The 57,671-nt window shown below is 40.6% G+C and carries 55 protein-coding genes, 1 tRNA gene, 2 pseudogenes and 1 CRISPR repeat array (1 of these 59 running past the window's edge); of the genes and pseudogenes, 32 read left to right on the top strand and 26 right to left on the bottom strand.

The genetic code is table 11. From position 1 onward, the window contains the following. Nucleotides 1–547, top strand: the 3' portion of a protein-coding gene (locus AACU33_RS03285) for an Imm42 family immunity protein (RefSeq protein WP_096587026.1). 221 nt of this gene lie to the left of the window's left edge; the window shows 547 of its 768 coding nt (coding positions 222–768); its start codon lies off the left edge, out of view; its stop codon occupies nt 545–547. Between the two features lie 67 nt (nt 548–614). Here AACU33_RS03285 and AACU33_RS03280 read toward each other — a convergent pair whose 3' ends face one another. Next, the gene (locus AACU33_RS03280) at nt 615–1,325 is read right to left on the bottom strand and encodes a Uma2 family endonuclease (RefSeq protein WP_096587025.1); all 711 of its coding nucleotides are present in this window, start codon (nt 1,323–1,325) and stop codon (nt 615–617) included. Nucleotides 1,326–1,575: 250 nt separating this feature from the next. Between AACU33_RS03280 and AACU33_RS03275 the strand changes: the two genes are divergently transcribed. Further along, entirely contained in the window at nt 1,576–2,061 is a 486-nt protein-coding gene (locus tag AACU33_RS03275; RefSeq protein ID WP_096587024.1) for a hypothetical protein, read from the top strand. Nucleotides 2,062–2,148: 87 nt separating this feature from the next. Beyond that, on the top strand, nt 2,149–3,018 hold the full coding sequence (locus tag AACU33_RS03270; protein WP_096587023.1) for a polyphosphate kinase 2 family protein: 870 nt from the start codon (nt 2,149–2,151) through the stop codon (nt 3,016–3,018). 222 nt (nt 3,019–3,240) lie between these two features. On the opposite strand, the gene AACU33_RS03265 is transcribed toward AACU33_RS03270, so the two are convergent. Further along, entirely contained in the window at nt 3,241–3,489 is a 249-nt protein-coding gene (locus tag AACU33_RS03265) for a hypothetical protein (RefSeq protein ID WP_096587022.1), read from the bottom strand. A 404-nt stretch (nt 3,490–3,893) separates the two neighbouring features. Between AACU33_RS03265 and ppsA the strand changes: the two genes are divergently transcribed. The 3 genes from ppsA to AACU33_RS03250 all read left to right on the top strand — a co-directional run bounded on the left by ppsA (nt 3,894) and on the right by AACU33_RS03250 (nt 8,014). Beyond that, the gene (gene ppsA, locus AACU33_RS03260; protein ID WP_096587021.1) at nt 3,894–6,353 is read left to right on the top strand and encodes a phosphoenolpyruvate synthase; all 2,460 of its coding nucleotides are present in this window, start codon (nt 3,894–3,896) and stop codon (nt 6,351–6,353) included. Nucleotides 6,354–6,485: 132 nt separating this feature from the next. Then, nucleotides 6,486–7,016, top strand: a complete 531-nt coding sequence (locus tag AACU33_RS03255; protein WP_096595109.1) for a universal stress protein — start codon at nt 6,486–6,488, stop codon at nt 7,014–7,016. Nucleotides 7,017–7,276: 260 nt separating this feature from the next. Further along, a complete protein-coding gene (locus AACU33_RS03250; protein ID WP_096587020.1) occupies nt 7,277–8,014 on the top strand; it encodes a hypothetical protein in 738 nt (245 codons plus the stop codon). A 74-nt stretch (nt 8,015–8,088) separates the two neighbouring features. Here AACU33_RS03250 and AACU33_RS03245 read toward each other — a convergent pair whose 3' ends face one another. Next, entirely contained in the window at nt 8,089–8,487 is a 399-nt protein-coding gene (locus tag AACU33_RS03245) for a COG3650 family protein (RefSeq protein WP_096587019.1), read from the bottom strand. Nucleotides 8,488–8,562: 75 nt separating this feature from the next. Between AACU33_RS03245 and AACU33_RS03240 the strand changes: the two genes are divergently transcribed. Then, nucleotides 8,563–9,096 (top strand): DnaJ domain-containing protein, encoded by a 534-nt coding sequence (locus AACU33_RS03240; protein WP_096587018.1) that lies wholly within the window; start codon nt 8,563–8,565, stop codon nt 9,094–9,096. A gap of 20 nt (nt 9,097–9,116) precedes the next feature. Beyond that, complete coding sequence (locus AACU33_RS03235; RefSeq protein ID WP_096587017.1) at nt 9,117–9,389, top strand: DUF3143 domain-containing protein; 273 nt, start codon at nt 9,117–9,119, stop codon at nt 9,387–9,389. 67 nt (nt 9,390–9,456) lie between these two features. On the opposite strand, the gene AACU33_RS03230 is transcribed toward AACU33_RS03235, so the two are convergent. The 3 genes from AACU33_RS03230 to lysA form a co-directional block, all read right to left on the bottom strand. Next, entirely contained in the window at nt 9,457–10,206 is a 750-nt protein-coding gene (locus AACU33_RS03230) for an isoprenyl transferase (protein ID WP_096587016.1), read from the bottom strand. Further along, complete coding sequence (gene cdaA / locus AACU33_RS03225; RefSeq protein WP_096587015.1) at nt 10,203–11,126, bottom strand: diadenylate cyclase CdaA; 924 nt, start codon at nt 11,124–11,126, stop codon at nt 10,203–10,205. The genes AACU33_RS03230 and cdaA overlap by 4 nt, the downstream gene beginning before the upstream one ends. Before the next feature lie 281 nt (nt 11,127–11,407). Continuing rightward, nucleotides 11,408–12,811 carry a diaminopimelate decarboxylase gene (lysA, locus tag AACU33_RS03220; RefSeq protein ID WP_096587014.1) on the bottom strand — a complete coding sequence of 468 codons (1,404 nt, stop codon included), beginning with the start codon at nt 12,809–12,811 and terminating at the stop codon, nt 11,408–11,410. A gap of 92 nt (nt 12,812–12,903) precedes the next feature. Here lysA and rimI point away from each other — a divergent pair, with 92 nt between their 5' ends. Beyond that, nucleotides 12,904–13,455 carry a ribosomal protein S18-alanine N-acetyltransferase gene (gene rimI / locus AACU33_RS03215; protein ID WP_096587013.1) on the top strand — a complete coding sequence of 184 codons (552 nt, stop codon included), beginning with the start codon at nt 12,904–12,906 and terminating at the stop codon, nt 13,453–13,455. A gap of 673 nt (nt 13,456–14,128) precedes the next feature. Beyond that, nucleotides 14,129–16,597, top strand: coding sequence for an ATP-dependent Clp protease ATP-binding subunit (locus tag AACU33_RS03210; RefSeq protein ID WP_096587012.1), 2,469 nt, complete (start codon nt 14,129–14,131; stop codon nt 16,595–16,597). Nucleotides 16,598–16,645: 48 nt separating this feature from the next. On the opposite strand, the gene AACU33_RS03205 is transcribed toward AACU33_RS03210, so the two are convergent. Then, nucleotides 16,646–18,127, bottom strand: a complete 1,482-nt coding sequence (locus AACU33_RS03205) for an ABC transporter ATP-binding protein (protein WP_096587011.1) — start codon at nt 18,125–18,127, stop codon at nt 16,646–16,648. 73 nt (nt 18,128–18,200) lie between these two features. Further along, the gene (locus AACU33_RS03200) at nt 18,201–19,256 is read right to left on the bottom strand and encodes a BMP family protein (protein WP_096587010.1); all 1,056 of its coding nucleotides are present in this window, start codon (nt 19,254–19,256) and stop codon (nt 18,201–18,203) included. A 157-nt stretch (nt 19,257–19,413) separates the two neighbouring features. Between AACU33_RS03200 and AACU33_RS03195 the strand changes: the two genes are divergently transcribed. Then, entirely contained in the window at nt 19,414–19,854 is a 441-nt protein-coding gene (locus tag AACU33_RS03195) for a DoxX family protein (protein WP_096587009.1), read from the top strand. A 12-nt stretch (nt 19,855–19,866) separates the two neighbouring features. Beyond that, complete coding sequence (locus AACU33_RS03190) at nt 19,867–20,361, top strand: ureidoglycolate lyase (protein WP_096587008.1); 495 nt, start codon at nt 19,867–19,869, stop codon at nt 20,359–20,361. 179 nt (nt 20,362–20,540) lie between these two features. Here AACU33_RS03190 and AACU33_RS03185 read toward each other — a convergent pair whose 3' ends face one another. The 3 genes from AACU33_RS03185 to AACU33_RS03175 all read right to left on the bottom strand — a co-directional run bounded on the left by AACU33_RS03185 (nt 20,541) and on the right by AACU33_RS03175 (nt 25,502). Beyond that, nucleotides 20,541–21,656, bottom strand: coding sequence for a hypothetical protein (locus AACU33_RS03185; protein WP_096587007.1), 1,116 nt, complete (start codon nt 21,654–21,656; stop codon nt 20,541–20,543). A gap of 353 nt (nt 21,657–22,009) precedes the next feature. Further along, complete coding sequence (locus AACU33_RS03180) at nt 22,010–24,709, bottom strand: molybdopterin-dependent oxidoreductase (protein WP_096587006.1); 2,700 nt, start codon at nt 24,707–24,709, stop codon at nt 22,010–22,012. 1 nt (nt 24,710) lies between these two features. Next, nucleotides 24,711–25,502 (bottom strand): FAD binding domain-containing protein, encoded by a 792-nt coding sequence (locus AACU33_RS03175; RefSeq protein WP_096587005.1) that lies wholly within the window; start codon nt 25,500–25,502, stop codon nt 24,711–24,713. Between the two features lie 224 nt (nt 25,503–25,726). On the opposite strand from AACU33_RS03175, the gene AACU33_RS03170 reads away from it, so the two are divergent. The 3 genes from AACU33_RS03170 to AACU33_RS03160 all read left to right on the top strand — a co-directional run bounded on the left by AACU33_RS03170 (nt 25,727) and on the right by AACU33_RS03160 (nt 28,734). Beyond that, the gene (locus AACU33_RS03170; protein WP_096595108.1) at nt 25,727–27,079 is read left to right on the top strand and encodes a hypothetical protein; all 1,353 of its coding nucleotides are present in this window, start codon (nt 25,727–25,729) and stop codon (nt 27,077–27,079) included. A 140-nt stretch (nt 27,080–27,219) separates the two neighbouring features. Then, nucleotides 27,220–27,804 (top strand): DUF3455 domain-containing protein, encoded by a 585-nt coding sequence (locus AACU33_RS03165; RefSeq protein WP_096587004.1) that lies wholly within the window; start codon nt 27,220–27,222, stop codon nt 27,802–27,804. Nucleotides 27,805–27,933: 129 nt separating this feature from the next. Continuing rightward, nucleotides 27,934–28,734 carry an RMD1 family protein gene (locus AACU33_RS03160; RefSeq protein WP_096587003.1) on the top strand — a complete coding sequence of 267 codons (801 nt, stop codon included), beginning with the start codon at nt 27,934–27,936 and terminating at the stop codon, nt 28,732–28,734. 427 nt (nt 28,735–29,161) lie between these two features. On the opposite strand, the gene AACU33_RS03155 is transcribed toward AACU33_RS03160, so the two are convergent. From AACU33_RS03155 to AACU33_RS03140, 4 genes are all read right to left on the bottom strand, one after another. Further along, complete coding sequence (locus AACU33_RS03155) at nt 29,162–29,380, bottom strand: type II toxin-antitoxin system HicB family antitoxin (protein WP_017653080.1); 219 nt, start codon at nt 29,378–29,380, stop codon at nt 29,162–29,164. Further along, a complete protein-coding gene (locus tag AACU33_RS03150) occupies nt 29,373–29,600 on the bottom strand; it encodes a type II toxin-antitoxin system HicA family toxin (RefSeq protein ID WP_096587002.1) in 228 nt (75 codons plus the stop codon). Before AACU33_RS03150 ends, AACU33_RS03155 begins: the two co-directional genes overlap by 8 nt. A 194-nt stretch (nt 29,601–29,794) precedes the next feature. Next, a tRNA-Arg gene (locus AACU33_RS03145) sits at nt 29,795–29,867 on the bottom strand. Between the two features lie 156 nt (nt 29,868–30,023). Continuing rightward, nucleotides 30,024–31,223, bottom strand: a complete 1,200-nt coding sequence (locus AACU33_RS03140) for a peptidoglycan DD-metalloendopeptidase family protein (protein WP_096595107.1) — start codon at nt 31,221–31,223, stop codon at nt 30,024–30,026. Between the two features lie 200 nt (nt 31,224–31,423). Here AACU33_RS03140 and AACU33_RS03135 point away from each other — a divergent pair, with 200 nt between their 5' ends. Then, nucleotides 31,424–31,738 carry a hypothetical protein gene (locus AACU33_RS03135; protein ID WP_096587001.1) on the top strand — a complete coding sequence of 105 codons (315 nt, stop codon included), beginning with the start codon at nt 31,424–31,426 and terminating at the stop codon, nt 31,736–31,738. On the opposite strand, the gene trmFO is transcribed toward AACU33_RS03135, so the two are convergent. The 5 genes from trmFO to AACU33_RS03110 form a co-directional block, all read right to left on the bottom strand. Beyond that, nucleotides 31,733–33,049, bottom strand: coding sequence for an FADH(2)-oxidizing methylenetetrahydrofolate--tRNA-(uracil(54)-C(5))-methyltransferase TrmFO (gene trmFO, locus AACU33_RS03130; RefSeq protein WP_096587000.1), 1,317 nt, complete (start codon nt 33,047–33,049; stop codon nt 31,733–31,735). The two genes, AACU33_RS03135 and trmFO, sit on opposite strands and share 6 nt — an antisense overlap. Before the next feature lie 325 nt (nt 33,050–33,374). Beyond that, nucleotides 33,375–33,611, bottom strand: a complete 237-nt coding sequence (locus AACU33_RS03125) for a hypothetical protein (RefSeq protein ID WP_096586999.1) — start codon at nt 33,609–33,611, stop codon at nt 33,375–33,377. A 266-nt stretch (nt 33,612–33,877) separates the two neighbouring features. After that, nucleotides 33,878–34,189: an XRE family transcriptional regulator gene (locus tag AACU33_RS03120; protein ID WP_096586998.1), complete on the bottom strand. Its 312-nt coding sequence runs from the start codon at nt 34,187–34,189 to the stop codon at nt 33,878–33,880. Beyond that, on the bottom strand, nt 34,186–34,380 hold the full coding sequence (locus AACU33_RS03115; RefSeq protein ID WP_339375725.1) for a type II toxin-antitoxin system RelE/ParE family toxin: 195 nt from the start codon (nt 34,378–34,380) through the stop codon (nt 34,186–34,188). The genes AACU33_RS03120 and AACU33_RS03115 overlap by 4 nt, the downstream gene beginning before the upstream one ends. 33 nt (nt 34,381–34,413) lie before the next feature. Next, the gene (locus AACU33_RS03110) at nt 34,414–34,545 is read right to left on the bottom strand and encodes a hypothetical protein (RefSeq protein ID WP_339375724.1); all 132 of its coding nucleotides are present in this window, start codon (nt 34,543–34,545) and stop codon (nt 34,414–34,416) included. Between the two features lie 244 nt (nt 34,546–34,789). Next, nucleotides 34,790–36,144: direct repeats of the CRISPR family, unit length 36 nt; unit sequence GTTTCCATCCCCTTGCGGGGGAAGTGTAAGCGTAAC. A 577-nt stretch (nt 36,145–36,721) separates the two neighbouring features. Here AACU33_RS03110 and cas10 point away from each other — a divergent pair. Genes cas10 through AACU33_RS03060 form a run of 10 tightly spaced genes read left to right on the top strand, consistent with a single transcriptional unit; the run spans nt 36,722 to nt 46,085 of the window. Continuing rightward, nucleotides 36,722–39,109, top strand: a complete 2,388-nt coding sequence (gene cas10, locus AACU33_RS03105; RefSeq protein ID WP_096586997.1) for a type III-B CRISPR-associated protein Cas10/Cmr2 — start codon at nt 36,722–36,724, stop codon at nt 39,107–39,109. Beyond that, a complete protein-coding gene (locus AACU33_RS03100) occupies nt 39,106–39,828 on the top strand; it encodes an RAMP superfamily CRISPR-associated protein (RefSeq protein WP_096586996.1) in 723 nt (240 codons plus the stop codon). The genes cas10 and AACU33_RS03100 overlap by 4 nt, the downstream gene beginning before the upstream one ends. Then, a complete protein-coding gene (gene csx10 / locus AACU33_RS03095) occupies nt 39,825–41,111 on the top strand; it encodes a type III-D CRISPR-associated RAMP protein Csx10 (protein ID WP_096586995.1) in 1,287 nt (428 codons plus the stop codon). The genes AACU33_RS03100 and csx10 overlap by 4 nt, the downstream gene beginning before the upstream one ends. Then, the gene (locus AACU33_RS03090; protein WP_096586994.1) at nt 41,108–41,521 is read left to right on the top strand and encodes a hypothetical protein; all 414 of its coding nucleotides are present in this window, start codon (nt 41,108–41,110) and stop codon (nt 41,519–41,521) included. The genes csx10 and AACU33_RS03090 overlap by 4 nt, the downstream gene beginning before the upstream one ends. Nucleotides 41,522–41,526: 5 nt before the next feature. Then, nucleotides 41,527–42,414, top strand: coding sequence for a type III CRISPR-associated RAMP protein Csx7 (gene csx7 / locus AACU33_RS03085; protein WP_096586993.1), 888 nt, complete (start codon nt 41,527–41,529; stop codon nt 42,412–42,414). 10 nt (nt 42,415–42,424) lie between these two features. Further along, a complete protein-coding gene (locus tag AACU33_RS03080) occupies nt 42,425–43,045 on the top strand; it encodes a hypothetical protein (protein WP_096586992.1) in 621 nt (206 codons plus the stop codon). Nucleotides 43,046–43,075: 30 nt separating this feature from the next. Beyond that, the gene (locus AACU33_RS03075) at nt 43,076–44,044 is read left to right on the top strand and encodes an RAMP superfamily CRISPR-associated protein (protein WP_096586991.1); all 969 of its coding nucleotides are present in this window, start codon (nt 43,076–43,078) and stop codon (nt 44,042–44,044) included. After that, nucleotides 44,032–44,511: a hypothetical protein gene (locus AACU33_RS03070; RefSeq protein WP_096586990.1), complete on the top strand. Its 480-nt coding sequence runs from the start codon at nt 44,032–44,034 to the stop codon at nt 44,509–44,511. The genes AACU33_RS03075 and AACU33_RS03070 overlap by 13 nt, the downstream gene beginning before the upstream one ends. A 51-nt stretch (nt 44,512–44,562) precedes the next feature. Further along, entirely contained in the window at nt 44,563–45,645 is a 1,083-nt protein-coding gene (locus tag AACU33_RS03065; RefSeq protein WP_096586989.1) for an RAMP superfamily CRISPR-associated protein, read from the top strand. Continuing rightward, nucleotides 45,645–46,085 (top strand): hypothetical protein, encoded by a 441-nt coding sequence (locus AACU33_RS03060; protein ID WP_096586988.1) that lies wholly within the window; start codon nt 45,645–45,647, stop codon nt 46,083–46,085. Before AACU33_RS03065 ends, AACU33_RS03060 begins: the two co-directional genes overlap by 1 nt. A 152-nt stretch (nt 46,086–46,237) precedes the next feature. Here the strand turns inward: AACU33_RS03060 and AACU33_RS03055 are convergent, their stop codons facing one another. Beyond that, nucleotides 46,238–47,062: a hypothetical protein gene (locus tag AACU33_RS03055; RefSeq protein ID WP_096586987.1), complete on the bottom strand. Its 825-nt coding sequence runs from the start codon at nt 47,060–47,062 to the stop codon at nt 46,238–46,240. Nucleotides 47,063–47,393: 331 nt separating this feature from the next. Then, nucleotides 47,394–48,407: an IS701 family transposase gene (locus tag AACU33_RS03050; RefSeq protein WP_096586986.1), complete on the bottom strand. Its 1,014-nt coding sequence runs from the start codon at nt 48,405–48,407 to the stop codon at nt 47,394–47,396. A 948-nt stretch (nt 48,408–49,355) separates the two neighbouring features. Between AACU33_RS03050 and AACU33_RS03045 the strand changes: the two genes are divergently transcribed. The 5 genes and pseudogenes from AACU33_RS03045 to xisF all read left to right on the top strand — a co-directional run bounded on the left by AACU33_RS03045 (nt 49,356) and on the right by xisF (nt 53,179). Continuing rightward, nucleotides 49,356–49,856, top strand: a complete 501-nt coding sequence (locus tag AACU33_RS03045; RefSeq protein ID WP_096586984.1) for a DUF2231 domain-containing protein — start codon at nt 49,356–49,358, stop codon at nt 49,854–49,856. Continuing rightward, nucleotides 49,853–50,458, top strand: coding sequence for a DUF2231 domain-containing protein (locus tag AACU33_RS03040; RefSeq protein ID WP_096586983.1), 606 nt, complete (start codon nt 49,853–49,855; stop codon nt 50,456–50,458). The genes AACU33_RS03045 and AACU33_RS03040 overlap by 4 nt, the downstream gene beginning before the upstream one ends. Nucleotides 50,459–50,523: 65 nt before the next feature. After that, nucleotides 50,524–51,441 carry a cytochrome c oxidase subunit II gene (locus AACU33_RS03035; RefSeq protein ID WP_096586982.1) on the top strand — a complete coding sequence of 306 codons (918 nt, stop codon included), beginning with the start codon at nt 50,524–50,526 and terminating at the stop codon, nt 51,439–51,441. 14 nt (nt 51,442–51,455) lie between these two features. Continuing rightward, nucleotides 51,456–51,743, top strand: a pseudogene (locus AACU33_RS03030) (cbb3-type cytochrome c oxidase subunit I); the annotation flags it as partial. A 59-nt stretch (nt 51,744–51,802) separates the two neighbouring features. Further along, nucleotides 51,803–53,179 (top strand): fdxN element excision recombinase XisF, encoded by a 1,377-nt coding sequence (gene xisF, locus AACU33_RS03025; RefSeq protein ID WP_096586981.1) that lies wholly within the window; start codon nt 51,803–51,805, stop codon nt 53,177–53,179. Between the two features lie 190 nt (nt 53,180–53,369). Here the strand turns inward: xisF and AACU33_RS03020 are convergent, their stop codons facing one another. Both AACU33_RS03020 and AACU33_RS03015 read right to left on the bottom strand, forming a co-directional pair. Further along, nucleotides 53,370–53,714, bottom strand: coding sequence for a hypothetical protein (locus AACU33_RS03020; protein WP_096586980.1), 345 nt, complete (start codon nt 53,712–53,714; stop codon nt 53,370–53,372). Nucleotides 53,715–54,680: 966 nt separating this feature from the next. Beyond that, nucleotides 54,681–55,034 (bottom strand): helix-turn-helix domain-containing protein, encoded by a 354-nt coding sequence (locus AACU33_RS03015; RefSeq protein ID WP_096586979.1) that lies wholly within the window; start codon nt 55,032–55,034, stop codon nt 54,681–54,683. Between the two features lie 485 nt (nt 55,035–55,519). Between AACU33_RS03015 and AACU33_RS03010 the strand changes: the two are divergent. Further along, nucleotides 55,520–55,759 (top strand): annotated as a pseudogene (locus AACU33_RS03010) (transposase); the annotation flags it as partial. Nucleotides 55,760–56,063: 304 nt separating this feature from the next. On the opposite strand, the gene cysK reads toward AACU33_RS03010, so the two are convergent. Both cysK and AACU33_RS03000 read right to left on the bottom strand, forming a co-directional pair. Beyond that, complete coding sequence (gene cysK / locus AACU33_RS03005) at nt 56,064–57,026, bottom strand: cysteine synthase A (RefSeq protein WP_096586977.1); 963 nt, start codon at nt 57,024–57,026, stop codon at nt 56,064–56,066. Between the two features lie 18 nt (nt 57,027–57,044). Then, entirely contained in the window at nt 57,045–57,512 is a 468-nt protein-coding gene (locus tag AACU33_RS03000) for an RrF2 family transcriptional regulator (protein WP_096586976.1), read from the bottom strand. Between the last annotated feature and the right edge of the window lie 159 nt (nt 57,513–57,671).

Here is a 57,671-nt window from a genome sequence, read left to right as displayed (position 1 = left end):
GGTGCTGAATACTATTCGTAGCATTCTGTATAGAAATTTAGAATATGAGGGATTTATTCAGCAAAATTTTCAGCAAAGGAAGCGTTATGAAAAATTTTGTATTTGCCCAAACGGTAGTGAGGCATTTGATGGGGAGTTTGCTGTACTAATAGAATCTTCGGAAGGAGAACGGTTTATTTGGGAGGATTTTAAAACCAAAAATATTCACGAAATCATGTTAGCATCTGCTGAGTACGAGACAGTTATACAAGCTTTTCTCGATTGGATTCATCCGTTAATAAACTACGATTCATTATCTGATTATTTTTCGGATGATGTATTTGTACTTGTGGGAAATTACAAACAAATATCACGTCCAGAAATTCAAGCTTTAATACGCCGTTTGGGTGGTCGCATAGACCAAAAAGTTTCTGAACAAACTTCTTTTTTGGTGTTAGGTGATACTAATTCTCAAGGGAGTTATAAAATTGCTCAAGCAGAATCTTTACACATTCCGATTTTGACCGAAGAGGAATTTATTGCTCTGTTGCCATCCTCTCTTAAGTGAATGGAAACCGATAATCAAAACTGTGTCATCAAGTTGATAATATTATACGATTTAAAAGTGCGATCGCTTACTCCGATAAATCCCCAAATCTTTCCCGATACCGAGCAAGCATAGCCTTCATTTCTGCAAGCTGCTGTTCGGCTTGTTGGCGCTGTTGCTGCGCCTGTTGTGCGACTTCTTCGGGTGTGGGTATCAGTTGTCCATCAGAATTGAAAAAGCGCAGTTTTGATTGTTGAATCCCCAAATATAACTCTAATTGCTGACTCCACAACCAACCAGCTTCATTTGGTTGCAGTTGTTGATAACGACCGTCTAATAAATGAAATCCTTTCAATTCTAAACTTTCTGGGTCAAACCAAAAATAGTCAGGAGTTCGCCAAATATCTTGATAGATTTCCTTCTTCAACCCTCTATCAGTAGCAGCCGTTTTCTCAGAAAGAATTTCTATAATTACATATGGGTATTTGCCATCTTCTTCCCAAACTACCCAGCTTTTACGTGTTTTGCGTTCGGTATTGAGAACTACAAAGAAGTCAGGGCCTCTAAATTGCTCAGATTTACGCTGACGAGGACTGTAATATACTGTCATATTCCCGCAAGCGTAGAAATCTTGACGCTCTTGCCAGCACCATTCCAAACACTGAATCAACAGCAGTATTTGCCGCAAGTGTAGTTCTGTTTCCAAAGGCGGTTCATCACTGTATAAGTCGCCTGGAGGAAATATAACATCTTCTGGTGCGTCTTCTGAAATCATTGCTAAGTCTTGAGCAGAAGACATAATAATTTCTAATCTGCAACTATTGGGACAAGATAAATCTAATTCTACCTAATTAACTTATCTGAGGATAATTTCAACCTACACTATATTTCACTTATTTAAACTCCATTTTCCACTGTAAGCACACGAGTACCATGTCCTGTTGTCCTCGTCCTCATGCTTTCGGATGACTTGCTTGCCAAATATTTGCATAGCTACTAGCTGATTCGCTAGGCTATTTATATTCAAGTTATTCTGAGGCTTGCTATGTATGGATTTTGAAGGACAGCCTACCGCCACAACTGCTACAGACAACATGGAATTGCGATCTCCTAATGCTCGTAAACCTTTGGTATTGCTGCGAGATACTGAGGCTTTACTACGTCGCCCCACTGTAGCAAAACTTGTACCGATTTTACCACCCAAGCTGAGTAATAAATTACAAACAGCCTCATCTGTAGCTGAGGAATCTTTAAAAGAACTAGCAGAAATTGACTTAGAGGAAATAGGTGACTTTGAACTGCGACCTGCAAGAATTCGGGTTGGGTTAAGCTTTGTCGGTTTTGGCGCACTAATGATACTGATATTGTTGCTGCACTTGAAGACTTTAAATCTACAATTCAGTACAGTTGAGCAGATCCGGCAATGTTGGTATCAATATGTTTGGTTTGTCTGCTTAGGCGTAGCGGGGATGTTTATCTTGGGTAGAGAGGCTATGCGTCCGATCCGCAAACCGCGCAAATTACAAAAACGCTAATCTTCCTAAGTAAAGATATTTTAATAATTTTAATACTTTATAATTCCAAGTGTGGCTGGGTATATACACCTTGAGGAGCCATTGGATATGAATCATGATGCTTTTATTGTTAAACCAGGCTCGAAGATTTCTTTACAAAAGCAATACGATCCTGCCTATAAGGCTGATTATCAGCAAAAAAGTGATGCTGATGGCAAATTAGAGGCAGATATTCAACGACTAGCTTATTACCAAGATATTCTCTACGCCCAAAATACCTATGCGTTGCTGATTATTTTTCAGGCAATGGATGCTGCTGGTAAAGACAGTACAATTAAACATGTGATGACTGGTGTTAATCCTCAAGGTTGTCAAGTCTTTAGTTTTAAATCACCAAGCGCAGAAGAATTAGACCATGATTATCTTTGGCGTTCAATGAGGGCTTTACCAGAACGCGGCAGGATTGGGATATTTAATCGTTCATACTATGAAGAAGTATTAGTGGTGCGCGTGCATCCAAAAATTCTTCAAAATCAACAACTTCCTCATTTTCCTAAGGGAAAGGAGATATGGGAACAGCGTTTTGAGGAAATCAATAATTTTGAAAAATATTTAGTTAATAATGGTATTATTATCCTCAAATTTTTTCTGAACGTTTCCAAAGCCGAACAGAAAAAACGCTTTTTAGCACGGATTGAATCACCTGAAAAACATTGGAAGTTTTCTGCCAATGATGTGCGAGAAAGAACTTTTTGGGATGATTATATGAATGCCTATGAAGAAGCTTTTCAGCATACTAGCACTGAATGGGCACCTTGGTATATTATTCCTGCCGATCGCAAATGGTTTACACACCTGGCAGTTGCGGATATCATTTGCACAAAATTAAAAGAATTGAATTTAAAATATCCTAGTGTAAGTGAGGAACATCAGCAGCAACTTCTGCAGGCGAAGCAAATGTTAGAGAGCGAAGATTAACTATTGATTTAGATTGAAAAATATTAGATTTTAATTAGTTATTAAAACGCACTAGCTCACAAATGGCTAAGGGCAAATGACACCCTTGGTATTTATCTTGAATTATGCCAACCTATTTAATCCAAAATGCAGCGAGAAATCGCCGCATTCACAGTTTTATCCTGTAGAGTTAATTAGAGCAGCATTGATTGAGCAGCTGCTCAAACTCATTCTATATAGTTCTTAAGCAGGTATATCGTGTATACCTATCCACCCGCTTCTACTTTTACGTTTACTTGTAAAAACATTGGTATTAACTTTTTTTTGATGTTGCAGAACTTTAGGTAATTCCTCTATGGCTGCTTCTGGGAATAAACTAGAGTTTAACTCTAATTTTGGCATTTCTTGCCAACAGTGGCGGCAGAACCAGTAAACTTCAGAACCGCGTATATGTTTTAACAGCACATCAGAACAGCAAGGACAGTAACTCATATTTATGACATCCTTTTATTAATAAAGCAGGCTGAAGACTCTGGATCTTGGGAACAAAGAAATATAACTAGTGAGATATAAAAAACACTCTTGATGAATCAACAATAATTTTGAAATGTGAGGAACTTGTGAGGAAGGTTAAGTTTTTTACTAGTTCGTCATATTTATATATATTTCGCAATACATCAATTAGATATCTAATAAATGCACCGCCATAGTCTTATATAAATGTAGAGCTTGCTTATATAGCTATGTTTCAGGTTGTTTAAGGCAGCAAATGAGATGAATGACATCCTCACAAGATCCTCAAATTATCTTCGTATAACCATAAGTGTGGGGCTTAAGAGAAGAAAAATTTACTACATACCTCTTAAGTATCTCTATCTGTTTAAGGAATTTAAACCATGCTAGAAATGCTGCACAATCAACAAACAGAACGCCAAGTCTCCAAAGAACAAGCCTTAGTGTTGCTTTTGGGTGAAGTTGGGATTGCAGATATTCCTTTAGTAGGTGGTAAAAACGCTTCCTTGGGAGAAATGATTCAGCAACTCAGGCGTAAAGGGGTAAAAGTTCCTACAGGATTTGCAACTACTGCCTACGCTTATAGGTACTTTATCTCTGCGGCAGGCTTGGAAACAAAACTCAGAGAGATTTTTGCAGATCTCAATGTTGAAGATGTCAATAATCTGCGGCGTTGCGGGAAACAAGCTAGATCGCTCATGCTGCAAACGCCATTTCCAGTAGAATTGCAGGAAGCGATCGCTCAAGCTTATCAAAATCTCTGTCACCAGTATGAACCCAATACCGATGTTGCAGTTCGTTCCAGTGCTACGGCTGAAGACTTACCCGACGCCAGCTTCGCAGGACAGCAAGAAACTTATTTAAATGTCCACGGACTCGAAGCTGTATTACAAGCTTGTCACAAATGCTTTGCCTCAATCTTTACTGACCGTGCCATTTCCTATCGGCAAATCAAAGGTTTCGACCACTTCAACATTGCCTTATCGGTAGGCGTCCAAAAAATGGTACGTTCTGACCTAGCCTGTTCGGGTGTCATGTTCTCGATTGACACAGAAACAGGTTTTAAAGATGCGGCCTTAATTACTGCTGCTTACGGTTTAGGTGAAAACGTCGTTCAAGGAGCAGTTAATCCAGATGAATATTTAGTATTTAAACCTACATTAAAACAAGGATATCGACCTATTCTCAAAAAGCGCCTTGGTAGTAAAGAAATTAAGATGGTTTATGACCTAGGCGGCTCAAAATTAACTAAAAATGTTCCCGTTGTACCCTCAGAACGTAATGTATTTGCGCTCAATGATGAGGAAATTTTACAACTTGCTAATTGGGCTTGCATTATTGAAGAACACTATTCCCAAGTGCGTGGTACTTATACGCCAATGGATATTGAGTGGGCGAAAGACGGTATTAGTAATGAACTATTTATTGTCCAAGCACGCCCAGAAACAGTGCAGTCCCAGAAGCAGGAAAATGTGCTGCGCAGTTATCACTTAGTGCCGAAAGCTGAAGAAATTCAGCCTCTTGTACCTCTGATTACAGGTCGAAGCGTCGGTGAGATGATTGGCAATGGTAAAGCTAGAGTCATCTTAGATGTACATCAAATTCATCAGTTTCAACCGGGAGAGATACTGGTAACAAACCGCACTGACCCCGACTGGGAACCAATTATGAAACGTGCCAGTGCGATTGTCACTAACTCTGGTGGACGCACCTGTCACGCCGCGATTATTGCAAGAGAATTAGGAATTCCGGCGATTGTTGGTTGTGGTAATGCCACTACTGTATTAAAAACTGGACAAGAAATTACCGTCAGTTGTGCTGAAGGTGAAACTGGAAAAGTTTACCCAGGTTTATTACCTTACGAAATTCAAGAATTACCGCTAGAAAAATTACCCCATACCCACACCCAAATTATGATGAATGTGGGCAATCCGGAAGAAGCATTTGGCTTTGCAGCTATTCCTAATGATGGGGTGGGATTAGCAAGAATGGAATTTATTATTGCTAACCAAATCAAAGCACATCCTTTGGCATTACTTCACTTCGAGCAGTTAGATGATGAACTTGCTAGATACAAAATAGCTGAGTTAACTGGCGAATATCAAAACAAAGCACAATTCTTTGTTGATAAATTAGCTGAAGGTATTGGCACTATAGCAGCAGCTTTCTATCCAAAACCTGTAATTGTCCGTCTATCAGATTTTAAGAGTAACGAATACGCCAATCTTTTGGGTGGTCAACAATTTGAACCCAAAGAAGAAAACCCGATGATTGGCTGGCGTGGTGCTTCTCGTTACTATGACGATCGCTATCGTGAAGGTTTTGCTCTAGAGTGTCAGGCGATGAAGCAAGTACGAGACGAAAAAGGCTTAACCAATGTAATTTTAATGATACCTTTCTGCCGTACTCCAGAAGAAGGTCAGCGTGTATTGGCAGAGATGGCAAAACATGGTTTGGTGCGCGGAGAAAACAATTTACAAGTCTACGTCATGTGTGAATTGCCTAGTAACGTCCTCCTAGCAGACGAGTTTTGTCAGGTATTTGATGGCTTTTCCATTGGTTCAAATGACTTGACACAATTAACTCTCGGACTAGATCGAGATTCCGAGTTAGTGGCGCATTTATTTGACGAACGCAATCAAGCTGTCAAGCGGATGATTGCTAAAGCCATTCGCACAGTCAAACACCACGGACGTAAAATCGGTATTTGCGGACAAGCACCCAGCGATTACCCAGAATTTGCCAGCTTCTTAGTAGAAGAAGGAATTGATTCAATTAGTCTTAACCCTGACTCAGTGCTGAAGACATTGCTGGAAATCGCCACTACAGAAGCAGGGAAGTAAGGAGATGAGGGAGTGTGGGAAGTGTGGGGAGTATGGGAAGTGTGGGGAGTGTGGGAAGTGTGGGAAGTGTGGGGGGACAAGGGGGACAAGGGAGACGAATGACCAATGACAAATGACAAAGGACTAATCACTATGTTTCACAAAATTTTGGTTGCTGTTAACAACTCGGAAATTGGTCAGCAAATTTTTGAGCAAGCTCTATCTTTAGCTAAAGCAACTAATGCGGAATTAATGATAGTGTATGTACTTTCACCTTTTGATGAGCGCTACCCCACTCCCCCAGGTGTATCGACAGATGGCATCTATCCACCCTTTACTACTGACGATGTGAACTATTATTTGGGACAGTGGGAATCATTAAAACAAGAGGGAATAGAATTCCTCACATTGTTAACCAATAAAGCGATCGCTCAAGGTGTAAACGCTGAATATACTCAAGAATTTGGCGACCCCAGTCGGATGATTTGTGAAGTAGCAGATAAATGGCAAGCCGATCTGGTTATTATAGGCCGTCGGGGATTGAGTGGAATCAAGGAATTTTTCTTAGGTAGCGTCAGTAATTATGTATTGCATCATGCCTCTTGTTCAGTTTTGACCTTACAAGGAGTAAGTAAAGACACTACACAAACCCCACAACCAGCAGTTGTAGAATCAGCTTATTAATTTTTTAAGAATTCGTCTTGCACGTAGTTATACCACAGGGAACAGCTAACAAAATCGTTGCTGTTCCCTTTTCTGCAACTCCTTTAGGAGCGCAATTTACTAGTAACTGTTACATCATGCTTAAGAATTTTTCTACTCTGGAATACATAAAAATATAATGTAGCAATTTGCGATTAAATTTATTGAAATAAGAAATAAATTAAGTTATTATACCAACACATTTATGTAATCACCGAAGTAACAAATAATTCAAAGAATATATGAGTCAGAATTTAGATGTTCAAGAATTTGTGATAGCGATCGCAGTTAGACAACAGAATCCCACAGTTTTGACAGCAGACTTTCTCAAATATAGTGGCATTGTTCCTAGTGATTGGGAACTGGCTCGACCACCAATATTAACGAATGCTGCGGCTCAAGTAGTTTTCCAAAACGGTGTGAGTATAATTGCAGAAGTCAATAGAATTGTATTCTCTGAAATAATTGCCAATAAAGAAGCTCAAGATGTGTCTATCCCGCTAATAGCTCGTAAGTATGTTGAGACATTGACTCAGGTCAGCTATCAGGGGGTTAGCATTAATTTTAGGGGCTACGTGCTTTTCGATCGGGAAAATGGCACACCTCGTAACTACATTTTTGGCAACCTGCTGAAACCTGGCCCTTGGCAAGAGTATGGGACATCTCCTGTGCAAGCTGCATTGCGGTTTATTTACACCCTTAAAGAAGCCCAACTATTCTTGGATGTTAATGAAGTTGGACTACAATTGCCAGATAAATCCTTACTTCCAGCAATTTTGTTCTCTGCTAATGTCAGCCACGCAGTAGCTCAAGACGATCCAGTGCAGCGCTTAAATAATCTAGTTCAGGTAATTGGTAATTGGCAAAAAGATTTAGAAACTTACAAAGAAGTTGTCAATACCAAGTTTTTAACCACTGGGAGCTATCAAATTAACTTAGCGCCAAATGAGCCGCTGATTTTTCCTAAGGAAGCAATTTGATAAAGTAGCTAACATATCACGCATTTAGATACCCGACCTTTAAAAAAGTTGGGTATCTAGTCTTGCAATTTTCACTATTTCTTCTCAGCACAACCATCCAAAACCCGATTACCTAGAATGAGAGTTGCTGAGTAAGAATAATTTTTGTCTGACATACCATCGCTACATGTGTCAACTTGCTTAATAATTAAGATATTGCTGGCTCTACCCTTTAATCGATAGACTCGCACCAAATTAGCTGGACGACCCTCTGCTTTTAAGGGTGTGACATAAGGAAACGTTTGCTTTGGTGCGTCTGGTGAAGAGTAGACAATTCCCCGCTTGCTGACAGTAACGCTCCAAAATGGTTCTGTACCTCTAGCGATAAATTCTTCACTATTGGCAGTTTGTGCAACAGCCATACCATTTCCATGCATCGACAATAAGCTAATACTAAACCCAAGGATCGCAATAGATGAGATAAAGGTTTTCATAGAAATTGAGGTTTACAATATTAAGAAAAACTTGAGTGCAAGGTGACTCAATCAGCCGTGAATCATCATGGGGCAATGCCACAAAGCAGTGAACCCACTTATTACTCCCTGCTAGGACTGCATCCCTCGGCATCGGTAATCGACATCCGTCGCGCTTATCGAGAACTGAGTAAACGCTATCATCCTGATACTACCGACTTACCTGCCACTGTCGCTACTGCTAAATTTCAGCAGATCAATGAAGCCTACGCTACCCTAAGCAACCCAGAACGCAGGTTAAGCTACGACCTGAAAATTGGCTATTCTCGCTTTGGCGTAATTCAAGCACCCGCTGATTTAAACCATCCGGTGACAAATACCTATGACTGGTCAAAATCAGCTTACCTTGATGCTAGCGATCGCCCTCTGTCATCAGGCGAAATTTTTGCTTTGTTTATTTTGGGTTTGACTTTTTTGGGTTGTCTGTTACTGGCGATCGCTATTGGTTTGATGCGCGGTGAAGCTGCTTTCCAAACACAACAGCTACCACAAACGCCTGCTACCCTACAGCAAATTAATCAACTGTCGCCATCAGCTAGCATTTGGGAAATTAAAAATTATTATTGTTAAGGTTGAATTTTTAACTAATTATGGCTTTTCTTCCTCCTGATGCTCCCCTTTATAACCATACGCTGCCACAAATTGAGCAATGGCTCAAAGACCAGGGCTGTAAACAAGATGAAGCACAGCTACATTGTTGGCACGTCAAACGCCCCAATTGGCAAGCTGATCTCTCCCTTGATGTTGAGCAACTGACTGTGCGATACATCGAAGCTGGAGAAAATAAGCAAGATATTCAACGCTCATTCAAATATTCCCTGAGCCGAGAAGATATCGAACAGGCGGTTTTTTCTGGGCCGTGAATTGGGCATGGGGCATGGGGCATTGATCGTTTCTCCCTTCCCCACACTCCCTTGTCTTCCTAATTTCTCACACGCTGCCAAATCTCCGTTCTCGTTGCTGATAGGCAGACAAGGCGCGGTGAAATTCTTCGCGGTCAAAGTCTGGCCAGAGAGTTTCAGTGATATAAATTTCTCCATAAGCCATCTGCCAGAGCAGGAAATTTGATAAACGCATTTCGCCACTAGTACGAATTAATAAATCTGGATCGGAAATCCCTGCTGTATAAAGGTGGCGTTCAAATACCGCTTCATCAATTTCATCAGGTTGTAGCAAACCTTGCTGGACTTTTTGAGCGATCGCGCGACAAGCCTGTAAAATTTCCTGTCTTCCACCATAATTTGTGGCAACTGTAAACCGGATACTGCGATTATCCTGAGTTTCTGCCATTGAACGAGAAATTTCTGCTTGGAGCGATCGCGGTAGAGCATTTAAATTGCCAACAAACTGAATTTGGACGTTCTCCTCTACCATTTCCCGCAGTTCTTGGCGTAGAACTCTTTGAAATAGAGTCATCAAAAAATCAACTTCTTCCTGAGGCCTTTTCCAGTTTTCTGTGGAAAAAGCATAAGCTGTTAACGCCTGAATTCCCCAATCTTTACAACAACGCAGTAAATCCTTGAGCGCATCTACTCCCCGCTTATGACCCATAATTCGGGGTAGACCTTGACGTTTAGCCCATCGACCATTGCCATCCATAATTACCGCAACGTGCTTGGGCAGTAGTTCTCGTTTTAAGCCAGGGGGCAATTCTTGCAGTTGAGTTTGTTGTGCTGTCATTTTTTATCTCGAGAAGCGGTCGATGGTAATCCGAGTATCCGTGAAACTAGGGCTAGTCCCTTGCTACTAATCTGACGTCCCAAGCTTAACAAACCAGGAGCCACAGCTTCCCGATCTACTGTTGGGGATAATAGAGTCTCTAAAGTCTCTTTGAGTTTCCTAATCGTCAGCGGTCTATTTAGAATTCCCCGTTCCGCTAAGGAAATAGAACCAGTTTCTTCTGATACAACGACACAGATGCAATTTTCGACGCGCTCAGTAATTCCCATCGCAGCCCGATGGCGTGTACCCAACTGGCGCGAGGCTGTGCGTCCCGAAAGTGGTAAAATTATACCTGATGAGATAATCCGTGAACCACGTATCAAAGTTGCTCCATCATGCAACAAAGTTTTTGGTTGAAAGATTGTTTGAATTAATTCTTTAGTAACCTCAGCATTCAGCCTTACTCCTGGTACAGAAAAATCTCGCTCGTCAATTGGGCCTGTAGTTTCCAAAATTAATAAAGCTCCAATCCGGTTTTTTGACAGTTCTTTGACTGCATCAACAATTTCATCAATTACACTATCTGATTTAGGTACTGCCAGACTGGATGGTTGAAATAATTGGCGGAATTCACCACGCCCTAATTGTTCTAAAAATCGCCGAAATTCTGATTGGAGAGCAACTGCCATTGCTACCGCGCAGCCAATTACTAACTTTTCTAGTACGAAATTTAATAGTGGTAGCCCCAATCTATTACTGAGTGCTGAGGCTAGCATCAAGATAATAAATCCTCGTACCATCCACAGCGTCCGGCGCTCGCTAATAATAACTAGTATCATGTACGTCAGCGCCAACACGAATACAATATCCAGAGTCCCAAGCAGCAAGGACTGCGACCATCCCAGGTTTGTCAGCCATTGCTTCCACCAATCTCTCATGACATCTGGATTACGATTTTGCCTCTAAAATACAGTGAATTAATAGTCCAGAGTCAATAGTCTAGGAAGCCACTGCGGTGAACCCAGTGCTACGGGAGGGGAGCCACTGCGTTGTAGCAAGTGGCGTTTTTCCTCCGCAGCCGACTGGCAATCTTCACAGAATTAACGACGAAAGAGCGTCACCCGTAGGGTTCTCTCGTTGTAGCAACTGCCTTGAAGTGGCGTTCAAAAGTCAAGAGCGAACATTAATTTACTCTGGACTCTGGACTGTGGACTTTTGACTATTTCTTAAGTCTTTCTGGTAGACAATCTTGCCGAATCAAGTCTTGATAGGTTTCGCGCTGCAAAATTAAATTTGCTTCGCCGTTTGCCACTACAACTGCTGCCGGTCGGGACAAGCGATTGTAGTTTGATGCCATACTGTAATTGTAAGCACCAGTTCCCATAACTACGAGAATATCTCCTGGTTCAGTTTTTGGGAGTTGGGCATTTTGAATCAAAATATCTCCTGATTCACAATGCTTACCAGCAATTGTGACAGTTTCGGTTAAGGGAACAGCAATTTTATTCGCGACTACAGCTCGGTACTTTGACTGGTAAGTAATTGGACGGGGATTATCTGACATACCCCCATCAACTGCCACGTAAGTACGAATTTCGGGAACAACTTTGGATGAACCAATAGTGTAAGCCGTAACGCAAGCTGTGGCAATTAGCGATCGCCCTGGTTCACATAATAACTTAGGTAAGGCTAGATTTGCTGCTGTACAAGCTTCTTGCACTACTTCACAAATTGCCTTTACCCATTCTTCAATACTCGGTGGATCGTCTGATTCTATATAACGAATCCCTAAACCACCACCGACATTTAACTCTGTCACATTTAAACCATACTTAGCTGCATCTTGCAACCACTGCACCATTACAGCTGCTAAATCTTGATGGGGTTGGCGTTCAAAAATTTGCGAACCAATATGAGCGTGTAAACCGACACAATTCAAAGCTGATTGCTGGCTCACAAACGTAAAAACTTCGTCCAAATCGTTCGGATCGAAGCCAAATTTACTATCTAAATGTCCCGTGCGAATGTATTCATGAGTGTGGCATTCGATACCTGGAGTTAGTCGTAACATAATGCGAATCGGCACAAGAACAGAATTGTTTGCTTGCGCCTGAGCTATCTCAACCAAGGTTTTTAACTCATACCAGTTATCTACCACAATGGTGACACCAGACTCGATCGCTAAAGTTAGCTCTGGGCGAGATTTATTGTTACCGTGGAGGTAGATTTTCTCTGGACTAACACCAGCAGTCAGGGCTGTGTAGAGTTCCCCACCAGAGACAACATCGATTCCTAATCCTTCGGAGGCGACGATCGCACAAATTGCTAAACAATTCCAAGCTTTAGAAGCATATAGTACTTGAGATTCCCCTTGATAGTATTGCTTGCAAGCATCCCGATATTGCTGGCAAGCCAAACGCAGGGTTTCTTCATCTAAAATATATAAGGGTGAGCCAAACTGCTGCACTAGGGTCGTGATATCACACCCACCAATTTCCAAGCAGCCATGACTATTTACTCTAGCCGTCAAGGGTAGGAGTTCTTGATTGGGCGAAGTGTTACGCCTTGGAGGTAAATACTGACTACCAGTATGTTGAACCCCAATAGGGTGAGTCGATACCATAACTATAAGAGTTGTCCTTGTTCAAATTATGGGCGTGAGTTAGTCTCCCGATTCCCAGTTTACAAAGGGTTTGTAATCTTATTCAAATAAATGTGATCTCATTAGACTTAAAAATTCAACCACTGACATCAGAAGATCTGGGTGCAGTGCTAGAACTTGATAAAGCCTGTTTTGGCGGTCTTTGGACATTGGAAGGCTACCAAAGAGAGTTGGATAGTCCTAACAGCGATTTACTTGGTTTATTTTCCCCGGTCTCTAGCTTGAGTTTGCTAGGGATGGGTTGTTTTTGGTCAATTTTGGAAGAAGCTCACATCACAATTTTGGCAGTACATCCCCAATATCACTGTCAAGGTTTGGGACAAGCTTTACTCTATTCCCTGCTCAAGACAGCTAGCGATCGCGGTTTGGAGCGAGCTACCCTCGAAGTTCGAGCTTCCAACCTAGCGGCTATATCTTTATATCAAAAATTTGGCTTCAAAACAGCTGGGCGACGGCGGCGTTACTATAAGGATAATGACGAAGATGCCTTGATTCTTTGGATGTCAGATCTTCAGCAGCCACACTTTCAAGCAACTTTGCGCTCCTGGCAAACTATGGTAAGCGATCGCCTCAAAAAATCTTCCTGGCAATTCCTCTTTCCGTAGCTCTACATCCTGAAAATCACTACTCAATAGTTAATAGTCAACATTTCCAAGCGATCGACTCTTGTACTATGAACCGTAGAAATTTCATGAGAATTCGGCAGTAGACTTCATACCTTTGTGGGTAGATAGGAATAGCCACTAGCCAAATTGGGGTATTAGTCAACTGTCCCGAGTCCAGAGTCCTTGGTTCTTTCTCCCTTGTCTCCCCACCCTCTCCCACACTCCCTTGTCTCCCTGCCCTCTTGCCTCTTCACTATCTGCCAAACTTCTGATAACTTTGCGGTTGACTTTTAAGCAACTTCATGAAAAAAACACATTTTCTGCGACTAGTTTCTATGAGTATTTTTTATGAAATTTAAATTTCTTTTTTAAAATTTATATAAAATTAATAATGTTCTTGACTTTATCAAACAGAAATGCTAAATATATCTGTTTGGTAGTGGTTGGATAAATTCAGAATTTCAAAGTTTTTTGTGTGCGATCGACGCCAAAAAGGCTAGTTATGTCGCTCCCCTCAGTATAACAGCCACACAAAAGTAAAAAATATTCAATAATTACCCCATCGGTTGGGTGAAAACGCTTGGATTTCTTGTATTTTTTATACAGATATCCAAATGTCTAGCCTGTGCTAAAATCAGCGTACCGGCACGACGCAGGTGATGGGAAAAATGCCATGTTTGAACGCTTCACAGAAAAAGCTATTAAGGTAATCATGCTGGCCCAAGAAGAGGCCCGCCGTTTAGGCCACAATTTCGTCGGCACTGAACAGATCCTCCTGGGTCTGATTGGTGAAGGGACGGGAGTTGCGGCCAAGGTGCTGAAATCAATGGGCGTCAATCTCAAAGATGCCCGAATTGAGGTAGAAAAAATCATAGGCCGGGGTTCGGGCTTTGTGGCCGTGGAAATTCCTTTTACGCCACGGGCAAAGCGGGTTCTGGAACTATCCTTAGAAGAAGCGCGCCAATTAGGCCATAACTACATTGGCACCGAGCATCTCCTGTTAGGCCTGATCCGGGAAGGGGAAGGTGTGGCAGCTAGGGTGCTAGAAAACCTCGGCGTGGATCTATCTAAGGTCAGAACTCAAGTCATTCGGATGTTGGGCGAAACGGCGGAAGTATCCCCCGGTGGTTCATCCAGCCGCACCAAAACTCCAACTTTGGATGAATTTGGCTCGAACCTGACCCAAATGGCAACGGACAACAAGCTCGATCCAGTGGTGGGACGCGCCAAGGAAATCGAGCGAGTCATTCAGATTTTGGGTCGCCGGACAAAAAATAACCCAGTGCTGATTGGCGAACCAGGGGTTGGTAAAACAGCGATCGCTGAAGGTCTAGCATCGCGGATTGCTAACAAAGATGTCCCAGACATCCTGGAAGATAAGCGCGTAGTCACACTGGATATCGGCTTGCTCGTAGCAGGAACCAAGTATCGGGGTGAATTTGAAGAACGTCTGAAGAAAATCATGGATGAAATCCGCTCTGCGGGTAACGTGATTCTCGTAATTGACGAAGTCCACACCCTGATTGGTGCAGGTGCAGCCGAAGGCGCAATCGACGCTGCAAATATCCTCAAGCCTGCTTTGGCAAGAGGCGAGCTGCAATGTATTGGTGCAACAACCCTGGATGAATACCGCAAGCACATCGAGCGAGATGCAGCCTTAGAGCGTCGTTTCCAACCAGTAATGGTGGGCGAACCGACAGTCGATGAAACAATTGAGATTTTGTATGGTTTGCGCGATCGCTACGAGCAACACCACAAATTAAAAATCTCCGATGAAGCCTTGGTGGCGGCGGCAAAATTATCTGACCGTTATATTAGCGATCGCTACCTGCCAGATAAAGCTATCGACTTGATCGATGAAGCAGGTTCGAGAGTGCGGTTGATTAATTCCCAACTACCACCAGCAGCCAAAGAGTTAGATAAAGAACTGCGCCAAATCTTAAAAGAAAAAGATGATGCAGTTCGCTCCCAAGACTTTGACCGAGCAGGGGAATTGCGCGATCGCGAAATGGAAATCAAAGCCGAAATTCGCGCGATCGCTCAAAGCAAAACCAACGGCTCTGGTAACGAAGGTCTAGAACCCGTAGTTACAGAAGAGGACATTGCCCACATCGTCGCATCCTGGACTGGCGTTCCGGTGAACAAACTCACCGAATCCGAATCCGAGAAGCTGTTGCACATGGAAGACACCTTACATCAGCGTCTCATTGGACAAGAAGATGCTGTCAAGGCAGTTTCTAGAGCAATTCGCCGCGCTCGTGTCGGTTTGAAGAATCCCAATCGACCCATCGCTAGCTTTGTCTTCTCCGGCCCCACCGGCGTTGGTAAAACCGAGTTGGCGAAATCCTTGGCTTCTTACTTCTTCGGTTCGGAAGAAGCAATGATCCGCCTGGATATGTCGGAATATATGGAGCGTCACACCGTCAGTAAACTGATCGGTTCGCCTCCAGGTTATGTTGGCTATAACGAAGGCGGTCAGCTAACCGAAGCTGTAAGGCGTCGTCCTTACACCGTGGTGCTATTCGATGAAATCGAAAAAGCTCACCCCGATGTCTTCAACATGCTGCTGCAAATTTTAGAAGACGGTCGCTTAACCGATGCTAAAGGTCGCACCGTTGACTTCAAGAACACCTTGCTGATTTTGACATCTAACATCGGTTCTAAGGTAATTGAAAAAGGCGGCGGCGGTATCGGCTTCGAGTTTGCTGATGATGTCAGCGAATCTCAGTACAACCGCATTCGCTCCTTGGTGAACGAAGAATTGAAGCAATACTTCCGTCCAGAGTTCCTCAACCGTCTAGATGAAATTATCGTCTTCCGTCAGTTGAGCAAGGCAGAAGTTACCCAAATTGCCGAAATCATGCTCAAAGAAGTCTTTGGTCGCCTAACCGAAAAAGGCATCACCTTAGAAGTTACCGATCGCTTCAAAGACCGCCTCATTCAAGAAGGTTACAGCCCCAGCTACGGTGCAAGACCGTTACGCCGGGCAATTATGCGCTTGTTAGAAGATAGCTTGGCCGAAGAGATTCTCTCTGGTCGTATCAAAGATGGCGATACAGCCCTTGTTGATGTCGATGAAAACGGCAATGTGCAAGTTAGTTCGCAACAGCGTCGGGAATTATTATCTCAAGGCGCTGAGTAAGATTTAAAATTTCCGATTAAAAATGCAAACGGTAGAGTATTAATTGCTCTACCGTTTTTTGTTGGGAATATTTCCCCCAGCCATCAACAAACCAATTTCTTCTACTGTCGCTGTAGCTGCATCCAAAATTGCCACAAATTCACCTCTGTAGATGACAGCAATGCGATCGCTCATTGCCATCACTTCTTCTAACTCAGTAGAAATATACAAAATTGCTGCACCGCGATCGCGTTCTCTTAATAATCGCGAATGCACGGCGGTTGTCGCTCCCACATCTAAGCCGCGTGTGGGTTGCATAGCGATAATTAAAGCTGGTTCCCGCGCTAGTTCTCGCGCTAACACCACCTTTTGTTGATTTCCCCCCGAAAGCTGGCTTACCTTGATATCTTTACCTGTGGCGCGGATATCAAACTCTTGCATTGCATCTTGCGCATGATGTGCGACCGCTTCTTTTTGTAACAAAAAACGGCGACAAAAGGGCAGATATTTAAAAGCTTTTAAAATCAAGTTTTGGGCAATGCTAAATTGCAACACCAATCCCATTGTTTGCCTATCTTCTGGGATGTAGCCCACGATGCAAGGGTAATGTGTAAACTCAATATTACCTTGTTTGATAGTTTGTAAACCTGCTAATGTATCAGCTAATTCTCGCTGTCCATTACCATCTACACCAGCAACTCCTAAAATTTCTCCCGCCCGCAGTTCAAAAGATACATTATTTACAGCAGGAATACCTCTATCATCAGCAACTTGTAAATTCTGCACTGAAAGGATGATTTCTCTTTGCGATGTGGGGCTTTTATTTAACTGTAAAGCTACCTCTCGCCCTACCATCAATCCTGCTAACTGCTGAGGTGTGGCTGCTTGAGTTGATGTTGTTGCTACTACCTTTCCTTGACGCAAAACTGTTACCGTATCGCAGAGATTGATTACCTCTTCTAATTTATGACTGATAAAAATAATTGTGTTTCCTGCGGCTGCTAGTTGGCGCAAGATAACAATTAATGATTGTACTTGTGGCGGCGTCAAAACTGCTGTTGGTTCATCGAGAATCAACAATTTTGCTTGGCGATAAAGAACTTTGAGAATTTCTACCCGTTGTTGTATTCCCACAGGTAAATTTTCAACTTTGGCAGTGGGGTTAATTTCTAATCCGTATGCTTGAGATAATGCGGCGATTTCTTGTTGTTTTTGTTGTAGATTCAGTCGCCAAGTTTTCTCCGTTCCTAATATAATATTTTCAGTGACAGTCAATTGAGGTACAAGCATGAAATGTTGGTGAATCATGCCAATACCTAGTTTAATTGCCTCATGGGACGAGGTAATTTTTATTGGTTCTTCTTGGAGGTAAATTTGCCCAGCATCAGGTTGATAAAGCCCACTAATAATATTCATTAAAGTACTCTTACCTGCACCATTCTCGCCTAGGATGGCATGAATACTACCCGATTCAACATTGAGGCTGATATCGTCATTGGCAACAAAAGAACCAAAGCGTTTAGTAATATTTTCTAAGCGTAAATAGTTCATGGGAATAAAATTTTTAACTCGCAGTCAGGATTTTTGCCCTCACTACGAAACTTTTTTAGTACCTATACTAAATCTATGCTGTAGCTTTTTTGATGCAGCGTGTATCTTTACCTGCCTCTTTACAGTCTTCAAAAATTATTGTCTTATCAACAATCTCTTGCTTTGTCTTTAATGCCTTTTGCTTAACTGCTTCTGGTACAACTCCACCAAATTTCCCTAAAAATAAGATATCTGGTCTTTCAAGTCCAATTGTATATATTTGTCCTTTAATTTGTTTTTGTTTCGCGAGTTCTGCTATATAAGCTATGGCTAAATCCAAGCGTTTAACGGCACTGGTTAAAACAGCTTTTGGTGCAACATCTAATTGATCGTTAGTATTGCCAAAAGCGTATACTCCTTTTTCACTGGCTGTTTGTAAGACTGCGGCTGAGGCATTATCTAACCATTGATAGATGACATCAGCACCAGAAGAAATTAAAGCAAGAGTCGCTTCTTTGGCTTTAGCTACATCATTCCAGTCACCTGTAAATGTAGAAGTAATTTGAATGTTTGGTTTAACAGATTTTGCACCTAATTCAAATCCCCGAAGTTCGCCTTCTGTGGCGGGAAACTTCTCGCCTGCAATATAAGCTAATTTATTAGATTTAGTCACAGAAGCGCCGATTATGCCACATAAATAACTAGCTTGAAGATGATCTATTCGTAAAGAGGCAATATTTTCTCCCTTGAGATTACCATTTACACCCACAAAAAATGTGTTGGGGAATTGTGAGGCGACTTGTTCAATTGCGGCATCAAATTGCCCGCCATGCGCAAAGATGAGATTGTAGCCTTTACGAGCAAAATCTGTGAGTACCTCTGTTTGATCGGCTTGTGCTACTTTTTCTACATAGGCGGTTTCTGCACCTAGCTTTTGTTTGGCTAGGTTGACTCCCTCATATCCAGATTGATTCCAGGCTTTATCGGTGATGATTCCAGGGAGAGCGATCGCTATTTTAAACCCTTCAGTACCGCCCGTTGTTGTCTCTGTCGGTGTGCTTGGGTTATTGCTACAAGCTTTTAAAACTAAAGTACCCAATGCTGCTGAACCAAACCAGATAAATTGACGCCGACTCAAGTTGTTTGTCATACATTGCCTTTAGATAGATAGCTATTTCAACACTCTAAAGTCGTGGGAGATATTTGGGAAGCAGTTTTTCAATTTTTCTCACTGTTGACTGAAGACAAAATTAGATAAATCAACAAAACTGAAGAAATATGAGTAAATCAAGAATCAAGTGCAACCAATGTATAAGAATAAGGAACTTTGGCGCGTCATCCTAGCGGTATCGATCATTATTGTGGGAATAACACACTTTGTTGTGCCACAACCATACGTCAAAATTATGCCTCCGCAACTGCCATATGCTTTAGGATTAGTGTATCTCAGTGGCTTTTATGAAATTTTGGGTGGTATAGGCTTATTAGTTCCGCCTGTGAGTCAAGCTGCTGCTTGGGGATTAATTTTGTTATTTATTGCAGTTTTCCCTGCGAATATTAATATGGCGGTTAATCATATTAAGATTGAAACTATACCCTATTCAGATTCGCCTTGGTTGCAAGCAATTAGGCTTCCCTTCCAAGCAGTTTTTATTGCTTGGGCTTGGTGGTATACCAAACCTTCAGATAAAGAAAAACAAGCTTCAATAATTCCTAAGTCGTTGATTCCTAAAGAGTTAGACTGGTAGTTTGATAATATTATGAGTACATCACAAACAGTACAACAATTACAAGCAGAATTAGTAACATCAGAAAACTTTCGGCGTTACGGACAGGTGATTTTTCCGAGTGCAGATGGTAAGGCTTTTGATGGCGAAGATGCTCAATTAAATCTGCAAAATGGCACGCCACGCTTTTATATTATGCGTCTGCAAAAAAGAGGGCGAAAGTTTCATAAAATTACTCGCCACGTGCAATGTACTCAATGTTTAGGTTCTTTAGAAGGGAAAGATTGGTTAATTGCGGTTTGTCCGCCGCATAATGAATTGAATGAACCAGTGTTAGAGGAGATTGCAGCTTTCCGCATTCCAGGGAATTGTTTCATTAAATTAAATGAGGGTACTTGGCACGCAGGCCCTTATTTTGAGCATGAGTTTGTGGATTTTTATAATTTAGAATTGAGTGATACGAATGTGGTGGATCATTTCACTCATGATTTTCTTAAGAGTCAAAATTTGGAGTTTGAAATGATCTAGATAGATGATTTTATAGTTATAGAATTGGCAACTAGCTATGATAAATTTTTGCTATGGTGTAGCGCATCTAGTATACAGTCAGGCTTTTTTGCAAAAAGTTAATATTATTAATACTGACTTTTCATAAGTTGCTTTCTTAAATATTTAATAATTATTGAACACGCATTTTAATGGTTTTTCTAAGGAACCCATAAATCATTAACGGGGCTATCTAAATTAATAGCTAAAACTATTCCTACCTCTTTTTCAATAAAATGTGTAATTATCTCAAAAGCATCTTGGCAATTTTTCCGTAACTTCTCATCATAGTTATTAGGAGATTTTGGATCAGCATGAACTATTTTATTTCTCATCTGTCTAATTTTATCAATTTTTTTAAATGTATTGAATTCTATCAAGCCAGAAATTTCAAGAATATTTAAAATAGTACTTATTGTATAATCTCTGCCGATTAGAAAAGCTTTCCTTTCAGAATTTATTCTTTTACAATTAATTTCAATGCCTTCATCGTTAATATAAGTGACATTTTGATTTTTAGATTCAAGGAAATTACTGCACAAGTTAGAGACAAAAGATTCTATAATAAACCAAGATAGAACAAGTGAAGTGGGATAATTAGCAATTTTATATTCACTTAAACTTTTAGTTACTTCAGCCAAAACCTTAACAATTTTTTGGTTACTGTAAACTGTAGAAAAGTTTGAATTTAAAAGATTAAAAACAGATTCTGGTAATTCTTTTCTTTGAAATCTAAAAAAAATATTAGTACAATTACATAATAGTGGAAATCTCCGTACAGCTTGAAATACTATTGCAGATGGTGAGATTTTCATACCTAACTCTTCACCATTATCAAAAGCTATCCCAAAAATATCTTTACTAGAAATTTCTGAAATTTCAAAATATTTAATTCCGGTTTTTAAAAGGCAAGAATCCAATAAAAGATAAATACAATTTAAATAATGTATATATTTAGACCATTCAACAAAAACTTCTTTTATAAACCTTATATAGTTTTCACTAGATGACAAAGAATTACGATCTACTTCTGCATATATACTATCAATCTGATTAGATATTGCTGGAATTCTTAAAAGAATCATCCCATCTTTACAAATTTTTAATGTATAGCCATCGTGATAGTAAACAAACTCTTCTTTAGATAGCAGAGACGAAATATATTGTTCTATCTCCTCTCTTTGAGATGAATTTATATACTTGCAAAAACTATCAATGTCAACTTTTGCTCCTGCCCAAAAGGGTAATGATGTATAAAAACCAATAAATCTTTCCATAATTATATCCAACTTTCAACCGACTAAGTTGTGTATTTGTCTCTGATTTTATTAGAGATTAAACAGTATATGCAAGAAAATGCTTGACTGAGACAGATATTATTTTGATTACTATAGATGTAACAAATTCATGCTCTCATTTGTTGATACCTGAAATTAGACAGTTGCCTAGTATACTTCTCAGGTATGAATATATGTAAGCATAACAAAATTCTCAAATACCACTTTACAAATTTGTGGGTAAAATTCTAGATAACTGCCCACAGATCTAACGAAGGTTTCTTAGCCGAGATTTTTTAAATGCGATCAGATTTTATTTAAAAAAACATAAAGAACCGCAGAGAACATAGAGGTTAGCTGTTAAGGTTTTTGAGATGTTGCCAAATTCTTTCTGGTGTCATGGGGAGTTGGCGAATTCTGCATCCTGTGGCGTGGGCGATCGCATTGGCGATGGCTGGGGCTGTACAATTGGTGGTAATTTCGCCTACACCTTTGGCACCGAAGGGCCCGTAAGGATCGGCGGCTTCGACTAAAATTACTTCCATTGGTGGCATATCTGCGGCGGTGGGAATGCGATATTGACGCAATGTGGGGTTAACAATTTGTCCTTGTTCGTCAAATAATAATTCTTCGGTTAAAGCATAGCCAATTCCCATTGCAATTCCACCTGTTGCTTGTCCGTGGCACATTCGTGGGTTTATTGCTTTACCTAAATCAATGGCTTGCACGCATCGTAAAACTTGAACTTTGCCTGTTTCTGTATCAACTTCTATTTCTACACCTTGCACGGCAAAGGTTAATGTTGATTCATCTGCTGTATAGGTAACTTCGACGCTGGTTTGATTTGTGGAAAGTAATTTTTCGGCTACTAGTTTAACAGCTTGCCCAGAAATATAAACTGTTGCCGAAGCATAAGAACCTGCATCAAAAGGCGTTTCTTGGGTATCGCCAGAAATGATATTAATATCGGTAACGCTAACATTTAAAACTTCTGCTGCTATTTGTCGTAGTGTTGTATCTGAACCTGTTCCTACATCTACGCTACCTGTTCTTAATTCATATTTACCATTGGGTAATAAGGATAATTTAACGCTAGCAACGTGGATTTTACATAAACCACTTCCTTGCATAGAAACGGCAAACCCGATACCACGGCGGCGCGAACCTTCGATAATTGGTGGTGTATTGGGAACATAATTTAGAGACTGGATAACTTTTTCCCAGCATTCTTGAACGGCGTAACTCCCAATTAAGTTAAAGTGGCTATCGGCGTTACCTAAATTAATTACATCTCCCGCACGAATTAAGTTTTTACAACGCATCTCTACGGGGTCAATATTTAATTTTTGAGCAATTTCATCGATTTGGCTTTCCATTATAAAAGTGCCTTGAGTTGCACCATAACCGCGAAATGCACCCGCAGGCATTGTATTTGTATAAACGGCGTAACCTTGAAATCTTTTATTAGGACAACGATATAAACCTAAAGGTATATATCCTGATAAAAATACCACTGTCTGTCCGTGATTGCCATAGGCACCTGTGTTGCCAATTACTTTCATATCTTGGGCAACAATTGTACCATCGGCTTTTACGCCAGTTTTGATTTGAATTTTCATCGCATGGCGACTATTTGTGGCGGTAAATTCTTCTTTTCTAGTAAATTCCCACTGTATGGGTTTACCTGTGCGTAAGGTTGCTAAAACACACAAATCTTCTGATAAAATCTCTTGTTTATTCCCAAAACCACCACCAAGTTGTGCTTTATAAACTCGGATTTTATCTTTAGGTAAGTTGAATATTTGCGAGAGTAATCTTTGACAATGAAATGGTACTTGGGTACTGGAACGAACAACTAAAGTACCATCAGCTTCTAGCCAACTAATAGTTACATGAGGTTCTAAATGGACGTGTTGAACTGCTGGTAAATTATAGGTATTTTCGACAATTACATCTGCTTCTTGAAATCCCTGTTCTACATCACCAGATTCGAGAAATATTTTGCCAGAAATGTTGCGATTTCTATCAGGTATTTGGGTTGATTCTGGTTCATCGTGAATCACAATACCACAATCGTTCATCGCTTGTTCGGGGTCGAGAATATGCGGTAAGATTTCGTAATCGACGGCAATTAATTCACAAGCTTGTTCGGCAATACTGGGTGATTCAGCAACGACAGCCGCCACGCGATCGCCTACAAATCTTACTTTATTATCTAATAAGTAACGATCTAGGGGATCGGGCACAGGTTCAGAATGACCGGCGGTGGTGTAGGGTATTCTGGGAACATCTGCGTGGGTAAAAATCGCCACGACACCAGGGAGTGCTTTGGCTTTGGCGGTATCAATGTTGCGGATACGAGCATGAGCATAAGGCGATCGCAGTACTTTAAGATGAAGTAATCCAGGTAGAGAAATATCTGCTGTGTATGATGCTTTCCCCGTAACAATGGCTGTCCCATCTTGTTTGGGAATGCTTTTTCCCACAGACTCGAAAGAATTTGGAACCGCCGATGCACGCTGATAAACGCCGATAGAAAATCTGCGTTCATCGGCACGGCAGTTGCTACAAGTCGGGAAACCCGCCCAACGCACTGCCTCGTTTATCGGCGGTTGATAATATTCCAAAATACTTTCAACAATCGCCTGATAACCTGTACAACGACAAAGATTTCCTTTTAAAGCTAAACGTAATTCATCTTCTGATAACTCTGATAACTTAGCCGCACTCATAATTGCACCAGGAGTACAAAAACCACATTGAAAACCTTGTGCAGTCAAAAATGCTTGCTGGATTTCTGCAAGTTCTCCATTTTGAGAAAGTCCTTCAATTGTAGTTACTGATTTATTCGCAATTCGCATTGCTGGGTAAATACAACTATGAATTGGTGTGTCATTTACCCAAACAGTACAAGCACCACAATCACCAGAATCGCAAACACGATGTACGCCAAAATAGCCTAATTGACGTAATAAAGTTAAGAGGCTAGTTCCTGGGTGACAAGTTTCTGTATAAGGTTGATTATTAACATGAAATTTTAAAGTTTCTAGCATATTATTGTAGCGTTCGCCCGATTAATATTGCTGTCATTTCCTGACGATATTTTGCACTTCCTCTAAAATCTTCAATAAAATTTTCTCTCTCTAAAAGGGTAAGATATTCTCTTTTTAAAAAATCTATATTTTTAAATTCAAATAATCGGGGTGCAGCAACACTCGCCGCAATTACACAACGTATTTGTTGATCATTTTTAGCAGTGACGACAATTGCCAAAGCTGGGTCTGTGGCTGCTATACTCAAACGTTGATAATTGACTTGCCATTTTAAATTAGACAAGGGAATTAAAACCCGCCTGAGAATTTCCCCTGACTGTAAAATTGTCTGGCGAAAACCAATTTGAAAATCTTTAGCTGCAACTTGATGTGACTCTCCCCGCAAATTCCAAATCTCATAACTTGCATCCAAAGCTACCATTAGAGGAGCTAAAGTTCCTACCGATAAAGCTAGACAAATATTTCCGCCAACAGTTGCCACATTAATTACTTTTAATGACGCTGCAAGTGCAGAAATAGCACTTTTTAAACCCTCTATTGCCTTCCATTCAGCCAACCAAGAATATTCTAATAATTTAATTAACGGACACATTGCCCCAATAATTAAATAATCTTCTTTAACCTCAATTTCTGACCATCCTAAATGCTGTATATCTACTAGCACTTTTAGCTGTGGTTGTGGTTCTGAAAATAGCCACGTTCCACCCGCTAACCAAGCCCAATCTTTACCCCAGTTAGCGATATTTTCCAAGTCATCAGGACGTAAATAAGTTTGAATATTTGGCAAATCCATTGATTTACCCAATTAAATAATTTAAAGATTTATCAAGAAAAACTCAGCGTTACTTTGCGTTTAAAAAAAGCTATAAATACAAAGCTGTACTTCGCTTGCCAATTACGATAACACAAGTTTATTAGAAAAAAAGGGTATCCTAAGTTTTTCAAAGTTAAAGTCAGGTTGCAAATTAAACCTGAGATAATGTGCGTTTGCGTATAGTTGCTGCGGCATATTTAAGTATGGTTAGCGATTCCAAAAGAAATCCAATCGTCCTGATACATGGCTACTCTGCATCCGGCGAATCTTTTAAAGTGTGGGAACAGAGGCTAGAAGCACGTGGCTATGATGTTTCGACTATCCATATTTGTAGTTATGTAACGCTAACTAACGAAGTAACAATTAAAGATATCGCTGAAGGCTTTGATCGCGCATTATCTATAGATGGTGGTTTAGCGCCCGATGAAGAATTTGATGCGATCGTTCATTCAACTGGAATGCTAGTAATTCGTTCTTGGTTGACTACCTACTCCAGTAAGCGGCGCAATCGACTCAAACACTTAATTGGACTAGCACCTGCAACTTTCGGTTCGCCTTTAGCCCATAAAGGACGCAGTTGGCTGGGCGCAATGTTCAAGGGAAATAAAGAATTCGGCCCCGACTTTTTAGAAGCAGGCGATCGCGTGCTTGATGGTTTGGAATTAGGAAGCAGGTTCACTTGGGATTTGGCGCATAAAGACTTATTAAGTAGCGAAGTATTCTATGGAACGAAAACTGACACGCCTTATGTCTTTACTTTCTGCGGTACAAACCCATATAGCGGAATAGCTAAATTTATCAGCGATCCTGGTACTGATGGTACTGTGCGCTGGGCGGGATGTGCTTTAAATACTCGCAAAATAGTACTTGACCTGACGAAGCAGCCAGAACAGGGTCAGCGAATCGATTTTGATGGCTCAAGCAATGATGGTATCGCGCCCACAGTACTAGTGAAAGGGTTAAATCACAACACAATTATGAGCAATCCTAGCAATGAACTTGTGGATGCGGTCTGTGAAGCGCTGGAATTTTCCCCAGAACAGAACATTCAGGATTGGTACTACAAAAATAGCGATCGCCTCACACCGAAGGATATTAATCCTTGGCAACAGTTTATCGTGCGGGCAGTGGACGAACGCGACGATCCCATTCCCGATTACTATATTCAGATATTCACCCAAGGTAATGAGGAATTCCAAGGACTTGAGAATTTTGGTATCAACGTCCATACATATAGCGGCGATAAAAGCCTCCGCTGTTTCTACGTCAACCTGAACGGTATTCTCAATCCACAAAATTTATTGCTACCAACGACTTTACCCAATTTAGTGATGCGCGTGATAGCATCATCTGGTTCGCAGTTAATCGACTACTTGGGAATCAAAAATTCCGGCGAATGGGATGCACAACTGGATATCTCATACTTACTGCGCGAGTCCAAAGTCAAGCTTTTCTGGCCGTTTACAACTACTCTCATTGAGTTGAAACTCAATCGGGAACCTCGCAAAGAAGTAGCACAATTTTTACAAAGGATAAAGGCTACTAAAATATATTAAATATTGACTAATTACTCAACGAAAGTCGTAGGTAATTTCTCTATTTCGTTAGAGTAATTTTAAGACGTTCTTCAGATGTTTCTCGCTTTTTCAGATTCTAGAATCCAGAAACGATGAGGTCATATTGAAGGAAAATTTTTATGAACAAAACTTATTTCCTGAATATCAGTCTCTTGCTTGTACTCTTGGGGTTGAGTGCTGGTAATACGCACGCCCAAACTACATCTAGCACTGCTACAGATGTGCCGAAAACCCTGCAAGTTCCGACAGACCAAAGCCTTCTGTTCAAAGCATCGGCTAAAGGTTCACAAATATATGTTTGCAAACTTAAACCAGAGAATCTTGATGCTTTCGAGTGGACGCTGAAGGCTCCAGATGCAGTATTGTTTAACGAGCAAGGACAATCGCTAGGGAAACATTATGCTGGCCCTACCTGGGAATCGAATGATGGTAGTAAAGTCATCGGTCAAGTAAAAGCTAAAGCTGATGCACCACAAACCAGCACAATTCCCTGGTTGCTGTTACAAGGGCGATCGCATCAAGGTAATGGTATCTTTAGTCAAGTCAATTGGATACAGCGCTTGCATACTGTTGGCGGTAAAGCCCCAAATCAAGGTTGCGATCGCGCCCACGCCAACCGCGAAGTTAAAGTTAGTTATCAAGCGGATTACTATTTTTGGGGCGTTCCTAGTAACAAGAGCGTTAACAGACAGACGAATCCATAATAGTTTGATACTGAAGTAGTGCTAGATAGGTTTGTTGGTAAGCTGAAGTTGTAGCGATCTCAGATCGGATGCATTAGTTGCGATCGCTACTTCCACAGTTCAATAGGCAAACTACAGCTTAGGGCGGCAATGCAAAAACTTCTTTTTAATCATAGAGATAGCTTTAAAGCGCAGGCCCTATTCCTTGGTAAGAAGATTAACCTACAGACATTAGAGAATTACGTTTGCTTGGCAACTATGCCACTAATGGTTAAAGTCGGCGAACAAGGCTGTGCAGTGCTGCTAGGCTATGGTGCCGTTGTCCTGTTTAACCTTGAACCTGTGGAGAAAGCAGCCTTCTTGACCGAAATATCCTCTCAAGTTAGCGGATCTTTTGCCAACCCAGAGATGGAAGAAGTGGAAGTTCATCTAAATATGGCAGAAAGTGAGCGAGTCAAAGAAGGAAAAATTTTTCTGCATGAATTTAGTATTGAACGCTTGCAGATAGTAGCTGATATTCTCGCTAAGAGTGCTGTGCTGTCTCATTATGAAACTAGCCTAGCGACTGTATTCGATCAAATTGAACCGTTTGCAGCTAGTCTCCAAAGCGAACACAGAAGTAAACGTAAGAGTCGGGAATTACTGTCTCAACTTGGGACTACTCTGTTAGTTCAACATAAAATTGTCGGTCGAGTAGAGATTATCGATAAGCCAGAGTTGCTTTGGGAATCACCACAACTAGAAACCTTATATCTGCGCTTAGAGGATGAATACGAAATCCGCGAGCGTCACAATGCTCTAGAACGCAAATTAGAGCTAATTTCCCAAACAGCACAAACAGTACTGGAGTTTATGCAGCATAGCAGTAGCCAACGAGTAGAGTGGTATGTGGTGATTCTAATTGTGGTGGAGATTTTATTGTCACTGTACGACATCATTTTTAAAGGCTAATTGATGACTCCTACGCTCAAATAAATTCTCTTGCGATCGATGAAAATAGAGGCGAAAGCAAGTCAACTAGTTACCCCTGTTGAGTTTGAGGCGAGAGAAAATAACCTCCAGTTTTTAGTAGTTACTCTTTTCAAGAAGGCAGGAGACAGAGGGCAGAAGGGATCAATTGGAAGGGGATTGTGACTCCTCCCAAATCTTCGATATGTCCGGTTCTTTTTTCTTTACCCAGGTTTTCTAAGGTATGGCGGTACTGGGTTTCTAAAGCATCACTAATTCTGACACATCTTTAATACGCGATGCCTGTGGCAACCCCTTTGGGGAACGCACTACCCATCTCTGTACGCTAATACAGTAAGAGCGATGTCTGACGACAAGCCACTGCGTGTCTACGCATCACCAATTTTGACACGTATAGTAACAAGCTCTATTACGCAACTTGATAAACTGTTGGCTGTGGAAGCGGTTCATTTGTGGCTTCGTAAGCCATAATTAAAGATTCTAACGCTTCAATACCGTTCGCCACAGCCTCCTCATAAGTATCGCCATGAGTGCGCCAACGCTGTCCGGGAAAATCAGGAAATCCAACTAAGAAGCAGTTGTCTTCAACAGACCATTGAATCAACATTTGATACTTAAATTTACTCATCTTCCTGCTTCTCCTGCTGTTGTTTCTCCTCTACCTCTTTTATAGCTTGTTGTACTTCCTTTTCTTGGTAGGGTTTAGCGTCCGAGCTATCTTTACCTGAAACTGTTAGCTTTCCAGCATATAAGGGATGTATCCAGTTAGTGTGGCTTCCTTTCCCTGAGAGTTCCGTAAAACCTACTTGGCGTAACCATTGTTTTAACTCCCTAATTTTCTTAGGCATTATTTTAGATTGACTATCAACCACAGCATATTAACTGGAATGTGCGATCGCGCTACTATTGAATTTGACATTGATATAGCCAAAGCGATCGCAGGCGTTAAAGGCTGAAAATATCAAAGCTCACCCCAATCTTTAGAAAGTATGAATAATACCTTCTGTCACCGCGGACAAATAATTAGTTAATGTACAAAAAACGAGCGCGGAGGGATTTGAACCCCCGACCCACAGAACCGGAATCTGTTGCTCTATCCACTGAGCCACGCGCCCTCAATCTTTTACATTATAACACATTTGTCATTGGTCAAGAGTCCAAAGTCAAAGGTCAAGGGTCAAGGGTCAAGTATTAATAGGCAATAGTGATTTCTTCTCCCCCTGCTCACTGCTCCTCTGCTTCTCCTCTCCCCACACTCCCCACACTCCCAATTAAAGATAATTAGCGGGGTCTATAGGTGTACCATCACGTCGCACTTCAAAATGCAGGTGAGGCCCGGTAGATAAACCCGTGGAACCGACAGCCGCGATCGCTTGTCCGCGTTGTACTCCTTGCCCTTCAGAAACGTATAATTCGCTGGTATGACCGTAAAGTGTAGTAATACCGCTGCCGTGATCGATAATTACAGCTTTACCATAACCGCCGTACCAGCCAGCAAAAATTACTGTTCCCGAATCTGCTGCCCGAATTGTACTACCATAACTAGCGGCAAAATCGAGTCCGGCATGAAAGCGGCGATAACCAAGAATCGGGTGTACCCGCCAACCGAAAGGACTGCTGGTAGGTGCATCGCTGGGTAACGCCAACATTCCCGTGCCGCGAATGATGATATTTTTACTGCTGCTGTTGGTTTTCGCTTGCGCCTCTGCTATTTTTTGTTGAATTAAGGCTTCTAGATTTTTAGAATCTTGCTCTAGCTGATTTTGTGCGGCTTCTAAAGCCAAGCGATCGCTATTTAAGCGTTGAATCACTTCTGATTGCAACTGTGCTTGAGCCTGATAATCAGCTTTTTGCGCTAGTAATTGCTCGCGAATCAAAGCAACTTCGTTTTTTTGCTGTTCTACTGCGGTTTTCTGCTGAACAATCGAGTTTGCTTGTTGATTGAGTTTGACTAAAATTTGCTGGTCTGCTTGGTAAACTAACTTTAGCTGATGACGGCGGCTAATAAAATCGCTGATATTTTCGCTTTGCAGCAAAACTCCCCATCCTTGACTTGTAGGCGATCGCTGAAGGAAGCGCAACCTTGCAACAGTTGCTACTTGACGTTCTTCATAGGAACGTTCCGCCACTGCTAAATCAGCCTCTAACTTTTGCAGGCGTTCAGCAGCTAGTTTCAATTGCAATTCACTATGTTGAATGTGGCTATCAGTAGTTTTAAGATTTTGCTTGATTCCTGTGAGGCGATTTTGCGCTGCATTTTGCAGATTATTTAAGCGATCGCGTTCTTTAACTACACTCTGACGCTGCTGCTTAACTTGTTGCTGCTGCTGCTTGAGAGTATCAATTGATGGAGTAGTAGCTGCTTGTACTGGTAATGCTGGGATAATTAGCAAAAAAATTATACATAGAAACCAGCTAATTACTAAATTCCACCAACCAAATCTCTGCTTTGCAAAAAATGGCGCTCTCATGGTGTGAGATTGCCAAAAGCGATCGTTCCAACCAAACACCATGAGGATTAGTTGCAAAATCAGGCTCACCTACTCAAATGCGCTATGTATCAAGTTTGTCAGCCACGTTTTAACATATACATCCCAGCAATGTCACGATAATTCGTAATTGTTAATTCATAATTTGTAGTTAATAAGTAGAATTACGAGTTACTAGTTATATGAATATACGCAAAGCAATTCTTTTAATTACTTTAGTTATTCCTGGTTTAGCAGTAGTGGGTATATCGCTTTATTGGTTTATTTTGGATTACGATGCGCTGGGAAAAGCTGAGAATTACATCGAAAAGCTAGCAAAAGATGAAAAAGTAAATGATAGACAGTTAGATTATGCCTATCATCGGACTTTAGCTCATCGGATTAATGTATTTGCTGACGGGACTTGGGGATTAATCGGAGGAGTAATTACAGGACTTGGTATACATGGGTTAGCGACTATCCCAGAGCAACACAAGAGCAAATCAGATAAGTCATAACTGATTCGCTTTCCAATTTGCCAAATCAGCCAAAGAGCGATCGCGGTAACGTCCATAACGCTCTTGTTTATTTTTGATTTTCACACCCAATTCGGGGAAAATACCAAAGTTAGGCGGCATTGGCTGAAAGTGTTTGGGCGAAGCGGAACTGATAAACTCAAACAACGCTCCCATCATGGTTGTAGGTGGTAGAGTTAAAGCTTCTTTCCCCAAAGCTAGCCGTGCAGCATTAATTCCCGCCAAGCAACCACCCGCGGCTGCTGCGGTGTAGCCTTCAGTTCCAATCAATTGTCCAGCAGCCAATAAGTTAGGACGCTGTTTAAATTGCAGAGTGGGATGCATCAGTTGGGGAGCATTGATAAAAGTGTTGCGGTGCATCACTCCCAACCGCACAAATTCTGCATTTTCTAAACCAGGAATTAACCTAAATACTCGCTTTTGCTCGCCCCAACGCAAATTAGTTTGAAATCCTACCATGTTCCACAGTTGACCGGCTTTGTCTTCTTGGCGCAACTGCACAACTGCATAAGGACGTTCCCCGGTACGGCTATCAGATAATCCTACTGGCTTCAGGGGGCCATAGCGCATCGTATCTTCTCCCCGCAGTGCTTGTTCTTCAATGGGTAGACAAGCTTCAAAGAATTTTGCTGTTTCTCGTTCAAAATCCTTTAATTCTGTTTGTTCGGCTTTCTTAAGTTCTTCCCAGAAGTGCAGGTATTGCTCCTTATTCATGGGACAGTTGAGATAAGCAGCTTCGCCTTTGTCATAGCGAGAAGCCATAAAAGCAATATCGCGGTTAATCGATTCTCCCACAACGATGGGACTAGCAGCATCAAAAAAGCTGAGGTATTCCATTCCTGTTAAGCGGCGGATATCTTCGGCTAAGTCGGGACTGGTTAAGGGGCCAGTTGCCAAAACTACTATACCTTCAGGAATTGCGGGTACTTCACCGCGACGGAATTCAATTAAAGGATGATGAGATAGAGTTTCTGTTAACTCTTGGCTAAATTGTCCTCTATCTACAGCTAAGGCTCCACCAGCCGGAACTGCGTGTTCGTCGGCTTTGGCAATAATAATAGAATTAAGCTGTCTGAGTTCTTCGTGTAATAATCCCGTAGCGCGATCGCTCGCCATTGCACCAAAGGAATTACTACATACTAATTCTGCCAGATGTTCTGTGTGATGGGCAGGACTAAAGCGATTTGGACGCATTTCATGCAAAATCACCGGTACTCCAGCCTGCGCTATTTGCCAAGCTGCTTCTGTTCCAGCTAGTCCACCTCCAATCACGTGTATCGGTTGTTGAGTCATAGTTAAATGATGAATTCCTGGTTCAGTTAAAGATAATTTGCTGGGAATTTATGTATATTCATCATATCGTCCTCACTCAATCAGATAACTGCCACTACTCAAGTGAGAGCGCTTGCTTAAATAGCAATGACTTTTTCTATGCGATCGCGCAAGAATAATATTAGAGATTGCGATCGCATTCAATTACTGACTTTCCCAGAGTTAAATTTGACCGCAGAATAGATTTTTTAGCTAGAAAATTAGGTAATAAATTTTACGAAAATATGAGGTAAATTTTTATCTTTTCCTGATTTTGAAGCTAGAAAGCACAAGGAATGATGCCTTTTTAATGGATTGCAGCAGCAATTACTATTTCGGGAGCCACAATTGCCATTTTCGAGTACTCAGTTGCTATTTCGTATACTACATTTGCCGTTTTAGACACTACATTTGCTATTCCGCACACTACAATTGCTATTTTGGAGTCGTCAATTGCTGTTTCGGAGTACTCAATTGCCATTTTTGACACTACAATTGCTATTCCGCATACTACATTTGCCGTTTCGGAGTACTCAATTGCCATTTCGGCAAGTGCAATTGCTATTATCCCTTCTGCCGTCTACTCTCTGCCTATTATCAAGACAGTTATTCCCCATTGTATATATCGTCTAATCTGGGTAAACAGTATTAGCTTGTACTCACATTAGTCTCATTCATCCCCTTGCGGGGAAGAGAGATGGAAGACTTATGCTTAACTCAACCGTAGTTAGTGAGCTATTTTTGTATAAAAATTAGCTTGACTAGTTGAAAAAGCCAAGCTGTAGCTAGTATTAGTAATGCTCATTAGGTTTACTCAAATTGAGCCAGAACAATTTCCTTCTCCTCATCAGGGAATTGCGCTACTAGTTTTAGGGTACCGCCAAGAGCCTTAATATAACGAGAGAGCGTTGCAACTTGAATATCTTCTTGATTTTCCAATTCAGACATACTAGAACTAATAGCATTGAGGTCTTTTTCTAAATCATCTTGTGAAAGCCCCAATGATTCTTGTAGTTCCATCAAGGTAATATGAAGTAGCGCAAGTTTAGCACGAGTATCGCTCTCCGCCCTTTGCTCTGGTGTCATTCTTTTTCGCAATTCGCTAAAAGGCTTTGTTTTCATATTAATCCTTCATCTTGAAGCTCTTTTAATAATTCATCATAGAGCTGATCTGCTTTTGGTACATTTTCCTCATACCAGCGATCGTTACCCACTTTGTTACCTCCTAAAAGGAGTATCGCAACTCTACGAGGATCAAAAGCATACAAAATGCGATATGGGTTTCCTTGATGTTGTACTCGAAGTTCTCGCATATGTTGGTAACGAGAACCTTTTACACCAGAACTTTAAGGAAAGGGAAGGTTAGGCCCCTTTTCTGTAAGTAAGGTGACAGCTGCATCAATCGAGACTTGCGTTTTTGCATCAAGTGTTAGCCACCACTGCTCGAACTCGTCTGTATATTCTACTTCGTATGCCATACTGTTTCATTTTCTGTTGATTCAATACAGCGTGCTGTTTGCTGATTGAATTGTTAATGCCCTTCTAATTCTCCTAAAAGACGTAGTTTAACTAAATATGAGATTATTTGCTGATTTATTTTTGTTGCTGAAAGAGATTATTAAATAATTTATAGCCGTGTAACTCATAGCCTCATTCATCCCCTCGCGGGGAATAAGTTAGATATCCGATGGATAACTTAGGCTGCGTCACTTTCCGTGAGGCGTTTCCATCCCCTTGCGGGGAAAGTGTAAGCGTAACTTCTTGACCCCTTGGGTGAAATGGATTAGCCAGCGGAGTTTCCATCCCCTTACGGGGGAAGTGTAAGCGTAACGTTTTGAACAACATCCAACAGGAAGTTTTAACTTTCAAACGTTTCCATCCCCTTGCGGGGGAAGTGTAAGCGTAACTCTGGTATCCGATTCAACTCTAGAGTGATAGAGAAAATATTGTTTCCATCCCCTTACGGGGGAAGTGTAAGCGTAACAGTTAGCATCGAATCAATACCAGTGTTCTCAATTAATGTTTCCATCCCCTTGCGGGGGAAGTGTAAGCGTAACAAGGTAACGATGGTTTTAAACGTAGCAGTATTGTGAAGTTTCCATCCCCTTGCGGGGGAAGTGTAAGCGTAACTACTTTGGATTAATAGTGCATCTGCACCTACTGATGAAGTTTCCATCCCCTTGCGGGGTAAGTGTAAGCGTAACTGGGCTAAGTGGTTAGCTACGCTCCCATCCTGAGCGTTTCCATCCCCTTGCGGGGGAAGTGTAAGCGTAACATACAAAGGTAATCAAGTTTTGATTCAGGAAATAAGTTTCCATCCCCTTGCGGGGGAAGTGTAAGCGTAACTCCCAAAATGCCTGAGAACAAGCCTCACCTTTAAACGTTTCCATCCCCTTGCGGGGGAAGTGTAAGCGTAACCCTTTAGCTGCCTTATTAAGATCATCTAACGCTTGTCCTAGTTTCCATCCCCTTGCGGGGGAAGTGTAAGCGTAACCTTTATCTTTAGTTTGTTCTTTTACAGAAAAGTTTCCATCCCCTTGCGGGGGAAGTGTAAGCGTAACTAGCTATCGTAATCAATTGGAAGCATACTACTCTTCTATGTTTCCATCCCCTTGCGGGGGAAGTGTAAGCGTAACGATTATGAGTCATATCTAAAACAAAGTAGCAAGTAAGTTTCCATCCCCTTGCGGGGGAAGTGTAAGCGTAACTGGCGTTAATATATCGGTCAACTGGCAATGGGCATTCAATACAGTTTCCATCCCCTTGCGGGGGAAGTGTAAGCGTAACCTTTTAGTGCATTAGCTCCAATCGCTTCAGCAGTAGGTTTCCATCCCCTTGCGGGGGAAGTGTAAGCGTAACCCATATTAGTGTGATCGTACCCGCCAACGCGAGATTTGGTTTCCATCCCCTTGCGGGGGAAGTGTAAGCGTAACCTTTTTCTGATGAAGTTCAGGAATGGACATTTGACAAGTGTTTCCATCCCCTTGCGGGGGAAGTGTAAGCGTAACGGAGCGACGCGCGACCGATAGGGCAAAAACCTTGTTTCCATCCCCTTGCGGGGGAAGTGTAAGCGTAACCCCTCGATTTGGAAGCCTTAGCCTGCATAGATTCTAGAGGCGGTTTGCGACGGATACGAATTTTGTCTCTTTCCAGTCATAAAAATAGAAAGCAAAAATCTCTAAAAGCCTTACAGGATAAAGCAACGGCCGATTAAACGAAAGAATAAGCTTTTCAGCGATTTGCCGAATCGGCCGCATAATCGATTTTTTATTCCTGGGTAGTATGGAAACCTACCCAAGAAAACTACTGTATTTATTGAATTTTCAAGGTTCTGGTTTTGGAACTATAGAGAAAGCACTTAAATAGCTAGCTCAAATTTTGCAACAAAGATAACTTAGCTAAATTATCTGAGCTAGTCAACCCAGCGATTGTGAAGAATTAAAAAGTGACAAATTAACTAATAAAAGCGCTAATATCCTGATTTTGCTGTGTTGTGACGCTCAAATTTAAGTAGCAGCGTAAAATAAGTATCTTGCTTTTTTGTGAGTTTCCAGATAGTAATTATTAGAACGTGTAAGCACTTAAGTATTTCAAGATATTATTTGTCACTTCAGCTTATCTGCTGGCTACTATCTGCGTTGATTCAATGCCATCATGAATGACTCTCGTAAGCGAATTATCACTGCGATCGCCTGGTGTCTGGCCTGGGGTGACAAGGAACAGCTTGATGCTGATGAACTAAGCCAGTTACAGCAAATGCGACAAGCTATCAGCATGGGAAAAGAGGAACCAGCACAGCTAAAATCTTTTGTTGACCAAGCACGGCGACTCTACGAGATACCGGAGAAATACTTTCCAGAGACGCTGCAAAAGTTACAACAAGATTATTCTGACCTTTGGGAACAACAAACACCTATAGGCTTAGTGTATGGTGGTGCTACCAAAATTAAACAGTATGTTTTTGAAGCCGCCAAACTTCCTGATATTCGTGGCGCATCAGCTTTACTAGACCGGATTAACTTGGTTGATTTACCTGCGTTTTTTGGTGGTGAAGTTGCAAAATCAGTTACCGTTGAACGCTGGCTAGATGATAATCAATTTGCGGATTTACGAAAAGCCTTAATCCCTGAACTCATTATTTATTCTACAGGTGGCAGTATTCTGGCATTCTGTCCGGCTGCATTTGTTGACAAATTGGCGAATGCGATTGAAAAACGCTATACTCACGAAACTTTAACCGCAAATTCCTGTGCTGTTGGTGATACTTTTAGATTGCTAGAACTGCGCTTTGGATTGCTAAAAAATCCCATTGAAAAGACTTTATGGTTAGAGGAATATCTAGAAAAACAAGACAAGGCTATCATTAAGGCTTATTTTGACTTACCTGATGTTACTGATCCAAAAGAAAAATTTCGCGATCGCAAAAACTTTAGCGAACTGGTGGGGAAACTAGCTAATCTGTTCAATCAACGTCGGAATGGTAACGATTTACCTGGTGATAAACGTCCCAGCCGTTGTTACCCACCGATGTTTGAAACTCATCCTTACATACAACGAGATGAAAGCGATCGCCGTTCTTTAATTGCAAGAGTTACCGAATTACCAAATAATCCCCGATTTTCGGAAGCTTTAGCACGTAAGCGCATTGTCGGCGATATTGGTAAATTAGGCAGGTTCAAAGATAACTCACAGTGGTTTACCAATCTTAATCTCGGTTGGCAACCAATTGGTATTCGGATTCCCAGTTGGTGTAATGAGTTTGAAGAATTTTTGCAAAAGCCGGAAAACAAGTTATTGGCGGATAGTTATATTGCAGAATATCAAAAGTTTTTAACTCAGCAACAAAACGGACAGATTATAGACAATAACAAGACCATTTATAGTAAGCCAGAAGAAGCGCGATCGCTCAGAGAAATTGGTAATGCTAGCAGTCCTGCGGGTTTTGTTGCCTATATTTACGCTGATGGTAATAATATGGGTGGCTACATCCGCAAGCAAATCAAAACGCCACAACAATATAGAGAATTTAGCAACGATATTTTAGATGCTACTCAACAATCTGTATACAAAGCCTTAGCAAAACATCTGCAAGCGCATCGACTGAATCATCTCACCGATCCAGATAACGAAAACCGCAATGAACGCTGGATTCATCCTTTTGAAATTATCACGATTGGCGGAGATGATGTATTGCTGATTGTGCCAGCTGATAAAGCTTTAGCTGTAGCCAAAACTATTGGTGACGAATTTGAAAACTTGCTTTTAGAAAAAGGCGATCGCTATCAATTAGAAACACTTGGAGAAAAGCCTTATAATCCCAAGTTGGTGCATCGTTACCAAAAACAACTACCCGAAACGCAGCAATGTAAGTTGAGTATGTCAACTGGATTGTTGATTACCGCAGAAGATACGCCGATTTACTATGCAGAAAAACTTACCAGTCAATTACTCAAATCTGCTAAGAAACGAGCCAAGGATCTAAAGCGGGATTATAACTACTATGGTGGAACTGTTGACTTTTTGGTGATGAAAGCAGTAACGATGATTTCTTCTAACATCGAAGAATTCCGCCAACAGGGATTAACCAAAGCTAAGACAGGACTACCCAAACTCAAACTTTATGCTTCCCCCTACACTCTGCACGAACTAGGCGGATTATTAGAGACAGTTAAAGCACTGAAAAAAGTAGAATTTCCGCGATCGCAACTTTATCAAGTTCGCAGTCTCTTAGAACGAGGAAAAAATACAGCGATTCTCAATTATCGTTACTTCCGAGTTCGACTGAAGCAAGGACAAGATGAACTCAAAACAGTATTTGAGGATGCTTGGTGTCAGCCTAAAAATCCCCAAAATACAGGTAATCTCGCTCCTTGGATGTCTTTAAAAGAGCATACTGAAGACAGTGAAAATCAGGATAAAATGACCTACGAAACCATTTGGCGAGAACTGGTAGACTTGTATCCCTTTATTGCTGAAGAAAAAGACGAAAACCAGGGAAATCAAGGGACAGGGAAAAAGGATGAAAGGAGAGTAGGTGCATGATTCACCTCGATAGGCTTTCTCAAGTTCAGCCAGAAACGATAAGCTTAACAGCTGTAATTGATACCGCTTTATGTGTGGGTGCAGGTGGTTCCTCTGGATCGTTAGCAGATAAGCCAATTGTGCGGAATGCTCAAAAACAACTCATAATTCCAGCTTCTCAACTTAAAGGGAGACTACGCCATGAGTGCGAAAAGCTGGCTAGGGGTTTAGGTTGGCAAATCTTTGAATCTCCAGCAGCAGAAACATTGTCTCCTTTAGAAGTTAACGAAGATCGGAGTCATTTACGGCAAGATTATACAGTCGAAGGCTACCGGGGATATCACTGCTTGGTTTCGCAAATATTTGGCGATCCCTTTTTACCATCGCGGGTGATTGTGGACGATTTAATCTGCAAAGTTCCAGAAGAAGAATTACCGGAAGTTCTCAGGCCAGGTGTTACCATCAACCGTAAGCGTCGCACTGCGGAAGAGAGAAAATTATACTTGCTCGAAACTTCTCCAGCAAATGCACAATTAGAATTTGAGGGTGAGATTCACCTGCTGAAACCTAACTGTCCTGAATATGCTAAACCGTTGATATTAGCGGCGTTACATCATATTCATGCTTTGGGTGGGAGTAAATCTGCTGGTTTGGGTTGGCTGACATGGAAAGACTTGCCGCAAATGTCTGCAACTGATGCAGCTTGGTTAGGTTTAAAGGCAAAGAAGGCAAATTTATGAAGCGTATTGAGTTAAATATCAAAGTGCGATCGCCTCTGGCATTAGGTACGCAAAAACCCGGAGGTTCTGTTAATGAAGTTGAAGAATATATACCAGGTGTAGTCATACGAGGTGCGATCGCTTCTCAAATTCTGCAAAAATCTCATCAGCAGTTCGCTAATTTAGAACAAAATGGTGGCGAATTTCAGACTTTATTTTTAGGCGATCGTTCTGCTATTTTTCAAAATGCTTATCCCGCTATTGCCAAAGATGGTGATGACTATAAATTTGTAACTAACGAGATCCAAGTTTTACCTGCTACCGCCGTTAGTTCTAAAACCAATCCCGGCTTTAAACCGAAACATGGTGTATTTGATACTTTAATTGATTGGTTTTGGTCAGAACAATATCATCAACCCTACGATCCTAGCAGTGTTGGAGCATTAGACGAAAAGACAGATGCACGAGTAGAAACATACAGTGGTTTCTACAGTCAAGAAAATGGTAAATATTACAGTCATAGCGCCAGCAGTCGCTTTCTTACCCGCGTTGGAATCAATCGCCGCCGCGCCACTTCTGCTGAAGATATTCTTTACAGCATTGCAGTTTTGAATGAGTCTTTTCCGAAAAATAGAAAGTCTAGTGTTGTGGAATGGGAAGATTTTGTTTACCGCAGTTATGTTGTAGTTGAAGATGATACTTTAGCTGATAAATTAGCTACTTTTATCAATAATAATTCGCAAATTTTTCGTCTTGGTGGTTCTATTTCTAGGGGTTTAGGTAAGGTAGAAATTCAAGCTAAACCTGTTAAATATATAGATGATATTTCTACAAGAATTAATAAATTTAACCAAGCTATTAAAAATCGTTTGCAAGATTGGCAAGAAGCATTCGGCAAACTCGAAAATAATCCATTAGAAAATAAAACATATTTTACGCTTGACCTCCAATCTGATGCAATTCTTACTGAAGACTGGCGCAGAACTACAGTTATTTCTGCAAATATGCTCAAAGAAATTGCTGGGATTGATGCTGAAGTTGATGATAACTTAAAACTCCATGTAGCATACAGCAGCTATGATTACCGTTCTGGGTGGAATGCAGCTTGGGGTTTGATGAAGGATGTAGAACTAGTGACAAATCAAGGCGCAGTTTATTTGTTTAGCACCACTCAGCCACAACCTTGGCTAGAAGCATTAGCTAAATTAGAACAGAGAGGAATAGGCGATCGCACTTGCGAAGGTTATGGACAGGTGCAAGTTTGTCACGAATTTCATCAAGTATTTTGGGAGAATGCAGTATGAGTGATTGGTCTGAACAAAAAAAGGAACTGAAAATTCAGCAAGGAATCCGCCAAGCCGAAGATGATTTAGTCATAGCTATTCAAAAAGCTTTAGATAATAGTAAATATGGCGAGTTAGAAGAATCTCAATTTCGTAATTTAGTACGAGTTTCCGACACAACAGAAAGTACAGAAGTAATTAAAAACTTTATTCGTTATCAAGTAGGACGTGATGAAAAATGGGGTAAAGGTAAAGAATCCCTAGCGGAACAAATAATTCAAGATATTGATAATTTAATTAATAATCTTTCTAAAAAAATAGCTCAAGAAGCTAAAAGCGAAAATTTGAATCATATTTTATTAGAACTGACTCGTCGCTATCTTGGTTACGGTTCGCGTTATCTAGTTTATAAACGTAAAGGTCAATCTTAATTATTATGTTTGATGTTTTTAGAAATCGTTTAGAAATAACAGGAACACTCACAACTGTCACGGCTTTAAGAATTAGCGCCGGACGTTCAACTGAGCCAATTGGTGCAGATTTACCCGTCATCAAAGACGCTTTAGGTAGGCCTTTAATTCCAGGCGCAAGCTTTAAAGGAGCCTTGCGATCGCGTTTAGAAAGTTTCTTGCGAGGAATCGATCCAAAATTTGCTGCAAATCCAGCTTTAGAATCAGAATGGTCAATTCCTCCTGATAGAATGTCTGAGTTTAAAAATAGTATCAATAATCTTGCAAATCAGGCGAAAGAAGAACAATTACATCAATTTATTCTTGATCGTACTGACTTAGTTTCCTTTTTATTTGGTTCGCCTTGGTTAGCAAGTAAATTCCAAGTTCGAGATTTAACAGTATTACCTGATAGCTGGTTTGGACAATATCAAGAAAGAGATGGCGTAGCAATTGAACGCGATACGGAAACAGCAGGGGATGGAAAATTATATGATTTTCAAGTTGTTCCGGCGGGAACACCTTTTGAATTCCGCGCCGTTGTAGAGAATGCTGAACCTCATGAATTAGGTTTATTGATGATTGGGTTACATCAATTTGAAACAGAACAAATACCTCTAGGTGGAGGGCGATCGCGCGGTTTGGGTGTTGTTAAACTAGATATTAATAAGATGTGGTGGTTTGAATACCCAGATAACAATCCAGAACAATTGTTAATTTACCTACAAAGGTTAGTCAATGGAGAAAAAGACCATTATAAGTGCAACCAAGAACAGTTAGAATCACATAAGCAGAATTGGACAAAAGCTCTCATTGATTATTTAAGAGCAAATATTAATCATAGTTCTCCCACCGCAACCGAACAAATTACTTGATGAGGTCAATATGGCGTTCAGTAATTACAAAACTATTGGTGAAGTCCTCAAAGCATTTCAGGTTATCTATACAGAAGCAAATTTTATTGGTGAAGTCGCCTTTAATATTGCTGATTACTTCCGCGAGGACTTAGAAACCATGATGCGGGATGGCGTGGTTGATAATTCTGAATTTGCTATCTGTGAGAATCTAATTTACCCAGTTCTTAAAGAAGTTTGGAAATTATATCGTACTAAGTTTATTCTTTGGAGTCATCAGTCATTAAATTATGACGAGAAATTATCGGGATTTCCTGAGTACATTTTAGCGAAGAAATCGCCTTTAGGGAAAGTAGTATTCGATAAGCCATACTTCATTTTAGTAGAAGCAAAGCAAGATAATTTTGAAACAGGTTGGTCACAATGTCTGGCAGAAATGATTGCTGCTCAAAGACTGAATGGAGAGTTGCAGATAGTTATATTTGGCATTGTCTCTAATGGAGTAACATGGCAGTTTGGTAAACTCGAATCTGATACATTTACAAGAAATATTCTGCCTTATTCGATTTATGAGCTAGAAAAATTATTTGCTGCTGTAAATTATGTCTTTCAACAATGTGAATTACAGCTAAATACTTTGATAGCTGCTTAATATACTAAATTTATCTCAAAATAATTATTCATGCATAAACGATTAGTAAATCATTGCATTATAGAACTAAGTTTGATTCCTGATGGCCCCATTTTGATTAAATCAGGTAAAGAAGGAGCAGACCCTACAAAACCGCAAATGGAGTTTGTTGAAACCTACCATACTGGCGGACGTTCTATTTATCTTCCTGGTAGTTCTCTTAAAGGTGCAATTCGCGCTCATGCAGAAAGAATTGTCAGAACAGTAGGTAGCGATAGCAGGAATGATGCAAAGCTTTGGGCTAGTAATCCTTTAAAACAAAATGAATATGAATATCTCAAAAATCAAAACTTAACTCCTCCACAAATTTATCAACAATCTTCGTTTACCGATCAAATATTTGGTAGTACCGAAATCGCCAGCCGTTTGAGAATTGAAGATGCTTATCCCGACAAATCCCAACCGCTAAAAATTGAAGAACGTAATGGTGTAGCTATAGATAGAGTTTTCGGTTCTGTCGCCGTTGGGCCTTTTGACTACCAAGTTTGTACATCTGGCGAATTTCGTACCAAAATCCACTTAAAAAACTTCTGTTTAGCACAGTTAGGCTTAATAGGTTTAGTACTGCGCGATTTAAATGATGGTTGGTTTGCAATTGGCTTCGCTAAATCTCGCGGTTTAGGTTCCGTGAAAGTGCAATACCACTCAGCCACAATTCAATATCCTGGCTGCGAACTTCAAGATAAACGCATTCACCAGTTTGGTACTCAGCAATCTTGGCCCCATACTTCTTTATTAGGTGCTGGCGAGTTTTTAAGAACAGAGAATGCAAATCCCTATGGATTCCCCATTCCAGATGAGCAACAAACCCCAATTGCTGCTGAAGAAATGGCTTTTGGTTTTGGCGTACAACTGAGTTGGGTAGGTGATAGCGAAACAGGCGTAAAAGACTTATTTATGAGGGCTGTTCGCGCTTGGAGTGAACTTGTGCGCCAGGGGGGAACAGCATGTGCTTCGTAGGCGTTCATCAAAAATCCGCCACAGAGTTAATTAAACTTTTGGAAAAACTTTCTACCCCAGATAGCTGCTACTTTCTGCGCTGGACAAACCGAGTTAGCGGTTTTTGGCGACGACGTTCTGAAATAGAATCATTAAAAGAAGATATTTGCGATCGCTTACTAAATCATCCATCACAACAATTTCCCAGTCCAGAAGGGCAATTATTCAATCATCACCTAGAACTGCGTTGGAAAAAACAGGGTGAATTATATAAAGTCTTACTCCTCACCACCCTAAAACTTGAGCCAGGATTTGAACCTGTTGGTGAAAATTGGGAAGTTTTGGATCGCAATGCACATCAGTATTCTGCTACAGACTCTCGCTTTCCCCAAGGCTTTACATCTGACGACGTTAAAATTGCCCAACGTTATTTTAGAGACTCCACCACTGCAACAGTACATTTTGTCGCCCTTACCATACCCAAGTAATTAAACGCAGAAACTCAATAACCGTTATTCTTTTGACTTTTGACTTAATTTATGACGCGCACTCCCTCAAATCCTTCACAGCAAGCAATTAGCCCCAAACCTTATAAGTTAGTTGCTCTCCCCAGCCAACCACCAAACCGCCAACGTCCAGCCGGACAAGAACGTTTTCGCCAAGACCGTTTAAGTGGGAAAATATCATTGCGCTTAACAGTGCAAACTAATACTGTTGTCGCATCAGGTGCGATCGCACTGGGTATCGATATACTTGGTTTAAATAAAAATAGTCCTGACTTAATTAAAACTGCGGTACGACGAGACAGGCGCTTAATTATTCCGGGAAGTTCTTTTAAAGGTGTGGTACGTTCTGCTTATGAAGCTATTACCCAAAGCTGTTTATGCAAGGTAACACCAGAAACTAAAAGACAAAATTGGGTTCCGGATAAATATCAAGAATGTCAAATTAATCAAGCCAAAAATAGAATAGAAATCTGTCCCGCTTGTCAAGTTTTTGGTGCTATGAATTGGCAAGGATTAATTCGCTTTACAGATGCTATCTGTGAAACTACGAAATTTAGAGTTAAGTTTATCCCTTCACTATATCAACCCCAACCCGAACCATATAATAAAATCACCAAACAAAAGCACCTCAATTCCGAATATTTTGGGAATCATGGTAAGGTGCGCGGACGCAAGTTTTATTACCATGCATTACAAGCAATTGAAGGTGGAAATCGCGGTATTGAAACTCAACAAGCAGGTAATCAGTATACATTTACAACTGATTTGTATTTTATGAATTTATCTGCTGCTGAACTCGGCACTTTATTAATAGTACTAGGTCAAGATACACCAAAACATCCAATTGCCTTAAAAGTAGGTAGCGGTAAACCCATAGGTATGGGAACAATGACAGTAGATGTCACTGCAATTGAACAACCTACTAATATGTGCGATCGCTATTTATCTTTTCAACCAGAAACCAACCAATTAACTGGCGAAAAGTTAGAAAATTTTAAACGAAATGCCATCAAAAAAGCCCACGAAACCAAGTTAGTACAACCAGAACAATTGCAACAATTAACTGAGATATTGAAATATCCTACCAATCGCCAAGCACCAGAGGGTATGTACTAATGGCAATTCCCAATAACTTGCAGGATGAACACTGGAAAGTAGCTCATGAAATTGCTCAATCGCTAGTACTAGATAAGACAGATGTAAACGAATTAGATAAAGCGATCGCTTATTTACGCGCTAATAGCGAACAGCCAAAAGCAGGTGCAAAATTCTTTAAGTATCTCAGCATTTTAGTTAAAAATGGTGAATATATCAGTCATAGTAATAAGACTGTGGAATACTACGAAAGTATTGCCGCAGCTTGCCAACAGCTACAACCTTATAAACATGATGCCTTATTAATGATTCAAATTTTAGGATGGACGAAACGTTTAATGCGCTATTATCGGAAAGTAGGCGTTCCCGATTTACAAGGCGATCGTTCAATTGATGTAAAATCTGTCCAAGCTTTAGCAAGACCGAAAAATACAGAACGCCCTCAACCTCATAGAAAATGAAGCGGAAAGCCAGAAAAATTAAAGGTAGTGGCTTGTCTAAACTAAAATGTTGCAATAAAAAAGGTTCGTAGTTGCGCTTTAGCGCTTTTTAAGATAAAAATTTAATGCACAACTTTAGGCTAGACACATCCTACATTTATTAATTATTAGTTTCAAATAACTTTATCTCCATAAGCAACATAAGCAGAATCAGTCACAATTCCCATCAACGTCACAGGTGCATTTGCTGAAGCATAATATTCCACCTGCGATGCTAAATCATCAATTGCTTTGATGCGTTGTTTACCAGGATTAACATAAACTACTAAAACTGTAGCTGGTGGCAAAATTTTTAAAACTAAATCGATTTGCTCCTTAACTTTTTCTTCCTTCTTATTCGCTGCTTCTGCTTCCGACATTCTCGTAAAATCCTGTCCAGATAATAGATTAGAATTTACCAAATCCAGAACCAAAACACCCCCTAATTGGTTTTTAGGTTTTGACTTTTCATTCCAAAACCTGACTTTTTGGAAACCTCTTTGCTTGAGTAGCTTAAATTCTTTGGTTTCCAAACCAGTAGACGGTAAATAATATTCAACAATAGTCAAACCAATTACTCTCTCTCGCTGTAAAGTCCGCTTGATATTTTCGACTTCTGCTTTGACTAAATTAGCCAGATTATTGTTAACCTCTTGGCGAATCATATCACTAGCTACCTTCTTGGCATCATCCAAATTCTTACCAAAAATAAAGGCTAACACTGCTCCTAAAAAAGCAAAAACAACCAGAGTGAATTGCATTGCTCCAACAAACTTATTAAAGCTCTCACCAAGACGGGTATTAGCATCTTTCAGAAACTCTAATTGGCTTTTGAGTAGCTCAACATCTAGCGTTCTTGCAGGCGTGGGTATTGGTAAAGGACTTGGAGAAGGCGCAGGAGTTTGGGCAAATAAAAAATCACCCAATTGAGATGGATCAAATAAGGGTAGCCAATCCATAAATTTTCATTATAAGTTTTAGTGCTTGTCCACAATGATAATAGTACTAATGCATATAATGAAAACATGGTTGTGATGCTGTCAAAACCAATGTAGGCAAAGATTTATTTACTCCTTTACCCCGCAAGGGGATGGAAACATGATTTGTCCACCAGTAAAGCAATGTTGATGGTACATACTGTGACTTCCTACCCATTCCCCGCAAGGGGACTATGGAACAAATCGCTAACGTGTAGCTTGCTTCCTCGCAGAGAAAGTTACGTAACTATAGGACTTACGCAATTGGCACAAATAGCAGGCAGGGCACAGCCCTGACACGCGACAATATAAATCAAACCAAGTACATAAAAATACTTGGGCGCTTCAGTTGCTGAATTAAATAATTAGAAAGCAAGTTATGCTTGATTTGATAGATAGTTTTGCCAGTTCTATAGGCTAAATTCTTTAACCTAACCCAAACCAACATTGCACAAGCAATATGATTTCTTTGGAGTCTAGCTTTCCGACACTGGCAAGATTCAATGCCAGTTAGTTGTTTAATTTCCCTGTGAAACTCCTCTATTTTCCAACGAATTTTACACACCTGTTGTACAACATCCGTGGAACTTTGAGATAAATCGTTAGTGGCGACATAATCCGTTCTGTTGGTAGAAACAGTAACCCGGAATAGTTTCACTTTTTTATTAGCTGGGAATCCTTTAATTTTTATGATTTTACCACAGTCTAATTCTTCTTGGTTCCATTCTAATAATTCAATCCGTTTATATTTTTCTTGACCAAATGTATCATCAACTAAACGATTATTTTTTAAAGGGCAATAATAAATTTTGTCTAAGCTATCAATATATAGCATTAAACTGTGTACCGCATACCATGTATCCATCAAAACAGTATCAAATGGTAAAAGCTTATGATACACAAGGTTTTGGAGCATATCTTTCACATGGTCTATCTTGGTTTTCCCATCGACATCAGGATTAAAAATTCGATAATCTATGACCCAAAATCTTTGAAGTGTAGGGTTGACATACACGCAGCTAACTACACCAATGCCTTTCAGGACACCATGCTCATTACCACTATATTGTCTTCTGACTATTTCTATTTCTTCAGAATACTTTTTATCTAAAACGCTATCATCAAATATGATGTAACCATTTTCATCAGACTCAACGACCTCTTTCACGTTATCCCATAGTAAACGAGGTGTTAATTTTTCGGTTTTCAAATAATAGTTAATTGCGTCATGACTAATACTCTCTAAATGCTCTGCCAAATTGGTAATTGTATAATTAATTTGACTACTTAATAAATATTGGCAGTAATTAAGCTTAGTAAATCTCATTACCCTTAGCGAAATTTATCTAATATAACCTCTACCTATTTTCTCACGAATATTTCGATAGTACTTCCAAGACAGCGACTTCTATTACGAAGGCAAAGCTTTCAAAATCAGATTTAATTAATACATATGTACTATGAACTAACGATCGCATTGTGCCAGTTGCGTAAGTCCTGAACTACTCTAAGGGTCTTCTATGAAATACGCCCAACATCGAACCAGACGCTGCGCGAATAGGCATTTTTACCTCTGATTTTGAAAAATTACCAGTCAAATCTCTATTTAATTGATTTATTGCTAAATAATCCTATTGCAGGCTATATTATTGCTCTACAGATTACTATAAATATTGAAAGCATTTATTTGAATAATCATCACTTAGAAGGATTTGTTTCTAGTAATATTCAACTTAAACTTATGCTGTATTACAGCGAATTAGTTTAAATAAATAACCAAATATTAGATGTTGTGTACTTTAAATAACAAATTAATGATTTTAAATTGTTAGCAAATTAACCAAAATTCTTCTAGTTATATTTAACTTTTTTAAAGCTGCTAGCTGCGATACATATCAATAAACACTTTTTTGATAAAAAAACTACTCCCAAGTTTTTTATTTTGACTCTTTTGACAACTGCTAAAAAAATCCTTAAGCTAAAAGATAGGTTTAACAACCAAAGAGAAAACGGCGATTTCTTTTGCCAACATCTAAGAGTCGTTATCTCACAATTTCCGTATGAAGCAATGAATCGAAACTGAAATCCTTCACTAAAGATTGAACTCCGGCCTTCAATTCCTCTATCACAAACCTATTATTTAAACAACCGGATATCGCCCCAGATATATGTATTTCTATATTCCGGTAATGGGTAGAGAAGTTGTAGTGCAATCTCTTGGGTATCAATCGTAGAAGTTTATTTGAGGTAAAGCAGATATGCCTAGGAGAATACTGTGTTTGAGTATCTAACAAATTTGAACGATCACAATTTACCGTATCCAGATACGCTACATCCCATCGTTGTCCACTTCGTAATTGCGATGGTGTTGTTTGCCTTTTGTTGCGATGTTATCGGTTATTTTACTCGCAACTTCCGCCTATTTGAGGTGAGTTGGTGGAATATGTTCATCGCGACAATTTCCATCTTTGTTGCCATCATTTTTGGGCAATTTGAAGCAGGTTTAGCACATCCTTATGAAGCTGCGAAATCAGTCTTGAATACACATACGCTCATTGGCTGGTCGCTGTCAGGAATTATTGCGGCAGTTACAGCTTGGCGCTATGTCATTCGTGCCCGCGACCCACAAAGAATATCAATTTATTATTTGGGTGCAGGGTTAATTTTAACAGCAATAGTTGGCTTGCAAGTATACCTGGGTGATGAATTGGTTTGGGTATATGGACTGCATACAGTACCAGTTGTTGAAGCACTCAGAGACGGTATCTTGCCATGAACTCAGAACTAATTAATCAATTAAGCGGGCAACTAGGCCCAAACGGCTTACCTTACAGCATTCCTGTTCATCCCAATTTAGTCCATCTCACTCTAGGCCTATTCATCATTGGGATTACCTTTGATTTTGTTGGGGCACTGTTCCCTTTCCAGAAATGGGTCTTTAAATTTTTAGCGATTTCTGTTGAACGTACCAACTTCTTTGATGTTGGCTGGTACAACATGGTAGCTGCATCTGCTATTACCTTTTTCACTGTAGCGGCTGGCTTTTACGAAATGTTGCTGGCACAACCCCCAACTAATGTGAAAAGTGCTTGGGGATTACAAGCAATGGAGACGATGGTTTGGCATGGTGTTGGTGGCGTGTTGTTACTAGCAATCATTATCGGTATGACTGTCTGGAGAGGATACCAACGCTTTGTTACTCGCCGCGATGAAGAGAAACAAGTGCGATCGCGCTATCTCATCACAGGTGTAGTAGTCATGTTTATCTTATATCTCCACGGCACTTTAGGTGCCCAACTAGCTGCCGAATTTGGCGTTCACAATACAGCGGATAGTTTGTTGCGATTAGGCCAAGACCTCAACACAGTGCTTAAGTAATTCTGCTTCGCAGAGTCCAAAGTAATTAATTTTGACTCTTGACCAATGACTTTTGACTATTGACCATGAAACTCCAGAAGACATTAAACATTTTGACACTAATAACAGGCGCGATCGCCGTGACTGTTACTAGTATCTGGGTAGGTAAGCAGGCTTATACCTGGCTTCCTCCCCAAGCGGCGGCTGAATCTCTCCTAATTGATGATTTAATCAGCTTCTTGGTAACGTTAGGTGCATTCATCTTTTTGGGAGTGACTGCCACTCTCTTGTATTCTGTAATTTTCCATCGCGCAGTTAAAGGTGATTTCAGCGATGGCCCGGCAATCGAGGGTAATTTAACCCTAGAAGTTGTCTGGACAGCTATCCCTATCCTCCTAGTATTTTGGATTGCAGGTTACAGTTACCAAGTCTATGAAAAGATGGGCATTCAAGGCCCGATGGAACTGGTTCACTTGCATAATCCAATGGGAATGGAATCGGCTTATGCAGCACCGATCGAGGACAAAGAGGCATTCCCTGTAGAAAACATCGATGTGGTTGCTAAACAATGGGCATGGGTCTTCCACTATCCAGAAAGAGATGTTACTAGTAGCGAACTACATCTGCCAAGCGATCGCAGAGTGCGTTTGAATTTGAAATCAGAAGATGTCCTTCACGGCTTCTACGTTCCCGCATTCCGCCTGAAGCAAGACATCATTCCCAACCACAATATTGACTTTGAGTTCACACCCATCCGCCCTGGCAAATACCAACTGACCGATTCGCAATATAGCGGCACATACTTCGCAACCATGCACGCAGATGTGGTAGTTGAATCTCCTGAAGATTATCACCAATGGCTAGCCCAAGCTGCAACCCACAAACTTGCACCCGCTGAAAATCAAGCAGCTTATGAGTATGCCCAAGCCTCTAGTCAGTCAGTCAAAACTGGTTGGACTACAGTCGCACCTGGGTCTGCGCCTTTAGTCAACTATCCTGGTTGAAAGGAAATTAATCGATGACAAATATTCCTATTGAAGGCCTCAGTCTCCCTAGTGGGAAGCCTCACCACGAATCCCCAGGTGACTGGAAGCGATACTTTAGCTTTAGCACTGACCACAAAGTTATTGGTATCCAGTACCTCGTTACCTCATTCATCTTCTTTCTTGTTGGCGGTATCTTTGCAATGGTAATTCGGGGCGAACTCATCACCCCCGAATCAGACCTCATCGACCGCACCGTCTATAACGGTATGTTCACCATGCACGGCACTGTGATGCTGTTTTTATGGACATTCCCCTCTCTAGATGAACTAACGTCGGACATTTTATGCTAAACTGCTCTGACATTGAGTTTTAGAGCTTTATGCGGGTCGGTTACGTTAGAGTATCGAAATTTGAACAGAGCGATGCGCTGACTCAGCAAACCGCCAGAATTGAAAAAGCTGGCTGTAGCTTGATTTTTTCTGACATCGAATCTGGGCGAAGCGACAGCCGGAAAAACTTCAACAAAATGCTCGCGATGTGCCGCGAAGGACAAATAAAAGAAATCGTTATCACTCGAATCGATAGACTGGCTAGGTCTGTGATGACCATCGCTAAAACAATAGCACTACTCGAAAAGTTGAATATCAAACTTGTCATCTTAGATGCCCCCGTAGAAGACGCGTCAAGCCCATTTGGGTGGTTTTCCCTAAATCAAATGGCAGGACTAGCCGAGTTTGAATCTCGGTTGTTACAGAGCAGAGTAAACCACGGATTAGAGCATTTTCGCGAACAAAACAAAGCTTATCAGCCACCGTTCGGGTTCGCTAGAGTTGACGGGAAATATGTTCCCGATCTGACTATAAATGAGCCCAGTGGAAAAACTAATTGGGCAATAGCACACGAAATTATTCAATATTTTTTATCTAAAAAAACTTCGCTGCGAAATACTATTCAACACTTTATAAAAGAATTCAATATTCAGTTTTCCCCTCCAGGGCTACGCTCTTGGTTGTTGAACCCAGTGCTGCGAGGTCACACTAGATATAACGTAAAATTTAATCGCGTTAACCCCGAAAAATGGGATATTCGAGAAAATACCCATCAGCCTTTGATCTCAAAAGAAGTTTACCAACAGATTGAAACTCGGCTTAGAGAAAATCAACGCCTGTGGGGTAGGAACTTTGAGAGTGCCACACAAACAGATATTGGCGGGCGTTTATTGTCTGGGCAAATTATCTGCGGTTCCTGCGGAGGGAAATGTTATGTCCATGATGTTAAGAGATCGATGGGATTGCGATGCAAACGTCGCAGGGTTTACGGCGAAACTGCTTGTAGCAATAGAACCGCAGTTTCACTCTTGAAGGTTGTCGATGCCGTTGACGCTGCCCTAACAACAAGAGCGATCGAGATCAGGGACTATGTTGTCAGCAGCCAGCCATCGAACGAAGATACCCCGGAAATTATCGAGCTTAAATCCCGTCTTGAGGTACTGCGAAAACTTCCCAGAGATTCGATCATTGAAGAAGCAATCGACCGAACAGTAGTCAAGATTCAGCAACTTCAGCAACAAAACATTCAATTCGCTTTTGTTGGGGCAAGTTTGCAAAAAGAATTAATAGACACCTTCGGTGATGATGAGTTCCTTGAGGTCATGCCAGATGAAACCAAGAAGGGTTTGTACAAAAAATTTGTAAAGGAAGTAAAAGTTCTAAACGGCAATGTCATCGCCGTGTTGTTGGTTGAGATACTGCGGTAGCAACTCTGGGTTTGTCATGATCATTTTTTTTGTTGCTTTATCTACATTCAACGGCTTCACCAAACGAAATAACATAGCTAGCCTGAGCAGTTCTTCGGATAGAGTTTCGTTGTTCCTTGGAATGTAGCGAGACACATCAAATTCGGTTTTTCTTTGCGGCATGATTTCTCTGTGGCGTTCTATTTTTAGGTTAGTTTGTCGGCTGAAAATTTCTGTAACGTGCGATGCTTAAGGCTGGCTTGCAATTCGCCCTGGCTGCTTGGTTATTTTGGGCGATCGCAACTTCAATTCTTGCACTTGTTCGCTTAAGCTGACCCAGGACAGTTTCAGTTTTTGGTCTATCCTCACAATCGTACCCTTCGAGTTGTAGGAAGCTTGTTCGGAGCCAGAGCAAAAGATGCGATCGCCTATTTTGATTCGTGATTACTTCAACCCACAAGGACTTTGCTCCCGTAAAACTGTGCATTTGCAACAATGAAATACGGTAGCGTGTCTCAAATTGTGTGCGATCGCGATAATTAATGATTTCCTCCAAACAGTTCTGTTTGCAAACAAATCTTTCTCCGATCAAATAAGCCTCCACTTAAAAAACAGAGAAAGAGTTGTCCATCAATACAACTTGAGTGAAATTTGTGTGCGTGAATTAACTTGCAGCGAAACCATACACCTTTAATTATTTATACACACTTGTTTTTATTTTGACAATTTTTTGTATCTAAAATAATTAGATTTTTAGGCCAATGTATATTATGCTTCAGCTTTGTTTCTTTAAAGACTTAAGCACAATGAGATTTATTTAATGTGAAACTTATTAGAGCGATCAACGATTGTATGTTCTTTTTCAATACAAGTGTTTAAAGTTATGGTTGATAACCGAACACTGAATTTTTAGGGCATTCCAGTATCACAAATTCCTAATTCATTAGTATTTTGCTGCAAATAGCTTTCAGCAATTATAGCAAGTCAATTTGCTACACATATCACGAATAAAAAAATAATACTGCTTATCTAATAGGTTTTAATATTTACATATTCAGATTGCAACGAGTATTTTTATAAAGTAGATTTTAGAATGAATCAGTAATTAAATTTTGTTGGATTTTCAGATAAGAAATCTAAGGTGAATGTCCTTGTTCATAAGTATTTCTGCAAGTTTTTAGTATCTATATTTTGAGTAGAACTTGTCAAAGATGATTTTGCCAATTAACCACATGATGGTTTGTGTAGTTCTATTGAAAATCGCCTCATAAATGTTTGTATAAAATATATTCAATTTCCAAATCAAGTACCACTTAAGAACAGTTTTCAGGCAACCAGCTTCAGCACTCCGCACTTACCCGTATTCAGCCATCAAGATGACGATGGTTTAAAAGTCAGAGCGAAAAACTGTTGTATCGGAACTAAACTGTCGTCAGAAACTGACTGATTATATTGCCAAAAACAACTTTCTGAGCATAAATTATGTCAAGGGTGGCATCGCTACTATTCACCCAAGTCCAACTTACTTAATCACTGCCTGCACCGACTGGCTTCTGCTGGCTAATGTTTCTACTGCCGCAGATGCTACTTGAGCCACAGCTTCTGTAGGGAGCGATCGCAATTTAGTGATAATCTGCTGTAATGTGTCATCAGACGGCAACTCACCTTTTACCAGGTAGGTTTGCAGTTCCGCCAGCGTCCATCCTTTTAATGCTGCCAGCTTTTCAAGATTTCCTGTATCAGGGAAAGCCAAACCAGATTCCCAGAAATTCACACAAGACTTACTCACACCCAACTGTTGAGAGAAACGGCGTTGTGATGTAGTACCTCGTAGCCCTTTAATCAATTGTGCTAATCTTTCTGCCTTGTTTGCCATATTAAGATTTTATTGATTTGTTGTCAGCGAGCGCATGAATTGAATGGTAGCAAACACACATCCGTCGATAACCCGCAACTTGGGTTACTTTAGATAAATAAAACTAATGCAATCATCAAATTCAACTGCATCTACTTTAAAATATATAGTTCTTTCTTGCTCGGAGTAGCTTCTAACGCTTAAACACTTATCGGTTAATTATTGCCTTTTGAAAAGCTCTATTTTTCAACCTAGATCGGATTATTTATATTTATAAACCATGACTTTGTTGATAGTTAAATTCTGACTTTCTTACCATACACAATCCTAAATAAACGTTCTATATTTATAGCAATACAGCCAGTATTAATTAATCAGAGAACAAGCAGACTTTAGTATTACTAGGTTGAGGTTAATCCAAAAAACTTGATTCTTGACTTTTAACTAAGGGTTGATGAGTTGGCAGTACCATTGCAAACGTCAACTGGTGATTTCAATGGTTATGGTTGTATGCTTTTGTTCACCCTCAATCTGGACGGACATATTGGTGGATTCGTTGCTTAGTCAAAATTGAATTATTTAACCGTGTCCTGGAGGATTTTGCTCGTCACTTTGGTATTGGTCAAACCAAGCAAGTCGTTTTGGTTTTAGATCGAGCTGGATGGCATACGAGTGACAAAGTAAAACTACCAGATGGCATCCATTTGTCGTTTTTACCTTCTCACTCACCAGAATTACAACCACTTCTAGCGTCTGTGGACACTGACGAATGAACCAATTGCTAATCGTAGTTTTGAGAATTTGGATGCTGTTGAGGAAGAATTATTTCAACGCTGTTGCCAAATCCTTGAACGTCCCGATTTTATTAGTGGTTTGACTAATTTTTATTGGTGGTCTAAATTGGTGGCTTAATTATGGTTAATTAACCGGACATTATATAACTCCAAAATCTAAAATTGTTATGAAATTAGGGGCTTCCTCCGCGAGAAGGCTCGCTGAGAGATTTAGTACTGCTACGTCTTGAGATTATGATTCAGCAGATTGGATGTTCTAATTAAATGCAGATATTTCCACATCTGATAAATCTTTGAACAGCGTGGTACTCAAGTAACGTTCGCCAAAACTAGGTTGAACCATAACTATTAACTTACCGCTATTTTCTGGACGCTTTGCGACTTGAATAGCTGCATACAAAGCTGCACCTGTAGAGATACCAGACAATAAACCTTCTTCTCTTGCTAACCTACGACTATAAGCGATCGCATCTTCATCCGATACACCAATCACTTCATCAAAGAGTTCCAAACGGCAAATAGCTGGGATAAATCCGGCTCCAATTCCCTGAATTTTATGCGCTCCCGATTTCCCTCCCGAAAGCACCGGACTATTACTCGGTTCTACTGCAATAGTTTGAAAACTGGGTTTACGTTGTTTAATTACCTCAGCTACACCAGTTAATGTTCCGCCAGTACCGACTCCCGCTACTAAAATATCTACCTCTCCATCGGTATCTGACCAAATTTCTTCAGCAGTGGTTTCGCGATGAATTTTAGGATTAGCTGGGTTACGGAACTGTTGCAACATATAGGCATTGGGTAATTCTGTCACAATTTGCTCGGCTCTAGCGATCGCTCCCCGCATTCCTTCTAAACCAGGGGTTAATTCCAACTGTGCGCCATAAGCTCGCAACATCGCCTGTCTTTCTGTACTCATCGTATCTGGCATGGTCAGAATCAGATGATAGCCTTTAGCAGCAGCCACCATTGCTAAAGCGATACCCGTATTCCCAGAGGTTGGTTCTACTAACGTTGTCTTACCTGGATGAATTAAACCCGCCTCTTCTGCATTTTCCACCATACTCACACCAATTCTGTCCTTGACAGATGCAGATGGATTCAAGCTTTCTAACTTCACCAAAATCTGTGCTAAAGCTCCCTCCGCTTCAGGAATCCTATTTAGCCGAACCAATGGTGTACGTCCGACTATCTCTGTAATATCGTTGGCAATTTTCATAACAATATTCTTATCTGGCTAAATGTAATACATCTGACCTTTCTGTAAACGTGCCTCTCGCTGGTCACACAAGTCTTGGATAGTATATTGGCTCAAAATAGCTTGTGCAGCTAAATCTGCTTGTCGCCAAATCCCCGTCACCAAGGTTTTTTCGAGATTTTCTTGAGAAGAAGATTCTTTTTCTTTTTGCTCTCCATCCAACATAATAACCACCTCTAACAACGTCAGTTGTCGAGGTTCGCGTACCAAAATAAAGCCCCCCCTCGAACCACGCTGACTCTGCACCACACCCGCCCGTCGCAGATTGGAAAGAATCTGCTCTAGATAACGCTCTGGTATGGGATGCTTGGCGGAAATATCGCTCATAGTTGTGGGCGTTTTCTGAGCATAATGGTTGGCTAGTTCTAGAAGCGCCAATAGAGCATATTCGACCTTCGCAGATAGATCTAAGAGGGTATAGTTTTGTTTATTTAAGCTCTCTGTCATTATACTACTGTTATTTGGTAGGCTTATTGTACTTTAAATAAGACAATTGCTAAACACAATGTTCACACAGATACAGTTATCCGATCGCATTTAAAGTACCATAATTCTATCAGGTTATCGGTGTTTGGTTATAAAGCTCTTTATTTAAGGCTGAATTAG

The sequence above is a fragment of the Calothrix sp. NIES-2098 genome (assembly GCF_963875125.1).
Lineage (GTDB): Bacteria > Cyanobacteriota > Cyanobacteriia > Cyanobacteriales > Nostocaceae > Aulosira.
Note: the sequence above shows the minus strand (reverse complement) of the source record. Positions and strands in the feature narration are given on the sequence as shown.

Bases quoted from the DNA above. Each gene is read 5' to 3' on its own strand.
- AACU33_RS03090 (WP_096586994.1), top strand. From the start codon at position 41,108: ATGAGTGATTGGTCTGAACAAAAAAAGGAACTGAAAATTCAGCAAGGA.
- cas10 (WP_096586997.1), top strand. From the start codon at position 36,722: ATGAATGACTCTCGTAAGCGAATTATCACTGCGATCGCCTGGTGTCTG.
- AACU33_RS03075 (WP_096586991.1), top strand. From the start codon at position 43,076: ATGCATAAACGATTAGTAAATCATTGCATTATAGAACTAAGTTTGATT.
- AACU33_RS03270 (WP_096587023.1), top strand. From the start codon at position 2,149: ATGAATCATGATGCTTTTATTGTTAAACCAGGCTCGAAGATTTCTTTA.
- AACU33_RS03050 (WP_096586986.1), bottom strand. From the start codon at position 48,407: ATGAGATTTACTAAGCTTAATTACTGCCAATATTTATTAAGTAGTCAA.
- csx7 (WP_096586993.1), top strand. From the start codon at position 41,527: ATGTTTGATGTTTTTAGAAATCGTTTAGAAATAACAGGAACACTCACA.
- AACU33_RS03140 (WP_096595107.1), bottom strand. From the start codon at position 31,223: ATGAGAGCGCCATTTTTTGCAAAGCAGAGATTTGGTTGGTGGAATTTA.
- lysA (WP_096587014.1), bottom strand. From the start codon at position 12,811: ATGGTATCGACTCACCCTATTGGGGTTCAACATACTGGTAGTCAGTAT.
- AACU33_RS03135 (WP_096587001.1), top strand. From the start codon at position 31,424: ATGAATATACGCAAAGCAATTCTTTTAATTACTTTAGTTATTCCTGGT.
- AACU33_RS03060 (WP_096586988.1), top strand. From the start codon at position 45,645: ATGGCAATTCCCAATAACTTGCAGGATGAACACTGGAAAGTAGCTCAT.
- AACU33_RS03195 (WP_096587009.1), top strand. From the start codon at position 19,414: ATGTATAAGAATAAGGAACTTTGGCGCGTCATCCTAGCGGTATCGATC.
- AACU33_RS03255 (WP_096595109.1), top strand. From the start codon at position 6,486: ATGTTTCACAAAATTTTGGTTGCTGTTAACAACTCGGAAATTGGTCAG.
- AACU33_RS03000 (WP_096586976.1), bottom strand. From the start codon at position 57,512: ATGACAGAGAGCTTAAATAAACAAAACTATACCCTCTTAGATCTATCT.
- AACU33_RS03070 (WP_096586990.1), top strand. From the start codon at position 44,032: ATGTGCTTCGTAGGCGTTCATCAAAAATCCGCCACAGAGTTAATTAAA.
- cdaA (WP_096587015.1), bottom strand. From the start codon at position 11,126: ATGAGAGATTGGTGGAAGCAATGGCTGACAAACCTGGGATGGTCGCAG.
- AACU33_RS03240 (WP_096587018.1), top strand. From the start codon at position 8,563: ATGCCACAAAGCAGTGAACCCACTTATTACTCCCTGCTAGGACTGCAT.
- AACU33_RS03235 (WP_096587017.1), top strand. From the start codon at position 9,117: ATGGCTTTTCTTCCTCCTGATGCTCCCCTTTATAACCATACGCTGCCA.
- AACU33_RS03155 (WP_017653080.1), bottom strand. From the start codon at position 29,380: ATGAGTAAATTTAAGTATCAAATGTTGATTCAATGGTCTGTTGAAGAC.
- AACU33_RS03265 (WP_096587022.1), bottom strand. From the start codon at position 3,489: ATGAGTTACTGTCCTTGCTGTTCTGATGTGCTGTTAAAACATATACGC.
- AACU33_RS03055 (WP_096586987.1), bottom strand. From the start codon at position 47,062: ATGGATTGGCTACCCTTATTTGATCCATCTCAATTGGGTGATTTTTTA.
- AACU33_RS03100 (WP_096586996.1), top strand. From the start codon at position 39,106: ATGATTCACCTCGATAGGCTTTCTCAAGTTCAGCCAGAAACGATAAGC.
- AACU33_RS03205 (WP_096587011.1), bottom strand. From the start codon at position 18,127: ATGAACTATTTACGCTTAGAAAATATTACTAAACGCTTTGGTTCTTTT.
- AACU33_RS03160 (WP_096587003.1), top strand. From the start codon at position 27,934: ATGCAAAAACTTCTTTTTAATCATAGAGATAGCTTTAAAGCGCAGGCC.
- AACU33_RS03035 (WP_096586982.1), top strand. From the start codon at position 50,524: ATGAAACTCCAGAAGACATTAAACATTTTGACACTAATAACAGGCGCG.
- AACU33_RS03185 (WP_096587007.1), bottom strand. From the start codon at position 21,656: ATGGAAAGATTTATTGGTTTTTATACATCATTACCCTTTTGGGCAGGA.
- cysK (WP_096586977.1), bottom strand. From the start codon at position 57,026: ATGAAAATTGCCAACGATATTACAGAGATAGTCGGACGTACACCATTG.
- AACU33_RS03250 (WP_096587020.1), top strand. From the start codon at position 7,277: ATGAGTCAGAATTTAGATGTTCAAGAATTTGTGATAGCGATCGCAGTT.
- csx10 (WP_096586995.1), top strand. From the start codon at position 39,825: ATGAAGCGTATTGAGTTAAATATCAAAGTGCGATCGCCTCTGGCATTA.
- AACU33_RS03015 (WP_096586979.1), bottom strand. From the start codon at position 55,034: ATGGCAAACAAGGCAGAAAGATTAGCACAATTGATTAAAGGGCTACGA.
- AACU33_RS03275 (WP_096587024.1), top strand. From the start codon at position 1,576: ATGGATTTTGAAGGACAGCCTACCGCCACAACTGCTACAGACAACATG.
- AACU33_RS03245 (WP_096587019.1), bottom strand. From the start codon at position 8,487: ATGAAAACCTTTATCTCATCTATTGCGATCCTTGGGTTTAGTATTAGC.
- AACU33_RS03065 (WP_096586989.1), top strand. From the start codon at position 44,563: ATGACGCGCACTCCCTCAAATCCTTCACAGCAAGCAATTAGCCCCAAA.
- AACU33_RS03190 (WP_096587008.1), top strand. From the start codon at position 19,867: ATGAGTACATCACAAACAGTACAACAATTACAAGCAGAATTAGTAACA.
- AACU33_RS03230 (WP_096587016.1), bottom strand. From the start codon at position 10,206: ATGACAGCACAACAAACTCAACTGCAAGAATTGCCCCCTGGCTTAAAA.
- AACU33_RS03210 (WP_096587012.1), top strand. From the start codon at position 14,129: ATGTTTGAACGCTTCACAGAAAAAGCTATTAAGGTAATCATGCTGGCC.
- AACU33_RS03165 (WP_096587004.1), top strand. From the start codon at position 27,220: ATGAACAAAACTTATTTCCTGAATATCAGTCTCTTGCTTGTACTCTTG.
- AACU33_RS03175 (WP_096587005.1), bottom strand. From the start codon at position 25,502: ATGGATTTGCCAAATATTCAAACTTATTTACGTCCTGATGACTTGGAA.
- xisF (WP_096586981.1), top strand. From the start codon at position 51,803: ATGCGGGTCGGTTACGTTAGAGTATCGAAATTTGAACAGAGCGATGCG.
- AACU33_RS03110 (WP_339375724.1), bottom strand. From the start codon at position 34,545: ATGGCATACGAAGTAGAATATACAGACGAGTTCGAGCAGTGGTGGCTA.
- AACU33_RS03280 (WP_096587025.1), bottom strand. From the start codon at position 1,325: ATGTCTTCTGCTCAAGACTTAGCAATGATTTCAGAAGACGCACCAGAA.
- AACU33_RS03040 (WP_096586983.1), top strand. From the start codon at position 49,853: ATGAACTCAGAACTAATTAATCAATTAAGCGGGCAACTAGGCCCAAAC.
- AACU33_RS03120 (WP_096586998.1), bottom strand. From the start codon at position 34,189: ATGAAAACAAAGCCTTTTAGCGAATTGCGAAAAAGAATGACACCAGAG.
- AACU33_RS03200 (WP_096587010.1), bottom strand. From the start codon at position 19,256: ATGACAAACAACTTGAGTCGGCGTCAATTTATCTGGTTTGGTTCAGCA.
- AACU33_RS03150 (WP_096587002.1), bottom strand. From the start codon at position 29,600: ATGCCTAAGAAAATTAGGGAGTTAAAACAATGGTTACGCCAAGTAGGT.
- ppsA (WP_096587021.1), top strand. From the start codon at position 3,894: ATGCTAGAAATGCTGCACAATCAACAAACAGAACGCCAAGTCTCCAAA.
- AACU33_RS03180 (WP_096587006.1), bottom strand. From the start codon at position 24,709: ATGCTAGAAACTTTAAAATTTCATGTTAATAATCAACCTTATACAGAA.
- AACU33_RS03115 (WP_339375725.1), bottom strand. From the start codon at position 34,380: ATGCGAGAACTTCGAGTACAACATCAAGGAAACCCATATCGCATTTTG.
- AACU33_RS03080 (WP_096586992.1), top strand. From the start codon at position 42,425: ATGGCGTTCAGTAATTACAAAACTATTGGTGAAGTCCTCAAAGCATTT.
- AACU33_RS03125 (WP_096586999.1), bottom strand. From the start codon at position 33,611: ATGGCAATTGAGTACTCCGAAACGGCAAATGTAGTATGCGGAATAGCA.
- AACU33_RS03170 (WP_096595108.1), top strand. From the start codon at position 25,727: ATGGTTAGCGATTCCAAAAGAAATCCAATCGTCCTGATACATGGCTAC.
- trmFO (WP_096587000.1), bottom strand. From the start codon at position 33,049: ATGACTCAACAACCGATACACGTGATTGGAGGTGGACTAGCTGGAACA.